At 68.1% G+C, this 47,106-nt stretch carries 42 protein-coding genes (1 of these 42 cut by a window edge); 27 read left to right on the top strand and 15 right to left on the bottom strand.

What is annotated here, in order from left to right; genetic code table 11:
* The 6 genes from C1926_RS06140 to C1926_RS06115 all read left to right on the top strand — a co-directional run.
* Positions 1-1,886 (top strand): DUF2345 domain-containing protein (locus C1926_RS06140; RefSeq protein ID WP_254057377.1); only part of this gene is annotated, 1,886 nt, incomplete at its 5' end.
* On the top strand, positions 1,883-2,401 hold the full coding sequence (locus C1926_RS06135) for a hypothetical protein (protein ID WP_108758587.1): 519 nt from the start codon (positions 1,883-1,885) through the stop codon (positions 2,399-2,401). The genes C1926_RS06140 and C1926_RS06135, both read left to right, overlap by 4 nt.
* A gap of 11 nt (positions 2,402-2,412) precedes the next feature.
* The gene (locus C1926_RS06130) at positions 2,413-4,299 is read left to right on the top strand and encodes a TIGR02594 family protein (RefSeq protein ID WP_108758586.1); all 1,887 of its coding nucleotides are present in this window, start codon (positions 2,413-2,415) and stop codon (positions 4,297-4,299) included.
* Between the two features lie 154 nt (positions 4,300-4,453).
* Positions 4,454-5,017, top strand: a complete 564-nt coding sequence (locus C1926_RS06125) for a hypothetical protein (RefSeq protein ID WP_108758585.1) — start codon at positions 4,454-4,456, stop codon at positions 5,015-5,017.
* The gene (locus C1926_RS06120; protein WP_108758584.1) at positions 5,014-5,583 is read left to right on the top strand and encodes a hypothetical protein; all 570 of its coding nucleotides are present in this window, start codon (positions 5,014-5,016) and stop codon (positions 5,581-5,583) included. Before C1926_RS06125 ends, C1926_RS06120 begins: the two co-directional genes overlap by 4 nt.
* 101 nt (positions 5,584-5,684) lie before the next feature.
* Positions 5,685-5,990, top strand: coding sequence for an I78 family peptidase inhibitor (locus tag C1926_RS06115; RefSeq protein ID WP_108758583.1), 306 nt, complete (start codon positions 5,685-5,687; stop codon positions 5,988-5,990).
* Here the strand turns inward: C1926_RS06115 and C1926_RS06110 are convergent.
* The 7 genes from C1926_RS06110 to C1926_RS06080 form a co-directional block, all read right to left on the bottom strand.
* Complete coding sequence (locus C1926_RS06110; RefSeq protein ID WP_108758582.1) at positions 5,968-6,663, bottom strand: hypothetical protein; 696 nt, start codon at positions 6,661-6,663, stop codon at positions 5,968-5,970. The genes C1926_RS06115 and C1926_RS06110 overlap by 23 nt on opposite strands.
* Before the next feature lie 62 nt (positions 6,664-6,725).
* A complete protein-coding gene (gene dld / locus C1926_RS06105; protein ID WP_108758581.1) occupies positions 6,726-8,432 on the bottom strand; it encodes a D-lactate dehydrogenase in 1,707 nt (568 codons plus the stop codon).
* Positions 8,429-9,568, bottom strand: coding sequence for an FMN-dependent L-lactate dehydrogenase LldD (gene lldD / locus C1926_RS06100; RefSeq protein ID WP_108758580.1), 1,140 nt, complete (start codon positions 9,566-9,568; stop codon positions 8,429-8,431). Before lldD ends, dld begins: the two co-directional genes overlap by 4 nt.
* An 18-nt stretch (positions 9,569-9,586) precedes the next feature.
* A complete protein-coding gene (gene lldR / locus C1926_RS06095) occupies positions 9,587-10,351 on the bottom strand; it encodes a transcriptional regulator LldR (RefSeq protein WP_079225270.1) in 765 nt (254 codons plus the stop codon).
* Positions 10,352-10,404: 53 nt separating this feature from the next.
* Positions 10,405-12,063, bottom strand: a complete 1,659-nt coding sequence (gene lldP, locus C1926_RS06090; RefSeq protein ID WP_108758579.1) for an L-lactate permease — start codon at positions 12,061-12,063, stop codon at positions 10,405-10,407.
* Positions 12,064-12,251: 188 nt separating this feature from the next.
* Entirely contained in the window at positions 12,252-12,701 is a 450-nt protein-coding gene (locus C1926_RS06085) for an MgtC/SapB family protein (RefSeq protein WP_079222238.1), read from the bottom strand.
* A gap of 124 nt (positions 12,702-12,825) precedes the next feature.
* Positions 12,826-13,584, bottom strand: a complete 759-nt coding sequence (locus C1926_RS06080) for an SDR family NAD(P)-dependent oxidoreductase (protein ID WP_108758578.1) — start codon at positions 13,582-13,584, stop codon at positions 12,826-12,828.
* Between the two features lie 188 nt (positions 13,585-13,772).
* On the opposite strand from C1926_RS06080, the gene C1926_RS06075 reads away from it, so the two are divergent.
* Together C1926_RS06075 and C1926_RS06070 are read left to right on the top strand one after the other, a co-directional pair.
* Positions 13,773-14,864, top strand: a complete 1,092-nt coding sequence (locus C1926_RS06075; RefSeq protein WP_108758577.1) for an alkene reductase — start codon at positions 13,773-13,775, stop codon at positions 14,862-14,864.
* Positions 14,865-14,961: 97 nt separating this feature from the next.
* Positions 14,962-15,918 (top strand): AraC family transcriptional regulator, encoded by a 957-nt coding sequence (locus tag C1926_RS06070; protein WP_108758576.1) that lies wholly within the window; start codon positions 14,962-14,964, stop codon positions 15,916-15,918.
* A 141-nt stretch (positions 15,919-16,059) separates the two neighbouring features.
* Here C1926_RS06070 and C1926_RS06065 read toward each other — a convergent pair whose 3' ends face one another.
* The 3 genes from C1926_RS06065 to C1926_RS06055 form a co-directional block, all read right to left on the bottom strand.
* Positions 16,060-17,970, bottom strand: a complete 1,911-nt coding sequence (locus C1926_RS06065) for a CocE/NonD family hydrolase (RefSeq protein ID WP_108758575.1) — start codon at positions 17,968-17,970, stop codon at positions 16,060-16,062.
* Between the two features lie 199 nt (positions 17,971-18,169).
* Complete coding sequence (locus C1926_RS06060; RefSeq protein ID WP_108758574.1) at positions 18,170-18,556, bottom strand: DUF4440 domain-containing protein; 387 nt, start codon at positions 18,554-18,556, stop codon at positions 18,170-18,172.
* Positions 18,556-19,914 carry an MFS transporter gene (locus C1926_RS06055; protein ID WP_108758573.1) on the bottom strand — a complete coding sequence of 453 codons (1,359 nt, stop codon included), beginning with the start codon at positions 19,912-19,914 and terminating at the stop codon, positions 18,556-18,558. Before C1926_RS06055 ends, C1926_RS06060 begins: the two co-directional genes overlap by 1 nt.
* Positions 19,915-20,019: 105 nt before the next feature.
* Between C1926_RS06055 and C1926_RS06050 the strand changes: the two genes are divergently transcribed.
* Positions 20,020-20,913: a LysR family transcriptional regulator gene (locus tag C1926_RS06050; RefSeq protein WP_108758572.1), complete on the top strand. Its 894-nt coding sequence runs from the start codon at positions 20,020-20,022 to the stop codon at positions 20,911-20,913.
* Positions 20,914-20,956: 43 nt separating this feature from the next.
* Here C1926_RS06050 and C1926_RS06045 read toward each other — a convergent pair whose 3' ends face one another.
* Together C1926_RS06045 and C1926_RS06040 are read right to left on the bottom strand one after the other, a co-directional pair.
* Positions 20,957-21,418: a hypothetical protein gene (locus C1926_RS06045; protein WP_108758571.1), complete on the bottom strand. Its 462-nt coding sequence runs from the start codon at positions 21,416-21,418 to the stop codon at positions 20,957-20,959.
* Positions 21,419-21,544: 126 nt separating this feature from the next.
* On the bottom strand, positions 21,545-24,340 hold the full coding sequence (locus C1926_RS06040) for a glycoside hydrolase family 3 C-terminal domain-containing protein (RefSeq protein ID WP_108758570.1): 2,796 nt from the start codon (positions 24,338-24,340) through the stop codon (positions 21,545-21,547).
* A gap of 334 nt (positions 24,341-24,674) precedes the next feature.
* On the opposite strand from C1926_RS06040, the gene C1926_RS06035 reads away from it, so the two are divergent.
* Together C1926_RS06035 and C1926_RS06030 are read left to right on the top strand one after the other, a co-directional pair.
* Positions 24,675-25,109: a glyoxalase gene (locus C1926_RS06035; protein WP_079222247.1), complete on the top strand. Its 435-nt coding sequence runs from the start codon at positions 24,675-24,677 to the stop codon at positions 25,107-25,109.
* Between the two features lie 104 nt (positions 25,110-25,213).
* Positions 25,214-25,918, top strand: a complete 705-nt coding sequence (locus C1926_RS06030) for an AraC family transcriptional regulator (protein WP_108758569.1) — start codon at positions 25,214-25,216, stop codon at positions 25,916-25,918.
* Between the two features lie 9 nt (positions 25,919-25,927).
* On the opposite strand, the gene C1926_RS06025 is transcribed toward C1926_RS06030, so the two are convergent.
* Complete coding sequence (locus tag C1926_RS06025; RefSeq protein WP_108758568.1) at positions 25,928-26,815, bottom strand: sterol desaturase family protein; 888 nt, start codon at positions 26,813-26,815, stop codon at positions 25,928-25,930.
* A gap of 85 nt (positions 26,816-26,900) precedes the next feature.
* Here C1926_RS06025 and C1926_RS06020 point away from each other — a divergent pair, with 85 nt between their 5' ends.
* From C1926_RS06020 to C1926_RS05990, 7 genes are all read left to right on the top strand, one after another.
* On the top strand, positions 26,901-27,851 hold the full coding sequence (locus tag C1926_RS06020; RefSeq protein ID WP_174214117.1) for a LysR family transcriptional regulator: 951 nt from the start codon (positions 26,901-26,903) through the stop codon (positions 27,849-27,851).
* A 92-nt stretch (positions 27,852-27,943) separates the two neighbouring features.
* On the top strand, positions 27,944-28,594 hold the full coding sequence (locus C1926_RS06015) for a DsbA family protein (RefSeq protein ID WP_108758567.1): 651 nt from the start codon (positions 27,944-27,946) through the stop codon (positions 28,592-28,594).
* Between the two features lie 35 nt (positions 28,595-28,629).
* A complete protein-coding gene (locus C1926_RS06010) occupies positions 28,630-29,637 on the top strand; it encodes a cyclase family protein (protein ID WP_108758566.1) in 1,008 nt (335 codons plus the stop codon).
* Positions 29,638-29,981: 344 nt separating this feature from the next.
* Entirely contained in the window at positions 29,982-30,602 is a 621-nt protein-coding gene (gene imuA, locus C1926_RS06005; protein WP_108746884.1) for a translesion DNA synthesis-associated protein ImuA, read from the top strand.
* Between the two features lie 9 nt (positions 30,603-30,611).
* Positions 30,612-32,021 (top strand): DNA polymerase Y family protein, encoded by a 1,410-nt coding sequence (locus tag C1926_RS06000; RefSeq protein ID WP_079222253.1) that lies wholly within the window; start codon positions 30,612-30,614, stop codon positions 32,019-32,021.
* Between the two features lie 6 nt (positions 32,022-32,027).
* On the top strand, positions 32,028-35,138 hold the full coding sequence (locus tag C1926_RS05995) for an error-prone DNA polymerase (RefSeq protein WP_108758565.1): 3,111 nt from the start codon (positions 32,028-32,030) through the stop codon (positions 35,136-35,138).
* A 65-nt stretch (positions 35,139-35,203) separates the two neighbouring features.
* Positions 35,204-35,710 (top strand): hypothetical protein, encoded by a 507-nt coding sequence (locus C1926_RS05990; protein ID WP_079225274.1) that lies wholly within the window; start codon positions 35,204-35,206, stop codon positions 35,708-35,710.
* 139 nt (positions 35,711-35,849) lie between these two features.
* Here the strand turns inward: C1926_RS05990 and ptsJ are convergent, their stop codons facing one another.
* A complete protein-coding gene (gene ptsJ / locus C1926_RS05985) occupies positions 35,850-37,136 on the bottom strand; it encodes a transcriptional regulator PtsJ (protein WP_108758564.1) in 1,287 nt (428 codons plus the stop codon).
* A gap of 74 nt (positions 37,137-37,210) precedes the next feature.
* Between ptsJ and C1926_RS05980 the strand changes: the two genes are divergently transcribed.
* From C1926_RS05980 to C1926_RS05940, 9 genes are all read left to right on the top strand, one after another.
* Positions 37,211-37,984 (top strand): YggS family pyridoxal phosphate-dependent enzyme, encoded by a 774-nt coding sequence (locus C1926_RS05980; RefSeq protein ID WP_108758563.1) that lies wholly within the window; start codon positions 37,211-37,213, stop codon positions 37,982-37,984.
* Positions 37,981-38,694, top strand: coding sequence for a glutamine amidotransferase (locus C1926_RS05975; protein WP_108758562.1), 714 nt, complete (start codon positions 37,981-37,983; stop codon positions 38,692-38,694). Before C1926_RS05980 ends, C1926_RS05975 begins: the two co-directional genes overlap by 4 nt.
* Positions 38,694-38,918, top strand: coding sequence for a hypothetical protein (locus C1926_RS05970; RefSeq protein WP_108758561.1), 225 nt, complete (start codon positions 38,694-38,696; stop codon positions 38,916-38,918). The genes C1926_RS05975 and C1926_RS05970 overlap by 1 nt, the downstream gene beginning before the upstream one ends.
* Positions 38,919-38,970: 52 nt before the next feature.
* A complete protein-coding gene (locus C1926_RS05965; RefSeq protein ID WP_108758560.1) occupies positions 38,971-39,516 on the top strand; it encodes a hypothetical protein in 546 nt (181 codons plus the stop codon).
* Between the two features lie 120 nt (positions 39,517-39,636).
* Positions 39,637-40,146 (top strand): RNA polymerase sigma factor, encoded by a 510-nt coding sequence (locus C1926_RS05960; RefSeq protein WP_108758559.1) that lies wholly within the window; start codon positions 39,637-39,639, stop codon positions 40,144-40,146.
* Complete coding sequence (locus tag C1926_RS05955; protein ID WP_108758558.1) at positions 40,143-41,069, top strand: FecR domain-containing protein; 927 nt, start codon at positions 40,143-40,145, stop codon at positions 41,067-41,069. Before C1926_RS05960 ends, C1926_RS05955 begins: the two co-directional genes overlap by 4 nt.
* A 64-nt stretch (positions 41,070-41,133) precedes the next feature.
* A complete protein-coding gene (locus C1926_RS05950) occupies positions 41,134-43,605 on the top strand; it encodes a TonB-dependent receptor (protein WP_108758557.1) in 2,472 nt (823 codons plus the stop codon).
* Entirely contained in the window at positions 43,592-44,392 is an 801-nt protein-coding gene (locus tag C1926_RS05945) for a ChaN family lipoprotein (RefSeq protein WP_108758556.1), read from the top strand. The genes C1926_RS05950 and C1926_RS05945 overlap by 14 nt, the downstream gene beginning before the upstream one ends.
* Positions 44,385-45,104, top strand: coding sequence for an energy transducer TonB (locus tag C1926_RS05940; protein WP_108758555.1), 720 nt, complete (start codon positions 44,385-44,387; stop codon positions 45,102-45,104). The genes C1926_RS05945 and C1926_RS05940 overlap by 8 nt, the downstream gene beginning before the upstream one ends.
* Positions 45,105-45,172: 68 nt before the next feature.
* Here the strand turns inward: C1926_RS05940 and C1926_RS05935 are convergent, their stop codons facing one another.
* On the bottom strand, positions 45,173-47,106 hold the 3' portion of the coding sequence (locus C1926_RS05935; protein ID WP_108758554.1) for an Orn/Lys/Arg decarboxylase N-terminal domain-containing protein. Its footprint extends 355 nt past the window's final position; 1,934 of the gene's 2,289 nt are visible here — the last part of the coding sequence; its start codon lies beyond the right edge, outside the window — the gene reads right to left on this strand; the stop codon is at positions 45,173-45,175.

Here is a 47,106-nt window from a genome sequence, read left to right as displayed (position 1 = left end):
TGCTGGCCGTGCAGCACGTGGCGGTGAACAACCTGGACCAGGGCATCGCCGAACTGCTGGGCAACACCGCGCTGGAACGCGGTGCCTACCGCAACAGTTTCATCGCCACCGGCGCCGATGTGCCGCTGCGCGCCCTGCCGCTGGACCGCCCCACCCTGCACGGCCCGCAGACCGCGCGCGTGGTGGGCGTGGCCGATGCCGCGCTCAGCCCCAACCGCGAACACCAGGTGCGCATCCAGTTCGGCTGGCAGCGCGGCAGCAAGCCCAACCCGGGCGGCCTGAACGACACCGGCAGCGCGCAGCCCGGCCATGCCCCCGGTGACCACACCAGCGGCAGCTGGGTGTCGGTGGCCGAATGGGTGGCCGGGCCCAACTGGGGCACCGCCTTCCTGCCGCGCGTGGGCGCCGAGGTGCTGGTTGAATTCCTGCACGGGGATATCGACCAGCCGCGCATCACCGGCCAGCTGTACAACGGCGAAGTGGCCCCGCCCTTCGGCGGCGGCATCGACGAAAACGCCCGCCACCCCGGCGTGCTCAGCGGCCTGCACACCCAGGCCCATGACGGCAGCGGCACCCAGCAGTGGGTGATCGACGACACGCCCGGCCAGCTGCGCACGCGCCTGCACAGCTCGCTGGCCGACAGCCGGCTGGAGCTGGGCTACCTCATCGCCCACCAGGACACCGCCCGCGGCGCCCTGCGCGGCGAAGGCTTCGAGCTGGCCACCCAGGGCTGGGGCAACGTGCACGCCGGCGAAGGCCTGCTGCTGTCGGCCAGCCTGCAGCAGCGCGCCGGCTCCACGGTGATGGACAACGCCAGCGTGGTGTCGCAGCTGAAGGGGGCCGAGCGCAGCCTGGAACAGATGCAGCAGACCCTGGGCCAGCAGCAGGTGCCCGGCCTGGCCGAGTTCGAGCGGACCAAGCAGCTGCGCGAGCAGATCGATCCGCAGGCGCAGGGCCGCTATGCCGGCGACGTGAACGGGCAGAACGCGATGAAGCCCGGCAGCGATGGCCGCAGCCCCGGCGAACAGCCGGTGGAACGGCTGGGCAAACCGTTGTTGCTGGCCGAAGCCCCGCACCATGTGGCCTGGACCACCCCGGCCAGCGCAGTGGCCTATGCCGGGCAGAACCTGCAGATGACCGTGCAGCAGGACCTGCACGTCAGCGCTGGCGAGACCATCGCCACCGTGTCCGGCGAGCATGTTTCGCTGTTCGCGCAGAGCGGCCCACTGCGGGTGATTGCCGCGCAGGGGCCGGTCAGCCTGCAGGCCAACGACGGCGAGCTGGAGCTGCTGAGCGACCAGGCATTGACCATCACCGCCACCGACGACCGCATCGACGTGCTGGCGCAGACCAAGGTCGTGCTGCAGGCCGGCAGCAGCGCGATCACGCTGGAAGGCGGGAACATCACGTTCAGCTGCCCGGGCGAGTTCAAGGTCAAGGCGGGTGAGCATCCGTTCTTGGGGGGCGGCAGTGACGCCCCTGCGATACCGGTCCTCCCGAGTGGCCTGTTTTCATTCAAGGACAGCCTGCGCTTCGCCTTGGAAGGTGCGGACTCGCTGGCTACGGAGATGGGATGGAAGGACAAGGCGTACCGTATCTTCAACGACGAAGGCGAACAGGTCGCCAGCGGTACCATCGGTGAAGACGGCAGGTTGCCGCGGGTGATGGCCGACGGCTTGGGCCGCCCGCTGACCCTGGAAGTGGGCGACGACCGTTGGGAGATGTTGACTTCGACGGCAGGCAATGCGCCCGAGAACGACGGTGATACCCCCGATTCCGATGGCGATGATCCCTTCCTGGGCGATCTCGACGGCAGGGAAGCAATCGGAACGCTGACACCGGAACAGATCCTGGAACTTCTCAACGAATCGCCATCCTCGACATGAACATCCGATCATTTCTGCTCCTGCTTCCGCTCGGCATCTGCCTGGCGTCGTTTGCCCAGGCACAGCAGTACTCGCCCGGCAGCACCGACATCAAGGCCGGCCAAGGCACGGTGCGCGTGAACGCTGGCTACGTCAGCCACTTCAACGCGAACAGCTTCCACGTCTACAGCTTTCAGTACCGCCCGACGGGCACTGATTCAGTGTGGAACCAGCTTCCACTGCTGGCACGCAGCGAGGCACCGCCCGCGGAGTTCCTGGTAAAGGCGACCGCGACGGCTGACTTTCCCTTGCGCGATGCCCGTGTAGTAGTCGAGGCGGGCAAGGTGTCCGTGTACATCGCCGAACTGACGTTCAAGGACACCCCATATGACGACGATGCAACCGTCGAGCTCAAACGCTATCTGCTGAAGCAGCAACCCGATGAAGAGCGCTGGGTGCTGGTGCTCGACTCCACCCGACGGCTGGCAAAGGGCATCGATGTGACGCAAGCCCTGGCCAAGCTCCCGTCCCGATAGGAAGACACGGAATGCCTACCTATATCAGCGCTGTTTTCAACAAGGAAACGCGCACTGTGGAGTTCACCGCCGACAACGGCGACAAGCTCATCCGCAGTGGCGGCTCGCTGGCATGGCTGCTCAACAACCCCGGCAATCTGCGCCCGGGCGGCAAGTATCTGAAGATGATCGGGCAGGCCGATACCAAGAGCGGCAAGTTCGCTGTGTTCCCCACAGCGGAGGATGGGCGGGCTGAAAAGCGCGCGTTGCTGCGCCGCAAGTACAACGACATGACGTTGTACAACGCCATGCACACCTACGCGCCCGAATCGGAGAACGATACGGCCGCTTATCTGGCCTATGTGCGCAAGCGATCCGGCGCCACCGACCAGACGGTCATCAAGGACATGACCGACGAGCAGTTCAACGGGATGATCGGGGCGATGGAGCAGTACGAAGGCTTCAACGCCAAGCCCGAGACCCGCAAGGAGCGCATCGTGCATGCGACCCAGGTCACGCTGTCCGATGGTACCCGCCCCCTGCCGTCGACGCCGGTGATCGTGCGCAGCAGCACCGCCGGTGAGAAAAAGGTCAAGACCAACGATCACGGCGCTCTGCCCGCCTTCATCACCCGCCAGCCGGGCGAGATGATCGAGCTGTTCCTGGACGAATCCGGCAAGATCGGGACGCGCATCGGACAGTTCGCGCTGCAGCAGGCCTCCGCATCCCTTGTGTTTGCGCGCAACATGATGACGGTCGGTGGAAACTCCCAGCCGCACAATCCGGTGCAGGCCAGCAAGGACAAGCGAACGTCACTGCGCTACGTCGTGCAACCCGGCGATACGCTGGCAACCATTGCCAGCCGTTTCAAGACCTCGGTGGACGAACTGGTGGCAAACAACCAGATCCGCAACCGTAACCGCATCTATCCGGGGCACGTGGTGTGGATCTACGGCAAGGCACCCGCCGGCGCCGCCAATGACAGCGGGCCGGCACCGCCGGCGGCACGTGCCTCGGCGGCATACAGCGTGCGCTCCGGCGACACGCTGGGCAGCATCGCCGACCGTCATGGCACCAGTGTTGATGCGCTGATGGCCGCAAACCCGTCGATCAGCAATGCAAACCGGATCAGTCCGGGACAGAAAATCACCCTGCCTGCAGGCGCAAAAGCAGCGTCCTCCGCGTCGCAGACCGCGTCAACACGCAATACCGGTGCAGCGGCTGCGAGCAAGAGCGATCGCCCTTCCCTTGTGAAGCAGCCGACGAACACATCGGCGGGGACTTCGACCAGGCAACCTGCGGCAGTGCAGGCGCGTGACACACGCAGCCGCGAGGGCGAAGGCCATCCGATCTCGATCATTCCCTTCTCCCAGAAGCGCGCCCCCTGGGTCGAGCATGCCTATGCACAGGCACGCAAATGGGCAGGAAAGAAGGAAGCCGAGATCAGCCGCACGATCAATTTCCATTCGGAACTTGGCTACGGCAAACAATTCACTACGCTTGCTGGCAGCTCGAACGCGTGGTGCGCCTCGTTCGTGAACTGGTGCCTGCGCAGCGCTGGCTTTGCCACTTCCTCGCCCCACCCCTACCGGGCACGTTCGTTCGCTGCCGACACCACCCGCTTCAGCCAGATCGATGGGCCGGTGTTCGGCGCAGTGGCGCTGGTCGGAACATCGCACGTGGGCTTCGTCTACGCGATGGAGCGCGGCCGCCCGGTACTGCTGGGCGGAAACCAGAGCGATCAGATCAACTTCGTCCGCTTCAATCCAGCCACGCTGCGCTACTACGTGCCAAAAAGCTATCTGCCTTTTGCGCAGAAGGAACTCAAGGAATCCAAACTCGATGAACTGGCAGCCACCGATCTCAACGCGGCACTTGGCATTGTTGTGGCCAAGAAGGCTGGCGACAACACGCGCTGAACCGCTGCGATGGGCCCTGATTGCCACCATCGGGCTGGGGCTTGCGGGATGCGGTGCACCCACCTCGCCCGATGCCGAGCCAGCAGGTACCGCTGCGGCAGATGCAGCTACGCTGTCCGGTGAGGCTGATGCGGCCCCTACAGCCAAGCTGGAGGTGCTGCCGCCGCTGGGCGACGCGCAGTTGACTGATCTCTACTCCGGCACGCTGCTGAAACAGGTGGTTTTCCAGGACGCCGACGGTGCCGGTGTACTGCTGCTGTCGCGCAGCGAAAAGACCCTGCCGGCCGAAGGCGAGGAGGATCCGGTGGAGCAGATCACTCTGCGTGCGGAGCTGTACAGGCGTGCGGACCAGGCGGCGGCCTGGACGTCGCGATGGAGCGTGGACGACCCGATCCAATGCGAAGGCCTGGACCTGGACGCGGGCTATTTCCTCGACCAGGTGACGGCGACCGACCTTGACAACGATGGCCGCGCCGAGCTGACCCTGGCCAGCCACAGCTTCTGTGGCGGTGGGGTGGACCCGCAGCAGCTGCGCATCGGCCTTCGCCAGGGGGAGCAGTACTACGAAGTACGTGGTGAATCGCTGGTGGAGGTGGAAGGCGATGAACCCTTCGGCGGCGACCGGCAGGACGACCCTGCACTGGCTTCGGCTGCGCCAGCGCTGCGCGCACACGTAGACAAGGTGTGGGAGGCGATCAAGCGCGGAAGTTCACTGTGACGTCGTCACGATGCCAGAGCCTGTATCAGGCCCTCCTGCTGCTGGCGCTCTCCGCTGCTGCGGACGTCTCCATCGCGCGCACTCCGCTGCACAGCGCGCTGCAACGCGCGTGTTCGACCGCCATCGATGACAGGATCGAACTGTTACCGGTGGATGGAAAGCGCGTCAGCGCGTGTCCGCCGGGAAGTGACGAGGACTGCCCATACAGCGCCCGGGAAGGAAAGACCTTCTTGAGCGACACGCCCGATCTCAACAACGACGGGCGCGAGGACGCGATCCTCACCTACTTCGGAAGCAGCTACGGCGATCTCGATGTTACCGATAGACTGATCCTTGCCCAGTGTGCGGATGGAACCTATATCCGTCTATTGGAGGGCAGCTTCACGACATTGACGGCTCCTGTCGCGCCGCATGCTGCCTGGCCAGCACTGGACGCGACACGGGACTGCCCAGCCGGTCAGAACGGCACCGTCCGTACCGAGAAGATCCAGCTGCAGTTCGACGAGGTAACGATGCGGTATCGCGGTCCGGCAGGCATTGACCTGATCCAGGTCTGCAGTGAATAGCGACAGATGCGGCGCAGACGAGCCCCTGCTTTGATCCAACGCATGCCGTCGCCACAGGCAGGGTGCTATGGTGGCGCCACCATCTCGCAGGAGCGCCGCTCATGACCCGTTTCGGTTCCGCCCGCCTCGCCCTTGCCGCCCTTGCCACGCCGCTGCTGCTGTCGGCCTGTGTCAGCACGCCCGGCCCGCAGGTGAAGGGCTCGGGCCTCTGCGACGCCAGCCAGCTGGAGTGGGCCGTAGGCCAGCCGGGCAATGAAGAAAACATGCGCCGGCTGTCGCGTGAGAGCGGCGCGGGCCTGGTCAATCCGATCGGCCCGACCACCATCACCACCAAGGACATCCGCCCGGACCGCCTGCGGGTCTACATGGACAAGAACAACATCATCACTGCCGCACGCTGCGAGTAACCGCGCCCTGGCGGGCCCGCGGCAGGCCGGCCACGTTGGCACAGGCCGGCAGCGGCCTGTCGGGCACGTAGCTGCCGCCGATGCTGCGGAACACCCGGTCAGCGGCACACGCGGCACGCTCGCCGCTGCGGTACTTCAACTGCGGCAGGGCATCGGTGGACGGCTGGACCTCAAGGCTGGCCCCCGCCTGCCACGGCACCACCAGCAGATCACTGTCGGTCTGCACATCATCGGCCAGGTGACGAACCTGGCCCACGTGCAGCCAGGCAGGCTTTCCCTCCTGCTGCACGACCGCGGCGACCAGCACATCCTGCACCTCATTGCCTTCCACGCGGTGGGCAGGCAGGCGGATGATGTTCGGCCACACCGCAAGGCGTGCGCCTTCAGGCACGGCCACGGTCACCGCACGGTTCAGCGGTTCGCGTGCGCCGGCCATCGTTTCTTCCACCATCAGCGTGGCAAACGGCGTCTCATCGGCCTGCAGCGCCTGCACGCACCAGGCGCGGTCCTCGGTGCAGTAGCGGGCGCCGTCCGCCGCAGTGTCTGCAGCAGCGGGCACCGGTAACAGTGCTTCCAGGCGGCTGCCGGTTGCGCTGGGCGCGGCCGCCGCAGCAATCAGCGGCATCATCAGCAGCGCGGCAGACAGCGCTCGGGAAACGGGGGCGTAACTCATCAGGCATTCCTCTGCGCAGCAGCGCATCCTTGCGAATGCAGCGATGGTAACGCAGGAGATGTTCAATGCCCGTTGCAGTCGCAGCTCCCCCACCCCTTCGCCTTGGAAGTGTGGCCAATACCCGGATTGAACGTGTTGCTTGGGTCGAGCTGCCGGTAGAAGCCGGCCAGTGCCGGCTTGGCCGGATACAGGTGGCCGACGTTGTGTTCGGCCGGGTACTCGGCACCGCGCTGGTCCAGCAGCGCCCACATCGCGTGCTCGATCGCCATCGGGTCTTCGCCCTTGCGCGCGATGTAATCCTGGTGGAACACATGGCAGAGGAAGTGGCCGTAGTACAGCTTGTGCAGCAGGCGCCCGTCGATGTCGGCCGGCAGGGATTCGAACCAGTCCGCGTCGTCGCGGCGCAGCGCGATGTCCAGCGCCACGATGTCCTGTACCTGCGCACGGTGGACTTCGCGGTAGCGCACCGCCGCACCGGCGACCGCGAAACGATGCAGGAACGCCTTGCGCCCTTCTTCGGCCGTGCAGCGGAAGAAACCACCCTCGTGGTTGGCGAAACACCCGCGCAGCCAGCGCTCGGTCTCTGCGGCATCCTGTGCCGATACCTTCAGCAGCAGGTGATGTTCATAGCGCTGGCGGAACTCGTCCATGCGCGCCGGCAGATGCGAGGGCAGCAGGCCGGTCAGTGCCTGCATCACCCGGTCGGTCACCCCGCGCAGGCCCCATCGCTCGAACCAGCCATCGACGCGGCTCTTGAGCGCGAATGCGGCCGGCACGCGCGCGGTGCCCAGGCGATCGATCAACAGGAACGTGTCCTTTCCATAACGCTCGCCAATGTCATAGGCGTCGCGATGGATGTACTCACCCGCAATCGGCAGGCGCTCGAAACCGGTCAGCAGCTGGCGGCGGATGGCGGTGAGCGTGGCGGTGCGGTTGCTGCCGATGTAGAAGACCTCGGCGGCTTCCTTTTCGAACGTATCCAGGCGCACGGCGAATACGGCCAGCTTTCCCGCCGAACCGGCCGCTTCGTAATGGCGGCTGGGATCGGCGTTGAACCGTGCGGGCGTATCGGCATCGATCCGCCGCACCTCCTCGGCATAGCGTGGATCGGACGCGGCGCGACCGTCGCCGTCACCCACATCGGACGCGCTGTACTGCCCATCCTGCAGGCGCTGCAGGATCTGCTCCGGGGTATCGCCCAGGGCGATGCCCAGGTGGTTGACCAGCTGCAGTGTGCCCTGCGCATCGACCTGCGCGTACAGTGCCAGCTCGGTGTACGCCGGGCCACGGCGCACCAGCGCGCCGCCGGAATTGTTGCAGACGCCACCCAGCACCGAGGCGCCGATGCAGGACGATCCGATCACCGAATGCGGTTCGCGTCCCAGCGGTGCGAGCGTCTGCTCAAGGCGGTCCAGTGTTGCGCCTGGCAGGCACAGCACCTGGCGGCCTTCGTTCAACAGCTGGATGCCGGTCAGGCGCAGCGTGCTGACCAGCACGATCGGCCGGCCGTAGTCGTCGCCGTCCGGGGTCGAACCGCCGGTCAGGCCGGTGTTGGCCGCCTGCAGGATGATCGCTGCCCCACCCTGCACTGCCGCCTGCAGCGCGCGCCACAGTTCCAGCAGCGTGCCCGGGCGCACCACCGCCAGCACCGGGCCATCACCGAAGCGGTAGCCGCGGCGAAAGCGCCGGGTGGCCTTGTCGCTGGTCAGTACATGGCGGCTGCCGACCGCGTCGCGCAACTGCGCCAGCACGGCGTCGTGGCCACTCATGGCAGGCTCACCAGCGAGTCACGGCCGATATCGGCGATGCGACGCGCGCCGGTCAGGGTCATCGCCACGCGCATTTCCTTGGCGATCAGGTCCAGCAGGTTGGCCACGCCGGCCTCACCCTGTGCGGCGAGCGCATAGACAAAGGCACGGCCCAGCAGCACGGTGTCGGCGCCCAGCGCCAGCATGCGCACCACGTCCAGGCCGTTGCGGATGCCCGAATCAGCCAGGATCTTCAGGTCGCCCTGCACGGCATCGGCAATGGCCGGCAGTGCGCGTGCAGTGGACAGCACGCCGTCCAGCTGGCGGCCACCATGGTTGGACACCACGATGCCATCGGCACCGAACTTCACCGCATCGCGGGCGTCGTCCGGATCGAGGATGCCCTTGATCACCATCGGGCCCTTCCAGAACTCGCGGATCCACTCCAGGTCCTTCCAGGAAATGGACGGGTCGAAGTTGCTGCCCAGCCAGCCGATGTAGTCTGCCAGCCCGGTCGGATTGCCGCGGTAGGCGGAGATGTTGCCGAGGTCGTGCGGGCGACCGAACAGGCCAACATCCCAGGCCCACTGCGGATGGGTGATGGCCTGGCCGAAGCGGCGCAGCGAGGCATTGGGACCGCTCATGCCCGAATGCGCGTCACGATAGCGCGCGCCCGGCACCGGCATGTCCACGGTGAACACCAGGGTGGTCACGCCCGCCGCCTGTGCGCGCTCCAGCGCATTGCGCATGAAGCCGCGGTCGCGCAGCACGTACAGCTGGAACCACATCGGCCGCTGGATGGCCGGCGCCACTTCTTCGATCGGGCAGACCGAGACAGTGGACAGGGTGAAGGGAATACCGCGACTGTCGGCCGCACGCGCGGCCTGCACCTCGCCGCGCCGTGCGTACATGCCGGTCAGGCCGACCGGGGCCAGCGCCACCGGCATCGCCAGCGTCTCGCCGAACAATTCGGTTTCCAGGCTCAGGTCGGACATGTTGCGCAGGATGCGCTGGCGCAGCGCGATGTCGGACAGATCGGAAACATTGCGCTTCAGCGTGTGCTCGGCATACGCGCCGCCATCGATGTAGTGGAACAGGAACGGCGGCAGGCGGCGTTGCGCTGCGGCACGGTAATCGGTGGAGGCGGAAATGATCATGGGGTCAACCGGAAGTAATCAGCCATGCGGAGAAGGTAGGCGCGAAGCGCGTGCACGCCGCGCCTCGTTGTCATCGAGGGTGCGCAGCGTGGTGTGCACGAACGCGAGGTGGGCGTGCGCGGCGGCGCGCGCGCGTTCGGGATCGCCGGCCAGCACCGCATCCATCATTTCGCGGTGCTGGTCGGACAGCGGCGAGAACGTGCGGGCCGAGGTGTAGAGCTTTTCGCGGCTCTGCGAGATGTTGGTCTGCAGCAGCTCGAACAGCCCGCGCATCACCTGCAGCAGCACCAGGTTGTGCGAGGCTTCGGCGATGGACAGATGGAACGCCGCATCGGCTTCGGCCTCGCCGGCCGGATCATCCTTGCCGTGCGCATCCATCATGGTCTGGAAGGCCTGCGCGATGCGCGCGCGGTCTTCGTCGGTGGCACGCAGTGCGGCATGCCAGGCAGTGGCACCTTCCAGCGCGTGGCGGATCTCGAGCACGTCGAAGCGGTATTCCGGATCGCCCTGGAACAGCGGTAGATACGGAGCCAGCGGCTCGTCCAGCGCCTGCCGGGCCCGCGCGGCAGGCTCGGCCACGTAGGTGCCGCCGCCCACACGGGCGGTCAGCAGCCCCTGGCTGGCCAGCTGCGCGATCGCCTCGCGCAGCGCGGTACGCGAAACCCCAAGCTGCACCGCCAGCGCGCGCTCGGCCGGCAGCCGGTCACCCGGCTTCAGCTGCTGCTCCTGCACCAGCACGCGCAGCTGCGCGGCCACCTTGTCCGAAACCCGTTGCATGCTCATGGCGCCATTGTCGCCCGAAGCATGCAGCGGTGGGTCAGCCTGCCCGACATGGCTCAGGGAACCATCCAGGTCAGCCAGTAGGCCTGGGCCAGGGTGATCAGGCCGACCATCGTGGTGAAGATCAGGCTGTGCTTGACCGTGAAGCGGAACAGGTCCGACTCCCTGCCTGCCAGGCCCACCGCGGCGCAGGCAATGGCGATCGACTGCGGCGAGATCATCTTGCCGGTTACCCCGCCGGTGGTATTGGCCGCCACCAGCAGCACGTCGGACACGCCGATCTGCTGCGCGGTGGTCGCCTGCAGCGCCGAGAACAGCGCGTTGGAGGAGGTGTCCGAGCCGGTGAGGAACACGCCCAGCCAGCCCAGGAACGGCGAGAAGAACGGGAAGGCCTTGCCGGTGTGGGCCAGTGCCAGCGCCAGCGTGGCCGACAGCCCGGAGTAGTTGGCGATGAAGGCGAAGGCCAGCACCATGCCGATGGAGTAGATCGGCACGCGCAGCTCGCGCACGGTTTCGCCGAAGGTCTGCACGGCGGCCCTGGCCGGCATGCGCAGGGCCAGGATGGCGATGACTGCAGCGAGGAGGATCGAGGTGCCGGTAGCCGAGAACCAGTCGAACGTGTAGACCGCGTCGTAGCTCAGGGGTGCCGGCACGATCGGCGGCATCTTCTGCACCATCTGGTCCAGCCCCGGCACCGGAATTTTCAGCACCCAGCCCTGCAGCGGGCCGCCTGCTGCGAACAACGCCTTGAACGGCTTGATGCTCCACAGGGTGACCATGGCGGTGAGAATCAGGAACGGCGACCACGCCTTGGCGATCTGGCCGACGCTGTAGCGCGGTGCGTCCAGCGCCTGCGCGGCAGCCTCGGCACTGGTGGCGGTGTCGAAACGGAAGATGCGCACCGGCTTCCAGCGGCGCAGGAACAGGGTCAGGCAGACCAGCGAGGCCAGTGACGCGGTGATGTCGGGCAGTTCCGGGCCGATGAAGTTGGACGTCAGGTACTGGGCGATGGCGAACGAACCACCGGCCACCAGGACCGCCGGCCAGGTTTCCCGGATGCCACGCCACCCATCCATGATGGCCATGATCCAGAACAGCACGATGACGGTGAGGAAGGGCAGCTGGCGCCCGGCCATCTGGCCGATCTCGAACGCGTCCAGGCCGGTGACCTGCCCGGCGACGATGATCGGGATGCCCATCGCGCCGAATGCCACCGGCGCGGTGTTGACGATCAGGCACAGGCCCGCGGCATACAGCGGCTTGAAGCCCAGCCCGACCAGCAGCGCGGCGGTGATGGCCACCGGCGCGCCGAAGCCGGCCGCGCCCTCCAGGAAGGCGCCAAAGGCAAAACCGACCATGAGCATCTGCAGGCGCTGGTCCTCGGTGACCGACAGGATCGAGGCGCGGATGATGTCGAACTGGCCGGTTTTCACCGAGACTTTGTAGAGGAACACCGCGCCGATGATGATCCACGCGATCGGCCACAGGCCGTAGACGAAGCCGTAGCCCGCCGCGCCCAGCGCCTGCGCCAGCGGCATCCGGTAGAACAGCAGGGCAACGCCGAGTGCGATGGCCACGGTGAGCGTGCCGGCCAGCCACCCCTTCATGCGCAGCACGGCCAGGGCAACGAAGAAGAACGCGATCGGCAGCAGCGCGATCAGGCTCGACAACCACAGGTTGCCGGCGGGGTCGTACAGGTGTTGCCAGGGCTGCATGGAGGCTCTCGACTGGGGACGGGTTCACCACCGCATCCGGTGGTTCGTCGTGGCCCTCATTCCTATTGGTCGTACCAATAAGAAAAAAGCGAGCCACTGGACGCAGATTGGACCGTCGATCGTGCGTGGAGCCTATTAGACCATAGGGCTGGACGGATTATTGGTCCTACCATTTCCCTGCAGAGCACTCACAACCGTTTCTCCACCCGCCGGATCACCGCCAGCACCAGCACGCAGAGCACGCTGACGCCGATGGCAATCACGTACTTGCCGATGCCCACGGCAATGCCGATGGCCGCAGCCATCACCAGTGAACTGGCGGTGGTCAGCCCGCTGACCTGGTCCTCGCGGTTGCCGCGCAGGATGGTGCCGGCGGCAACGAAGCCGACGCAGGCCACGACCGCCTCGATCAGGCGCACCGGGTCGACCTGCAGCAGGTCGCGGTAGCGCTCCTGCTGGAAGTGCTCGGCCACCGAATCACCGAGGCCGACGATCAACGCCGCCGCCCCGGCGATCAGCATATGGGTACGCAGGCCTGCGGCGTGCTTGCCCATCTCGCGTTCGACGCCCAGCACACCGCCGAACAGCATCGCTGCGGCCACGCGCAGCAGGATCGATACGTCCTGGGTAAGTTCCATTGGCGGCCTCCGGGCGTTTTCCCGGAGCGTGGCGCGAGGGCCGTGGCATCACAGTGAAGGCGCCAGCACAGCCGGTTCACCCGCCCGCGCCGGGGGTTGCCCGGCGCCGTCTGCACTCAGCGCATCACTGCGCCAGGTAACCGCCATCGATCGCGTAGTAGGTGCCGGTCGCGAACGAGGCGTCATCGCTGGCCAACCAGGCCACCAGCGCGGCCACTTCCTCCGGCGTGCCCAGGCGCTTGAGCGCATGGCGGCCTTCCAGCGTAGCCCGCACCTTGGCATCCATCTTGTCCAGCAGCGGCGTGGCGATGAAGCCCGGACCGACCGCGTTGATGCGGATGCCGTCGGGAGCATGTTCCCATGCAGCGGTCTGGGTCAGGCCAACCACGCCGTGCTTGGCGGCCACGTAAGCGGTGGAACCGGCATAGCCCACCTGGCCCAGGATCGAGGCCATGTTGATGATGCTGCCGCCCTTGCCCGCCGCGCGCATCGCCTGGATCTGCGCACGCTGGCACAGGAACACGCTGGTGAGGTTCACGTCGACCACGCGCTTCCAGCCATCGACCGGGTAATCGCCACTGCTCGCGGCCGGGCCGCCGATGCCGGCGTTGTTCACCGCCACGTCGATGCCACCGAGTTCCTTCACCGTGCGCTGCACGGCGGCTTCCACCGCCGCTTCATCGGTGACATCCAGGGCGATGCCGATGGCCTGCACGCCCTTGGCCGTGAGGGTCTGCACGGTGGCGTCCACCGCGTCCTGCTTCAGGTCCCACACCGAAATACCGGCACCCGATGCAGCGAGCAGTTCGGCCACCGCCAGGCCGATACCGGATACACCACCGGTCACGATGGCGGTCTTGCCCTTGAGCTGGTAATCGATCATCTGTGTTCTCCACGTGTTGGTAAGGCGTGCGGAGCGCGTCCGCCTGATGATGACGTTACGCCCGCGCGTGTTACGGACATGCCATCCCAGGGCGCCATCGACACGCACGGCCTGCAACGATCCTTCCCATCGCTGCAACGCGTTCGCGCCTATGCTCAGGCCCACACCTCTCCCCTGTGGAACCTTCGATGAGTCCTGCCGCCGATCTGCTGTTCACGCCTACCCGCCTTGGCGACATCGCCGTGGCCAATCGCATCGCCATGGCACCGCTGACGCGCAACCGGGCCCTGCCCGACCGCGTGCCCTCGCCGCTCGCCATCACCTATTACCAGCAGCGCGCCAGCGCTGGCCTGATCATCGCCGAGGCGACGCAGATCAGCCCACTCGGCCAGGGCTACCTGGATACCCCGGGCATCTACAGCGACGCGCAGGTTGCTGCATGGAAATCAGTGACCGACGCGGTACACGCTGAAGGCGGACGCATCGTGCTGCAGCTCTGGCACGTCGGCCGCATCTCCCACACCAGCCTGTTGCCCGAAGGCGAAGTGCCGGTGGCGCCGAGCGCGATCCGCGCCAATGGCAAGACCTTCACCGCCAATGGCTTCGAAGATGTGTCGGCGCCCAGGGCGCTGGCCATTGAAGAGATCCCGGCACTGATCGAGGACTACCGCATCGCTGCCCGCAATGCGATCGCCGCCGGCTTCGACGGTGTGGAAGTGCACGCGGCCAACGGCTATCTGATCGACCAGTTCCTGCGCGATGGCAGCAACCACCGCAGCGATGCCTACGGCGGCAGCATCGAGAACCGCACGCGCCTGTTGTTTGAAGTGGTGAGCGCCGTGGCCGAAACCATCGGCGCAGCGCGCACCGGTGTTCGCCTGTCGCCGGTCACGCCGGTCAACGATGCGCACGACAGCGACCCGCAGCCGCTGTTCGACCGCGCGGTGGAGCGCCTGGACACGATCGGCGGCCTGGCCTTCATCCATGTGATCGAAGGCGCCACCGGCGGCGACCGTGACAACCTCGCCTTCGACTACGCGGGCCTGCGTGCGCGTTTCCGTGGCCCGTGGATCGCCAACAACGGCTACGACGCTGCGCGTGCCGAGCAGGCCGTGGCGAGCGGCTACGCCGACATGGTCGCCTTCGGGCGTCCGTTCATCGCCAACCCTGATCTGGTTGCCCGCCTGCGCAGCGGTGCTGCGCTGGCCGATCTCGACCCCGCCACGCTGTATGGCGGCGGCGAGCACGGCTACACCGACTACCCTGCACTGGGCGCGTAAGCCAGCGTTGCGGCCCGTCGCTGCGGCGGCGGGCCCGCGCTAGAATATCGTTGCGAGCCGACGCCAGCACTTTCCTCCCCAGCTGAGCGGCTTAGCAATGTCCCGATATTTCACGTTTGCCGATTACCGTCGCTTCGGTGATCGGCACGGCTATGACTATCGCGCCGACCCGCGCGACCTGCGCGATGACCAATGGATCGGTCGTGGCGAAATGCACGAACAGACCCTGCGCGGTGGCCTCAGCCTGGTTGCCACGGATGTGTGCAACCGCGTGGGCTATACGGCCACTGCCGAGCAGCGCCCGGGCCTGTCGATCCGGATGATGCTGGATGGGCAGGTGGATGTGCAGGTGCCGCAGCGTGAGGCATTCAGACTGCGCGCGGGTACCGCGATGACCAGCCATCACCGCGAACCGGTCGAGATGCGCGGCGTGCATCCGGGCAGCGTGCGCCTGCGCGGTGTGAGCCTGTGCCTGCCCGCGGAGTTAGATGTGGAGCTGCTGCAGCAACCCGCGCTGCAGCAGGCGCTGCACGGACCCGGGGTCGGCTGCCGGCACTGGGCCATTCCGCACACGCTGCTGCCCGCGCTGTCACAGTTGTTCGACAGCCCCTGGCAGGGTGGACTGGATGCGCTGTGGCGCGAGGGCCTGGCCCTGCAGATCCTGGCCGTGGGCCTGCAGGCCGACGATCTTCATCCCGCCACACCCCGTGCGCTGCGTGCCGGCCAGCGCGCGCGGCTGGAACGCGTGCGTGCGTTCCTGCGCGAGGACCCCAGCCATGAACACAGCCTGGTCGAGCTGGCGCAGATCGCCTGCATGAGTCCCAGTTCGCTGCGTCGTCATTTCGTGCAGCAGTACGGCTGCTCGGTGTTCGATTACCTGCACGAGCAGCGCATGCACCACGCCGAACAAGGCCTGCGCGAGCGCGGCTGGAGCGTGGAGCAGGCTGCGGCGGCTACGGGCTATCGGCACCCGAGCAACTTCGCAGCCGCTTTCCGCAAGCGCTTCGGGTTGGTGCCCAGCCGCTGGCGCACCGGGCCATCGAAGGTAGGGTGACCTGCTTTGGCATGGCATGCCGGCCAGCGGCCGGCACTACCCCGCCGGGCATGGCCCGCCGCTACCTGGTGGGTGTCGACCGTTGGTCGACACGCTCTTGCATGACATGCCGGCCAGCGGCCGGCACTACCACCGTCCGCTTCAGTACACCGGCAAATCGATGTAACTGGCCTGTGCGGCGCTGTGCCAGACCCGCTGCGTGGCCTTCTGGTAATCGGCCGGCTTGGCCAGGTAGATGTTCGGCACGTAGGTCTGCGGGTTGCGGTCGTACAGCGGGAACAGGCTGGACTGCACCTGCACCATCACCCTGTGCCCCTTCTGGAATACGTGGTTGGCATTGGGCAGGTCGAAGCGGTACGGCAGCACCTGGTTGGCGGCCAGTGCCTTGGGCGCGCTGAAGCTCTCGCGGTAGCGACCACGGAAGATCGCCAGTGACACCGGCAGCTCGTAGCCACCCATCTCCGGCGTCGATGCCTCCTGGTCGGGATAGACGTCGATCAGCTTCACCACCCAGTCGCTGTCGGTGCCGCTGGTGGAGGCCTGCAGGTGCACCACCGGCGCGCCACCAATGCGAAGGGGTTCGTTCAGCGGTTCAGTGATGAAGGACAGCACGTCCGGCCGACCGTCGACGAAGCGCTGGTCCTTCACCAGCCAGGTGGTCCACATGTCACGGTCGCCGAAGCGTACCGGGCGCGGCACGAACGGCACCGGCTTGGCCGGGTCGGACACGTATTCCTCGAAATCACCCTCGCCCGCCGCCGGCGCCTGGAAGGCCAGCTTGCCACCGGCACGCAGGTACAGCGGCTTGCTGGTCGCAGTGCAGTCCTTCTCGCAGCTGCGCGGCCAGCCCTGCAGGCGATCCCAGTGGTTCTCGCCGGTGTTGTAGACCAGCACCGGCGGCGTGTCGGCCTTCGGTGCGCCATCCACCAGATACTGATCGAAGAACGGCTTGAGCACGTCGCGGCGGAACTGCAGCGCGGTATCGCCATCGAACTTCAGCGCCCCCAGCTCGTTGCCGGTGTAGTTCACCTGGCTGTGCCGCCACGGTCCCATCACCAGATAGTTGAGCGTGTTGCCGGTGTCACGGCCTTCCATCGCCCGGTAGGCGTGGTTGGCGCCCCACATGTCTTCCTGGTCCCACAGGCCCTGCAGCCACATGGTCGGCACCTTCAGCGGCGTCTTCGCCATCACTGCATCCAGCGCCTGGCCCTGCCAGAACGCATCGTAGGCCGGGTGCTCGACCAGCTTCTTCCACCAGGTCAGCTTGTCCACGCCGGTAAAGCGGGCGTAGTCACCGGCCGAGCCGATGCGCAGGAACGTGCTGTAGTCGTCGTAGCCGAGGCTGGGCAGCGGCGTGCCCTTGCCGCGCTTCTCGGTCTGCATGGCGAAATAGTTGAAGTTGACCTGGCGGAACGCACCGTAGTTGAGCCAGTCATCGCCCATCCAGCCATCGACCATGGGGCTCTGCGGTGCGGCCACCTTCAGTGCGGGGTGCGGGTCGGTCAACGCCATCACCACGGTGAACCCTTCATACGACGAGCCCAGCATGCCGACCTTGCCGTTGGTTTCCGGCACATGCTTGACCAGCCAGTCGATGGTGTCCCAGGCGTCGGTGGAATGGTCCACCTTGGTGTTGTTCAGCGGCCCGCGCAGCGGCCGGGTCATCACGTAATCGCCTTCGGAACCGTACTTGCCGCGGATGTCCTGGAACACGCGGATGTAGCCGCCATCGACGAACACTTCATCGCCCTGCGGCAGCATGTCACGCATGCGCGGCGAATCGGTGCGGCTGGCGCGGCCGGCGGCATCGTAGGGCGTGCGGGTCAGCAGGATCGGCGCGTTGTGCGCGCCCTTGGGCACCACGATGACGGTGTACAGCTTGGTGCCATCGCGCATCGGCACCATCACCACGCGCTTGTCATAGTCGCGGCCGACATCGGGGGCCACGAAGGGCTTTCCGCTGATGTCCGGGGTCATCGGCGGGGTATCGGCGGCCAGCACGGTGCTGGACAGGCAAAGGGCGATGGCTACAGCAACGGCACGCACACGCATGGAAACCCCTCCCGGCAGGAAAGACCCAAGCGTACTCCTGCCCCGCCCGGTGAAGTGTGTGCGGGCTTTGCGTTCCGCGCTCTTTGGAGGCAGGACTGATGGCACATGCCAAGCGGTGCTGGGCAGCGCCCGCCGGGCATGGCCCGGCGCTACCGATCCGCGCGCCCGAGGTAGCGCCGGGCCATGCCCGGCGGATCCGTCAGCCCGATTGAACCTCATGCAGCGCCAACCATCGCCAATGCCCCTGCTCCTGCCGCAGCACCGCCAGCGACTCCCGCCATGCGGTCGCCGCGTCTCCCACGGCGTGCCCTTCGCGGTAACGCAGCACCGCCAGCGGTGACGGCGCCTCGATCGCCTGCACGGCGTCGATGGCGATGCGCAGGCCAGGCCGTGCCCCATGCCCGCCGACGAACAACGCCTGTACCGCCTGCCGATCCAAGCGCCGCCCGGCGATGCCGACCATGCTGAAATCCGCGCAGAAGTGCGCCATCAGATCGTCGAGTGCTTCGGCGCCCACCTCGGCGCGGAACCAGGCCTGCAGCATGTCGTGCAGTTGGTGGATTTCATGTTCGGCGGTGTGTTGCATCAGGCACGCTCCGGTTGCGCAAGGGTCAGTGGCTGCGAACGGCGCAACAGCGCCATCGGCAGCAGGGTAAGGACAGCGGCCAGGCCCAGCGCCACACCGGTGGCCCGCGCCGGCAGCCATTGCAGGGCCAGGGCCAGCAGCAGCGCGATGGCGGCGGTACCGAGGCAGAAGCTGAGCTGGCGGTTGAGATTCCACAGCGCACTGGCATCACCCAGCGCTTCACCCTCCACACCGTGGAAGGCCAGCGTCTGTGCGGTGCTGCTGCACAAGCTGCCGCCGGCGCCCATCAACGCGTACAACAGCGCTGCCAGCGCAAACGGGGGCTGCGGCAACAGCGCCATCAACATCAGGCCGCTGGCCTGCAGCAGCATGCCAGCGCGCAGCACTGCTGCCGGCCCGAAGCGCGCGAGCAGGCGTCGGCTGCAGGTGATGGCCACCGCCGACGCCAGCGCCCACGGCAGCATCAGAGCACCGATGCGCGCGGCACTGTAGCCCGCCTGATGCAGCTGCAGCGTGCTGGCCAGCTGGCTGCCGATGAAAACGCCCGGCACCCCCAGATAGACCAGCATTGCCAGCCGCAGCCCGCGATGGGACAGCAGCGACCAGCGCAGCAGCGGCTGTGCCTGCTGGCGCGCGTGGCGCAGGTGGGCGGTCGCCAGCAGCAGCGCCACCAGCAACAGCACCGCGCCGGCAATCCGGTGGCCGGGTTCGCCCAGCCAGGTCAGCGCCAGCAGCAGCACGCCCAGCGCGCTCATCGCGGTGGCCAGCGCGTAGGCCTGCAGGCGGGGCGCAGTGCGTTCGCCATCGGCCGGCATCCAGGCCAGTACCAGACCCATCGCCGCCAGTGCCAGCGGCAGGCTGGCCCAGAGCACGCCCCGCCAGGACAGCCACTGCACCAGCAGCCCGCCCAGCGCCGGCGCCAGCGCTGGCACCAGCAGCGCCACCAGCAGGATGCGGCGGGTCAGCGCGCCACGCTGCTCAGGGCTGCATTGCCGGTAGGCCGCGGCCTGCGCGACCGGAATCAGCAGGCCGCCGGCCAGGCCCTGCAGCAGCCGCCAGCCCAGCAGCCAGCCGATACCCGGCGCCGCACCGGCCAAGGCCGCCGCCAACGCGAACAGCAGCAGGGCCGCCAGCAACAGTCGCCGTTCACCACAGCGCGCGGCCAGCCACGGCGCCAGCGGAATCACCACGCTCAAGCCGAGCATGTAGGCCGTGCCGACCCATGCCAGGGTGCTGATGTCCGCCTGCAGTTCGGCTGCCAGCGCCGGGTAGGCCACCGTGGCGATGAACATGTTGACCAGGTCCAGCGCGAACACCAGCAGGAAGATCGCCTCATGGCGCAGGCGGGGAGAGGGCATCGGCGGCGCTCCAGCGGGGAAGCGCGCAGCATGCCCGCTGCAGTCTGTTGGAAAAACACGACACCAGCTGCAACACTGTCAAATCTTTCTTGACAATGAATCGCCATGGTCAGCCTGGATCGCTTTGACATCTTCCGTGCCGTGGTCGACGCCGGCAGCCTTACCGCAGCCGCCGAGCGCCTGGGCCTGAGCCGCGCGGTGGTCAGCTTCAACCTGAAACGGCTGGAGCAGGAGCTGGGCGTGACCCTGCTGCTGCGCAGTACCCGCCACCTGGCGCTGACCGAGGCCGGCGAAGAGTTCCTGCAGCACTGCGTGCAGGCACTGGAGGCCGCGCAGGCGGCCATCGATGCCGCGCGCCGCGACCAGCACCAGCTGCAGGGCACGCTGCGCCTGACCACCACGCCGGAGTACGCGCAGCTGCGGCTGATCCCGGCGCTGGAGGCATTCCGTGCACGACACCCGGCGCTGCAGCTGCATCTGTCGACCTCACCGGCACCGGCCGACCTGATTCCCGAACGCTTCGATCTGGCGATCCGCCTCGGCCGCCTGCCAGATTCGGGCCTGCACGCCAGTGAACTGGAGCGCCACCCACTGTGCGCGGTGGCGGCTCCATCCCTGCTGGCACGCCTACCCTCCACCGAGGCGGCCGATGATCCTGTACAGCTGGGCACCCTGCCCCGCCTGGGCTACCCACGCCTGGCCGATGTGCCGGTGGTGGCGCCGGATGGCAGCGACGCCTTGTTTGCCACCAACCCGGGCAATGCGGTGGTGCGCGTAGATGGTGCCAGCAGCCTGCGCGCTTTCGCTGTGGCCGGCGCCGGGGTCACCGTGCTGCCACGCTGGCTGATCGAGGACGATCTGGCCCAGGGTCGGCTGCGACCGGTACTGCGCCAGCACCGCTTCCCGCAGCAGAGCGTGTACGCGGTCTACCCGCACAGCACGCAGCCCTCGCCAAAGGTACGGCAGCTGATTGAATTCCTGCGCGGGTGGTTTGGCTGAGGACATTTATCGCAACCTCCACGCATGCACACCCTGGGAGACATCACTCGGACTGGAGCCTTCGCTGCGCTGAGACCGCCACCATCTTGTCCGGGTCGGCGGAAAGCAGTTCTAGAATCCGAGGCGTCACTTTGGGATTGCAGACGATACGATGCCGAACGGTCGCATCAACATCGTGCGCCAAACGGGACATAAGCCCCTCACTCAGCCGACGTTTGCACGCGATGCTCCAACGAACGTCGACGTCTTCGCTGGTAGCCAGCTGTTCGATGATGAACTCGGGAATTGTTTTGTTCCCGGCGACACAGCGCGCCAGCTCAGGGTAGGCCGCAAGGATATCGATCCACGTCTGATCCTCGGCCTGCTGCCAGGCAAATGATGCATCTGACTCGTTTTCACACAACTGCTTGAATGCCCATGCGCTCGTGATCATTCGCTGGTTCTTCTGCGGCAGCCGGTCAGTATTAACTGAGTGGAAGAACGGCTCCAGTGGCAGAAGCGACATGACGGTCTGCCGGATGTCCCCTTCTCCAGCGTCCGCCGGGCATGGCCCGGCGAGCGCAGCGAAAGTCCGCAAACAGACACGGCCCCTTTATGGGGCCGTGTCTTCAACCATCAGTCTCGCGCCGCATCAGCGCAGCACCTGCTCCACCAGCTGCACGTCCACCGTCTGCAGCGGCTCGGCGGCGTTGCGCGACAGCTGCACCTGGTAGGTGCCACCGTCGATCTTCCACTGGCGGGCCTGCGCATCGTAGTGGGCCAGGGTCTTCGGCTCGGCTTCGATGCGGATGCGGCGCTGTTCGCCCGGCTGCAGCTGCACCTTGTCATAGCCGATCAGGCGGATCGGCGTGGTGCTGCCGGCCGGCAGCTTCAGATACAGCTGGGGCACGTCGGCACCGGCGCGCTTGCCGGTGTTGCGGATGTCCACGCTGGCGACCAGGCGCGAGCCTTCCACGCTCACCTTCAGGTTTTCATAGGCGAAGGAGGTGTAGGACAGGCCGTGGCCGAAGGCGAAGGTCGGGGTCAGGCCCTTGGCCGCCATCCACTTGTAGCCGACGTTGGCGCCTTCGATATCGAAATCGAACACGTCGCCGAATTCCTTCTTGGGCTTGAAGCCCAGGCCGTCGATGTGCGGGCGCGGCAGCTGCGATTCGTCCACCACCCAGGTCACCGGCAGGCGGCCGGACGGGTTGGCCTGGCCGGTCAGCAGCGCGGCGATGCCTTCGCCACCGCGGATGCCCGGGTACCAGGCCTGCAGCATCGCCGGCACCTGCGCCAGCCACGGGGTACGCACCGGGCCGTTGGTTTCCAGCACCAGCACGGTCTTCGGGTTGGCCTTGGCCACCGCCGAGATCAGCGCATCCTGGTTGTCCGGCAGCTGCATGTCCGGCAGGTCCACCGATTCGGCCGCCCACTGGGTGGCGAACACGATGGCCACGTCGGCCTGCGCGGCCGCCTTGGCCGCTGCGGCGGCGTTGGTGCCGTCCACGTACTCGATGGTCGCGTCCGGGCGCGCAGCGCGCAGCGATTCCAGCGGCGAGGACGGGTGGAAGATCACCGGGCCCGGCCAGGTGGTCGGCATCACGCCGGGCACCGCGTTGGTGCCCTTGGCGGTCACGCCGACCATCGACGAACCACCGCCACCGATCACGCCCTTGTCGGCATGGCCGCCGATGATGACGATGCGCTTCACGCTGTCGGCCAGCGGCAGCAGGTTGCCTTCATTGCGCAGCAGCACGCTGCCCTCTTCCACCGTGCGCTGGGCAACGGCGTAGCCGGCTTCGGCATCCACCTTCTGGTGCTGCGGCGGGTTGTCGAAGTTGCCATGCAGGAACATCGTGCGCAGGATGCGCGCCACCATGTCGTTCAGGCGCGCCTGCGGCACTACGCCGCCGTGCACGGCCAGGCGCAGCGGTTCGTCGAAGAACACTGCCGCGTCGAACACTTCACCGGCCGACTGCTGGTCCAGGCCGGCCAGCGCCGCCTTCGAACCGCTGTGCACGCCACCCCAGTCGGACATCACGAAACCGGGGAACTTCCATTCCTGCTTCAGCACCTGGTTCATCAGGTAGCCGTTCTCGCAGCCGTAAGTGCCGTTGATCTTGTTGTACGAGCACATCGCAACACCCGGGCGGCCGGCGTCCAGCGCGATCTCGAAGGCCAGCAGGTCCGATTCGTGCATGGCCTGTTCGCCGATGCGCACGTCGTGGAAGTTGCGGCGGGTCTCCATGTCGTTCAGCGCGAAGTGCTTCATCGAGGAGATCACGTGCTGGCTCTGCACGCCCTGGATCAGCGCACCGACCATCGAGCCGGCCAGCAGGGGATCTTCACCGGCGTATTCGAAGTTGCGGCCGTTGCGCGGGTCACGCTGCAGGTTGACGCTGCCCGACAGCAGGATGTTGAAGCGCTGCTGCCACGCTTCGCGGCCCATGGTCGCGCCGCCGGCGAAGGCCACTTCGCGGTTCCAGCTGGACGCGGTGGACGGGCCGGACGGCATGGCGGTGGCGAAGTCACCCGGGCGGATGCCGCCTGGATTGGTCACGCCCACGCCGGCATCGGCCGACTGCTGCGCCGGGATGCCCAGGCGCGGCACTGCCGGCACGAAACCGGCCGAACCCACGGCGCCTTCCGGCAGCGGGCCACCGTCCTTGCCCAGCCCGAAGTAGCTGTGCAGCATCTGGAACTTCTCGTCCTCGGTCATCGCCTTCAGCAGCAGCGCGGCGCGCGCGTCGGCGTTGAGGGTGCTGTCCATCCACGGCTGCTCGCCGCCCTTGTCGGCCACGTAGGCCAGGGTCAGCAGGGTCGCGCGCAGGGTGCTGCCATCAATCTTGAATGGCGCGCTGCTGGCCGCCTGGAAGCCATCGCTGAAGTAGCTGGCATCGGCTTCCAGGGCCACGCGGGCCGGGTCGAAGCCGGCCGCCTTGGCCGACTCACCGGCCACCGCACCCAGCAGCACCGCCGGTGCGCCCAGGCGCGAACGGGTGACCAGGGCGGGCAGGCGGGCGGCACCCGCGCCGGCATCGGTGTACAGCGCCACGGTGTGGCGGCCGTCGTCCAGGCGCAGGTAGTTCAGGCCCGGCTGGTCGGGGCCGGATTCGGCGGCGATCGGCAGGCGCGTCAGCACGGCCTGGCCCTGCTGGGTCTGGCCATCATCCTTGCCGGCGGCGATGAAGCGGTATTCGTAGCCCAGGCCATCGGCCAGCAGCTGCAGCGGATCGACCTGGCCGATGCCTCGCTGCACCTGGCGCACGCTGACCGCGTCCACTTTCAGGGATTTCAGCTGGGCAGCCAGGGCGGGGATCGCATCCTGGGTCGGTGCCTGTTCCAGGGTCAGCACGGTGAAGGCGGCCGTGTCGGCCCAGGCCGGGGCGGCCAGCGCGGCAGACAGCGCAAGGGACAGGGCGAGCGGCTTTGTAAACGTTTTCATCGGCGGGCGTAATTCCGTTGCCAAGGCAATCGGTCCAGGGAAAGTGCCGCCGAAGGGTGCAGCGTTCATGCCGCGCGGGCGTTGCCAGGCAACACACCGCGGGCCAGGGGACGGACCGGTCTGCGCGCGGGACCCTCCTCCCGGCGTGACAACCTGCCTGCCCGGGCCGCATAGCGACCCATCTTGTTAAGATTGTGCGAGGGCATTGATGGCTGTCAACAGGACCTAAGTCACAGGCCGCTGCGACGGCATGGTTATCAGGCCATCACCGGCGGTCATCAGCGGGTCGCAGGGGCGTACCGATAATGGGAGTCCCCGGCGATGGACCGAGCCCATGAACGTACACCGCACTTTCGACCACCTCTGGCGCGACCGCTGTGATACTTCCAGCCAGCGCAGCCCGCGCGTGCTCATCCGCGTGTTCGTCACCCCCGGTGAACTGGAGCGCAGCGTCGCGTTCTACGAGCAGCTGCAGGGCGTGGTGGCCGATGCCGGCTTTCCGTTCCCCGATGCGGGCCTGCGCCTGGCCATGGTTGGCGCCTTCCTGCTGATCGAAGGCAGCGATGACGCGCTGGCGCCGTTCACCTCCACCACCGGCACCCTGCTGGTCGACGATGTCCGGCCGTACCACGACCGGCTGGTGGCCGCCGGCGCCGAGATCATCTTCCCGCTGCAGGTCGTGCCCACTGGCGCGGCATTCAATGCAGTGCACCCCGATGGCACCGTGGTCGAATACGTGCACCACCGCCCGGACCCGCACGGGCGGTGATGGGGCGGCTTCGACAGCTGGCTAGTGGCCAGTAGATCCACGCCATGCGTGGATGCTTTTCAAATCAACACGAGCTATTCAATTCCGGTAGAGGTCATCCACGCATGGCGTGGATCTACAATGCCCGCATGTCCCACCCCGCCCTGCCCTGGAATGGCACCCTGCTGCTGGATGCACACGCCGCCCTGCTGCAGGGCCATGCCGGTGGCAGCGGCACGCACGCGCACTACGCCCACCAGCTGCTGGTCAGCGACGGCGCGCCCTGGCAGGTGGAGATCGATGGCGTTCCGCACCTCGGCCAACGCCTGTGGCTGCCATCCTTCGTGCCGCATGCCATCCTCTCCGCGCCGCAGGACGGCTGCACCCTGTTCCTCGAACCGGCCCATGCCGATCTCGAACAGATCCAGCAGCACCTGTACCAGCTGCCCGCCGATATCAGCATCCTGCACGAGCGACTGCCGCAGCTGAGCCGCGCGCAGCCGCTGGACCGCCGCGTGCAGGTGGCACTGGAACGCATCGCCCAGCACCTGCCCGGCCCGGTGCCCGCCGCCGATATCGCCGGGGCCGCGCATCTGTCAACCAGCCAACTGCACCGGCGTTTCCAGTCCGACCTCGCGGTGACCCTGCGTGGCTGGGTGCTGTGGCAGCGCCTGCGCTCCGCACTGGCACACCACCTGCACGGTCACAGCCTGACCGACAGTGCGCACGCTGCGGGCTTCGCCGATCTGGCCCATCTGTCGCGCAGCCTGCGCCGTATGTTCGGCATCGGCGCGGCACAGCTGCAGGGGCTGCAGCTGCGCGCCACCTGAGGCGCAGGCTCAACGACGGCGCAGGCCTTCAGGCACTTCAGGCACCTGCCCATGGGGCAGCTCGCGGAACGGCGCCATCAGTTGCCCGGCATAGCCGCGCGGATAATCCGGCTGGCTGCCGATGCCCAGGTCATGCGTGCCCAAGCGGTAGCCCGGTGCATCGAACGCGGTACCCAGCAGGCGGTCCCAGACGGTCAGGAACAGGCCGAAGTTGACGTCGCCGGCGGTGCCGTAGCGCATGTGGTGGAAGCGGTGCAGCGGCGCCCAGGCCATCACCCGGCCGAGTACGCCCGGGCGCATGTCCACGTTGGAATGCTGCAGCAGCAGCTGGATGGCAATGGCAAAGGCCAGCACCGCCGCCACCGGCATCGGCAGGCCCAGCGCCAGCAGCGGCAGCACCCCGCCCACCGCCTCGGCCGCCTGGTGCAGCGGGTGCTTCATCAGGCCGTTGAACCCGTACATGCGGGTGACGCTGTGGTGCACCGCGTGCAGCCGCCACAACCAGCCGATGCGATGGCTGGCGTAGTGCACCAGGGTGATGCCGAGATCGGCGGCGATGATGGCCACCAGCACCTGCAGCGCGAAGGGCCACTGCTGCGGCCACACCTGCCACGGGATGATCGCCGCCAACAGCGGGACGGCCGCGATCGACAGCAGGTTCAGGCCTTCGTTGACCAGGGCATGCAGGGTGTCGCGCACGCGATCATCGTGGTCGTGGTTGAACGACGGATCGTAGGGCCAAAGGCGTTCGGCCATGAAGGACACGGCAATGGCGAGGGCCAGAAGGGCCAGCAGCCACAGCGGGTCGCCGTGGCGGTGGCCGACCCAGGCGATGGCGGCGGCGAGGAAGCCGAACAGGAACAGCGGGGCGTACAGGCGGAGGATCCAGAGCTTCATGGGCAACCCGAAACGTGAGGGGCCTGCAGGGTGGCGCCGCGCGCGGCGGGCTGGCTTGAACAAACGACGCAACCGCGTGGTGGGCATGGCGCGGATCTACAATGGCGGTTTCTTCGCGCCCGGGACCGGCATGGACTCCTTCAACCTGATGCGCGCTTTCCGTCGCATCGTCGAGCGCGGCGGGCTGGCCCGCGCCGCCGAGGACCTGGGCATGTCATCGGCCGGGTTGAGCAAGCAACTGCGCGCGCTCGAATCGCACCTGGGCGTGGTCCTGCTGCAACGGACCACGCGGCGCATGAGCCTGACCGAGACGGGCCATACCTACTACCGCGAGTGCTGCCGCCTGCTCGACGAACTGGACGCACTGGAACGCGGCATTGCCGAGCAGCGTGGTGAGGTGGCGGGGCGGCTGCGCGTGAATGCGCCGCAGTCCTTTGCCTTGAGCACGCTGTCGCCGTTGCTGCCGCGCTTCCTGCAGCAGCATCCGAAGGTGTCGCTGGACCTGGTGATGGAAGACCGCCTGCTCGATGCCGTCGGCGAAGGCTTCGATGTCTCGCTGCGGCTGCGCGCCGAGCTGGATGACTCGCGGCTGGTGGCGCGCCGCCTGGCCTCGCTGCAGCAGGTGCTGTGCGCGGCGCCATCCTACCTGCAGCAGCACCCTGCACCCGCGGCGGTGGATGACCTGCAGGCGCACAGCGTGCTGGCCTACAGCCTGTCCGACTCACCCGGCAGCTGGCCGCTGCTTGGCCCTGATGGCCAGGTGACGATCACCCTGCCGGCGCGCGTCACCGCCAACAACAGCCTGATGCTGCGCGACCTGCTGGTGGCCGGCATGGGCATCGGCGCCCTGCCCTCGTTCCTGGCGGCGCCGGCACTGGCCCGTGGCGAACTGCAGCAGGTGCTGCCCGACCACCAGTATCCGCCGCGCTTCGTGCATGCGGTCTACCCCACCTCGCGCCACCTGCAGCCCAAGGTACGTGCCTTCATCGATTTCCTGCACGCCGAGCTGCCTGGCTGCCCCGGCCTGGATTCGTAACCACCAGCGAAAACTGAGCTGCCTGCGGCGTGCTGTTTCGGGCATGCCGCGCTGCCTACTCTGCCGCCTCCCCTCTCACCGATGGCAGGCAGATGTCTTCCGCTCCTTCCCCCGCCACCGCAGCGCCGGTGGTCGATTTCTTCCACGACGTGGTCTGCGGCTGGTGCTTCGTGCTGGCCCCGCGCCTGCAGCAGGTCTCCGCCGAACTCGGCATCCAGGTGCGTCATCGCAGCTTCGTGCTGCAGGACTCGCGCGCGCAGATGATCGAGGTGTTCGGCTCGATGCAGCGCGCCAAGGCAACCATCCTGCGCCACTGGACCGACTGCGCCGCGCATGAAGACAGCGCGCGCATCGATATCGAAGGCATGCGCGCACAGGATTTCGAGTATCCCTCCGGCTGGCTCGGCGCACTGGCCTGCCAGGCTGCAGGGCTGCTGGGCGGCAATGAGGCCCATGGCGCGATGTTCGATGCCGTGCAGTGGGCGCACCTGCACCAGCACCGCAACATCGGCGATGCCGAGGTGCTGCTGGACATCGCCGAATCGCTGGGCCACCCGCGCGGCGCCTTCGCTGGCCACATGCGCAGCGACGAAGTCCGCCGGCGCGTGCAGGCCGACCGCAGCGAAGCCGCTGCCCTCGGCATCCGCTCCATTCCCACCGTGATCGGCGGCAACGGCCTGCGCCTGCAGACCCTGCCGTTGCCGCAGCTGCGCCAGGCCCTGGCCCCTCTGGTCGCGGCCTGAGCCGCGCCTTCCCCCACCCTGCAAGGAGATTCCCCATGACCCCACGTCCCCTGGCCACCGCGCTGGCCCTGCTGCTGGCCGGCACCGCCGCCTCCACCACCGTGCATGCGCATGAACGCGTTCCCTCCGGCCAGCAGGTCGGTACCAGCCCCTGGGGGCCGGAGGATGAGATCGGCCGCCTCAACCTGATCACCGAGGCTTCGCGCGCGGCGATCCTGTCGCGGGTCAGCGGCGGCAAGGCCTATGACCTGGCTACCGAGTACTACGTCGGCATGCCCAGCTGGCAGGACGCCGGTGACCCGCACTACCAGTTCTGGATGACCCATACCCCGCGCGGCACGGTGATGGACGACCCGATGGGCGTGGGCGAGACCATGAACCTCACCCGCAGCTACACCGGCACCGCATTCTCGATGTACAGCCACACCGGCACCCACATCGATGCGCTGAACCACTTCGGCATCCATGGGAAGATCTGGAACGGCTTCGAGGCCGACCAGCATCTCGGCGATCGTGGCTGGAACGTCACCGGCATCGAGAAATTCCCGCCGCTGATCGCGCGTGGCGTGCTGATCGACGTGGCCGGGGCCAAGGGCGTGGACATGCTGCCGGACAGCTACCGGGTCACCCGCCAGGACCTGAAAGAAGCGCTGGCTCGCCAGAAGGTGAAGCTGCAGCAGGGTGACATCGTGCTGATCCGCACCGGCCGCATGCGCCTGTTCGAACAGCCCAAGGCGTACATGGCCAACCCGCCGGGCATGGGCCTGGACGCGGCGCGCTTCCTGGTCGAGGACAGCGGCGCGATGATCGTCGGTGCCGACAACCTCAGCTTCGAGACCTTCCCCTCGGAGGTATCCGACGACTACGTGCCGCTGCACACCTACCTGCTGGCCCAGCAGGGCGCACCGATCATCGAACTGGTGGCGCTGGACGAACTGGCCCGCGACGAGGTCTACGAGTTCGCCTTCATTGGCGGCCCGTTGAAGATCCGCGGCGGCGATGCCGCGCCGCTGCGTCCGGTTGCGCTGCCGGTCCACCCGTAACCAGGCAGCACCGATGAGCGGGTAGCCGCCGGCCTGGGTCGGCGGCGCACTTTTGCCCATCCACGCATGGCGTGGATCTACCGATTCGGTCGCCTTTTCTCTATCCACGCATGGCGTGGATCTACTCATCGGCCCGGTAGATCCACGCCATGCGTGGATGCTTTACCGCTTCAGCAACCTGAAACCCGACCCTCCAATTTCATTAGTAATTCTACTCACAAGGCGAGTAGCATGTCTGGTCCCAGCCCCTGATGCCGGTCTGCCGACACTCGCTCCATGCCAGCCGTTTCCGTCCATTTCTGTCGCTTCCAGCCTGATTGGCCCCTCCCCCGGGGGACCGGCTGATGGGTGCCGTCGTCGCGCTCGACCGCCTGCTGGACGGCCGACAGCTGTGGCGTGGCCCGGCGCGCAATGGGCCGGCCAGCGACCATCTGGCCAGCGGCCACCCGGCGCTGGATGCCCGCCTGCCCGGCGGCGGCTGGCCCGCCAGCGGCCTGTGCGAGGTACTGCAGGACGCCCCCGGCGTGGGTGAACTGGCCCTGGTCTGGCCGGCGCTGGCCAGGCTGAGCCAGCGCGACCGGCCCATCGTGCTGGTCGCCCCGCCCTACCGCCCACACGCCCCGGCCTGGGCCGCGGCCGGGCTGGACCTGGCCCAGCTGCAGATCATCCACGCCACGCCGAAGCAGGCGCTGTGGGCGGCCGAACAATGCCTGCGCTCGGCCGCCTGTGCGGCGGTGCTGTGCTGGCCGCAGCCGCAGCAGGCCGATGACCGCTCGCTGCGCCGCCTGCAGGTCGCCGCCGACAGCGGCCAGTGCCTGGGCTTCGTGTTCCGCGACGTGCGCGCTGCGCGCAATCCCTCGCCGGCCAGCCTGCGCCTGCAGCTCGACCACGGCCAGGTGCGGGTGCTGAAGTGCCGCGGCGGCTTGCCACCGGCGCAACCGCTGCCGCTGGCCGTTGCCCACTGAGGCCGCGCCATGCACTGGGCCTGCCTGTTGTTGCCGCAGCTGGCGCTGGACAGCGTGCTGCGCCTGCAGCCGGACCCGCAGCGGCCGCTGGTGCTGCTGCAGGGGCCGGCGCAGCGCCGCGTGCTGCGCGCGGTCAGCCCGGCAGCACGCGCGGCCGGCCTGCGCCCGGGCATGCTGCTGTCGGCCGCACAGGTGCTGGTGCAGGACATGCAGCTGCACGACTACGACCCCAGCGCCGAGCAGCAGACCCGCCAGCTGCTGGCCAGTTGGGCCTACGCCTACAGTTCGCAGGTCAGCCTCGATTTTCCGCATGCGCTGGTGATGGAAATCGGCGCCAGCCGTGCCCTGTTCGGTGACTGGCTGAAGATCGAGAAACGCCTGCGCGATGGCCTGCACGAGCTGGGCTTCCGCCACCGCCTGGTGGCCGCGCCCACCCCGCATGCCGCGCGCGTGCTGGCCAACGTGCACGACGGCCTGGGCATCGATGCGCAGCAGTTGCCGGCCCTGCTGGCGCCGCTGCCCTTGTCACGCTGCGGGCTGCCCGCCGAGGCGGTCACCGTGCTGGGCCGCTCCGGCCTGCGCACGCTGGGCGCGGTGCTCGAACTGCCGCGCGACAGCCTGGCCCGGCGCTTCGCACCCGATGTGCTGCAGCAGCTGGATGCGCTGCGCGGCCTGCCCACCGCGCCACTGCGCTACTACCAGCCTCCCGACCGTTTCGATGCACGCATCGAATTCGAGTACGAGATCGAATCCAGCCAGGCGCTGCTGTTTCCGCTGCGCCGCCTGCTGCTGGATCTGGCTGCGTTCCTGTGTTCGCGCGATGGCGGCGTGCAGCGCTTCGACCTGTATTTCGAACACGACCTGCTGCCGGCCAGCGTGCTGACCATCGGCCTGCTGGCGCCCGAACGCGATGCCGCGCTGCTGTTCGAGATCGCCCGCAACCGCATGGAGGCCTTCGCCCTGCCTGCCGGCAGCCGGGCGCTGCGCCTGCAGGCCGAACACCTGCCGCCGTTCGTGCCGGCCGCACGCGATCTGTTCGACACCCGCCCGGCGCAGGCGATGCCGTGGACCCAGCTGCGCGAGCGCCTGCGGGCGCGCCTTGGCGATGATGCCGTGCAGCCACTGGCGGTGCAGGCCGACCATCGCCCCGAATGTGCCAGCGGCACCCAGCCGGCGGCCAAGCCCCCTGCGTACTGGCCGCTGCGCCCCGGCTGGCTGCTGGAGGCACCGCAGCCACTGCGCGATCCGCGCCTGCGCATCGTCGCCGGGCCGGAGCGGATCGAATCGGGCTGGTGGGACCACGCCGATGCGCGCCGCGACTACTACGTGGTGGAGACCGCGCACGGCCAGCGCGGCTGGGCCTTCCGCCCGCGCAACGACCCACATGCACCGTGGATGCTGCACGGCTGGTTCGGTTGAACCGCCATGACCGCCACCTCCCCTGCCTATGCCGAACTGCACTGCCTGTCGGCCTTCAGTTTCCAGCGCGGCGCGTCCACCGCCGACGAGCTGTTCGCGCGCGCCGCCGGCCAGGGCTACCGCGCCCTGGCGATCACCGATGAGTGTTCGCTGGCCGGCATCGTGCGGGCCTGGCAGGCGGCGAAGACGCACGGCGTGGCGCTGGTCGTCGGCGCCGAATTCCAGGTCGAGGACGGGCCGAAGATCGCCCTGCTGTGCACCGACCAGGATGCCTATGCCGGCCTGTGCCAGCTGATCACCACCTGCCGGCGGCGCGCGGGCAAGGGCGAATACCGCTGCCTGCGCGAAGACCTGCACGGCCTGGCCGGGGGCCTGCTGTGCCTGTGGCTGGACCGGCAGCCCGATGCCAGCCACCTGCTGACGCTGCGCACCGCCTTCCACGACCGCCTGTGGCTGGCGGTGGAACTGCACCACGAACACGACGATGTGCGCCGCCTGCAGCAGCTGCAGGCCTTCGGCGAACGCCACGCGTTGCCGCTGGTGGCCAGCGGCGATGTGCATATGCACGTGCGCCGCCGCCGCGCCCTGCAGGACACGCTGACCGCGATCCGCCACCGCTGCAGCGTGGCCGAAGCCGGCTGGCGGCTGTTTCCCAATGGCGAGCGCCACCTGCGCCCGCGCAGCGCCCTGGCCAGGCTGTATCCGCCCGAACTGCTGGCCGAGACCCTGCGCATCGCCGAGCGCTGCCACTTCACCCTGGACCAGTTGCAGTACACCTACCCGCGCGAACTGGTGCCCGAAGGGGAGACCCCGGACAGCTGGCTGCGTGCGCTGGTGGAAAAGGGGATTCCCGAGCGCTGGCCGTGGGGCATCCAGCCGGCGCAGCGCAAGCAGATCGAGCACGAACTGGCCTTGATCGCCAAGAAGAACTACGCCTCCTACTTCCTCACCGTGCAGGACATCGTCCGCTTCGCCCGCGAGCAGAAGATCCTCTGCCAGGGGCGCGGCTCGGCAGCCAATTCGGCGGTGTGCTTCGTGCTGGGCGTCACCGAGATCGACCCGGCGCGCAGCAACCTGCTGTTCGAGCGTTTCATTTCCGATGAACGAGATGAGCCGCCGGATATCGACATCGATTTCGAACACGAGCGCCGCGAGGAAGTGCTGCAGTACGTGTTCAACCGCTATGGCCGCGAGCGCGCCGCGCTGACCGCCGTGGCGATCAGCTACCGCGGCCGCAGCGCGATCCGCGATGTCGCCCGTGCGCTCGGCCTGCCGATGGACCAGGTGAACGAGCTGGGCGCGGCGATGGATCATTGGGGCGGCAACATCCCGCTGCCGGACACCCTGCGCGAACGCGGCTTCGATCCGGACACGCCGCTGATGCGGCGGCTGCTGTCACTCACCGAAGAGCTGATCGACTTCCCCCGCCACCTGTCGCAGCACCCGGGTGGCTTCGTCATTTCCGAACACCCGCTGTCCACCCTCGTACCGGTGGAAAACGCGGCCATGGCCGGGCGCACCGTCATCCAGTGGGACAAGGATGACCTCGATGCCACCGGCCTGATGAAGGTCGACTGCCTGGCGCTGGGCATGCTCACCGCCATCCGCAAGTGCCTGGCCATGCTGCAGCAGCACGGCCTGCACGCAGGGCGCATGGATGCGATTCCAGACGAGGATGGCCCTACCTACGACATGATCTGCGCCGCGGAAACCATCGGTGTGTTCCAGATCGAGTCGCGCGCGCAGATGGCGATGCTGCCGCGCATGCAGCCACGCACCTTCTACGACCTGGTGATCGAAGTGGCGATCGTGCGCCCGGGGCCGATCCAGGGCGACATGGTGCACCCCTACCTGGAGCGCCGGCGGATCCTCCGCGAACAGGGCCCGGAAGCCTTGAACGACCCGGAAAACCCACTCTATCCGCCACAGCTGGAACGCGTGTTCGCGCGCACCCTGGGCGTGCCGCTGTTCCAGGAACAGGTGATGCAGCTGGCCGTGGATGCCGCCGGCTACAGTGCCGGCGAAGCCGATGCACTGCGTCGCTCGATGGCCGCGTGGAAACGCCATGGCGGGCTGGAGCCGCATCGCGAAAAACTGTTGACCGGCATGCTCGACCGCGGCTACAGCCTGGAGTTCGGCGAGCGCCTGTTCGAGCAGATCAAGGGCTTCGGCAGCTATGGTTTTCCCGAGAGCCATGCGGCCAGCTTCGCCCTGCTCACCTATGCCAGCTGCTGGCTGAAGTGCCACCACCCGGCTGCATTCACCGCCAGCCTGATCAACAGCCAGCCGCTGGGCTTCTACAGCCCCGACCAGCTGCTGCAGGACGCGCGCAGGCATGGCATCACGGTGCTGCCGGTGGACGTGCGCCACAGCGACTGGGACTGCACCCTGGATTTCAGCAAGGGCCCGGCGGCGATCCGGCTTGGCCTGCGCCTGGTCGATGGCTGCAGCGAAACCGCCGTGCAGGCGCTGATGCGCGAGCGCGCGCGGCGCCCGTTCGACGATGTCGGCGACCTGTGCCAGCGCACCGGGCTGGACCGCCGCCAGCAGGGGCTGCTGGCCGACGCCGGCGCGCTGCGTGGGCTCAGCGGGCATCGCCATCGTGCGCGCTGGGATATTTCCGGCGTGGAAAACCGGCTGCCACTGTTCGACCAGGCCCGTGCCACCGCCGAGGCACGCGTGGCGCTGCCGCTGCCCAGTGCGTGGGAAGACATGCAGGCCGATTACCGCAGCACCGGCACCACGCTCGGCCGCCACCCGATCAGCTTCCTGCGCGCGCAACTGCGCAGCCGCGGGTGCCTGGACGCTGCACAGCTGGGCGGCCACGGCCATGGCCGCCGCGTCCGCATCGCCGGACTGGTACGCATGCGGCAGCGCCCGCAGACCGCCAGCGGCGTCACGTTCCTCACGCTGGAAGACGAGACCGGCATGGTCAACGCCGTGGTCTGGCGGCACGTGGCCGACCGCCAGCACCGCGTGCTGGTCGATACCCAGCTGATGCAGATCGACGGCCGCCTGGAACGCGTCGATGGCGTGCAGCACGTGATCGTGCAGCGCATGCTGTGCCTGGACGAACTGCTGCAGGGCCTGCGCAGCCACAGCCGCGATTTCCATTGACCGGCCGGCCCTACCCATCCGCTTTTGCATCCGCTATCGTCGGCACATCCAAGGAAGGACGAACGATGGCCCGCGCACTGATGCTGACCACGCTGGGGGTTTCGACCCTCGCCCTGCTCGTTTCCGGCTGGACCGCCTGGAACCTGCATCACAGCCAATCGCCACAACGGGTGATCGAAGCCCGTGGCCTGGTCATCCACGATGACAAGGGCCAGGCGCGCGTCATCCTCGGCGCTCCCGTGCCCGACCCGCTCAGCAAGGGCAAACCGCAGAGCCCGCGTGCCACCGCACTGTCGGGCATGATCCTGCTCGGGCCGGACGGTTCCGAACGCGGCGCCTATGGCACCAGCGACCGAGGTGGCGAAGCACTGCTGACCCTGGACGATGCCAGTGGCACCACTGAAGTGTTCAAGGTCGTGGCCAATCCCGATCGCGGTGCCAGCCTGATGGTGCGCCACCAGAACAACACCGGCGCCATGCTTACCTCGTGGCAGGGCAAGCCGGAACTGGTGTTCCTGGACGACACCGGCCAGACCTACTACGTGCGGCCGGGCGCCAACGCCGCGCCCTGATCGCCTGGAAATGTTTCTGCAGAGTCGAGTTTGCTCGACTTCCGCTTCTGTAGAGTCGAGCCATGCTCGACTTCTGTTGGCAGAAGCCAGTCGAGCAAGCTCGACTCTACAATCCAAACGAAGTCGAGCAAGCTCGACGCTACAAGCCGCACACCGCCACCAGGTCATCGGCCAGCCTGCGCAGCTCGGTCGTCCCCAGCGCCGCGCAGGTGATGCGCAGCCCATGTGCCGGCGCCGCCACCGCAAACACTTCACCCCCGCGCACATGCCAGCCGCGGGCGGCCAGCGCCAGCACGTGCGCGTGGCTGTCATCCGGCAGTGGCAGCCACAGGTTCAGCCCCTCCATCGACAGCGGCGTCTGCATCCCGCGTTCGCGCAGCTGTGCCTGCAGCGACTGCAACCGCTGCTGGTACCGCTCGCCCGCCGCCGTGATCTTCGCCCGCTGCGGCGCCGATTCCAGCACGGCACTGGCCGCATCCTGCAGCAGATGGCTGACCCAGCCCGTACCGGCAGCCAGGCGCAGGCGCAGACGGCTGGCGGTGGCGGCGTCGCAGCCCAGCCACGCCAGGCGCAGATCCGGTCCCAGCGCCTTGGACAGCGAACGCAGCAGCGCCCAGCGGCGGTCATCGGCCGGCAGCACCGAGTGGTAGGGCTGCTGCGAAAGCAGCGCATAGTGATCGTCGATCAGTACCGCCACCTGCGGGTAGCCCGCCAGCAGCTGGCGCAGCGCCCGCGCCCGTTTCGCATCCAGGCTGGCGCCGGTGGGGTTGTGCGCGCGCGGGGTCAGCAGCACCGCCCGTGCACCAGCCTCCAGCGCAGCGCGCAGCGCCTCCACCTGCATGCCGTGCGCGTCCACCGCCACCGGCAGCACCGCATGCCCGCCCGCCGCCAGCACGTTCAGGCTGCCGAGGAAGCACGGATCCTCCACGGCGATACGGTCGCCCGGCAGCAGCCACGCCGCCAGCAGGCGCTCGATGCCATCCACCGCACCATGGGTGAGTTCCAGCGCATAGCCGGCCGGGCAATGCGGGTCCAGCGAGGCACGGGCCAGGCGCTGCATCCGCGCATCCACCGTGTCTGCCCCGTACAGCCGGGGGGCAGCAGCCTGCAGGCGCAACGCCGGCAGCAGGCGCGGGTCCGGGTTGCCGCCCGCCAGGTCGCGCAGGGCCAGGCCTGGGGCGCTGCCCTCACGGGCCATGGCCTGTGCCGGCCCGCGCACCACCGTGCCGCGGCGGCCGGCAGTGCTGGCCAGGCCGGCACCGTCCAGCCGCTTGTAGGCGGCCGCCACGGTATTGCGGTTCACGCCCAACCGCTCGGCCAGTTCACGCACCGGCGGCAGCACGCTGCCCGCCGCCAGCTGGCCACTGCCGATTCCCTCACGGATGCTGTCGAAGATGGCCTCGGCGCTACGCCCGGTGATTTTCATTTTGTCCTATGCCAAACTAAGCCTTGTCCTGTGCCAGTGTATCCCACCCTGGCCACCCGCACTGGAGGTCCCCCATGCCCCTTGCCGCCGCCGACTGGCCCGTCGCCCAATCCGTCGAACAGATCGCTGCCAACCTGGTCACCGTGCGCCAACGCATCGCCACGGCCTGCAGCCGCGCCGGCCGCGACCCGGCCAGCGTGCGCCTGCTGCCGGTCAGCAAGACCGTCGACGAAGCCCGCATCCGCATGGCCGTGGCCGCCGGTTGCCACGCGCTGGGCGAGAACAAGGTGCAGGAAGCCCAGCGCAAGGCCGAGTCGATGGTCGACCTCGGCGTGCACTGGTCGGTCATCGGCCACCTGCAGACCAACAAAGCCCGCTATGTCGCCCGCTTCGCCAGCGAATTCCAGGCACTGGACAGCCTGCGCGTGGCCGAGGCCCTGCAGCAACGGCTGCAGCTGGAAGACCGCGTCCTGGATGTGTTCGTGCAGGTGAACACCTCGGCCGAACCCAGCAAGTACGGCCTGGAACCGGATGCCGTCGCGGCCTTCGTACAGCAGCTGCCCGCCTTCGACCGCCTGCGCGTGCGCGGGCTGATGACCCTGGCCATCTTCACCCCCGAAATCGAACGCGTACGCGCCTGCTTCGTGCGCCTGCGCGAACTGCGCGACCAGCTGCAGCAGACCGCACCGGCGGGCATCGATCTGTCGCAACTGTCGATGGGCATGTCCGGTGATTTCGAGGTCGCCATCGAAGAAGGTGCCACCGTGGTCCGCGTCGGCCAGGCGATCTTCGGCGCGCGCGCGACACCGGACAGCTTCTACTGGCCCAGCGCCGGGGAACCCGCATGACGACCGCTGCCGGCAGGCACGCTGTCGTGCTGCAGCACGTTGCCTTCGAAGACCTGGGCACGCTGCAGCCCCTGCTGCACGCGCAGGGCTGGGCCGTGCAGGTACTGCAGGCCGGCGTCGATCCGCTGGAGCCCGCCGAACACGCGGACCTGCTGGTCGTGCTCGGCGGCCCGATCAGCGCCAATGACACGGCCCTCTACCCGTTCGTGGCCGACAGCATCGCCCTGCTGCAACGCCGCCTGCAGCAGCAGCGGCCGACGCTGGGCATCTGCCTGGGCGCGCAGTTGATGGCGCGCGCCTTGGGCGCCACGGTCGCGGCCAGTGGCGGCAAGGAAATCGGTTTTGCCCCGCTGCTGCTGACCGAAGACGGCCAACGCTCGCCGTTGCAGGCCCTGCAGGGCATCCCGGTGCTGCACTGGCATGGCGAAGCCTTCGAGCTGCCCGAGGGCGCGCAGCGCCTGGCCAGCACGCCGGCCTGCCGCCACCAGGCCTTCGCCGTCGGCCCCCATGCCCTTGCCCTGCAATGCCATCCGGAACTGGATGCGCGCCAGTTCGAGCGCTGGCTGATCGGCCACACCCTCGAACTGGCCCAGGCCGGCATCGACCCCAACGACCTGCGCGCGCAGGCCCGTCGCTATGGCGCGCCACTGGCCGCTGCAGCCAACGCCATGTTCGCGCAGTGGTTGCAGCACCTGCCGGAGACCCCGTGATGCACTACCGCCTGACCATCCACCGCCACGGCCAGTACTGGGGCCAGTTCGACTGCGAGGGCCCAGGCGCCCTGCAGCATCTGGACGCCCTCGCCGCGCGCCTGCCCGCCGAAGAAGGTTTCCAGCTGCAGCGCCTGAAGGGCGTGGGCGAGGAGCGCATCCTGTCCAGTGGCGCCGATGGCCTGCGCGTGCTGGCGGCACAGATCCAGTACCGGCCACTCTGAACGGCCTGGCCTGGCCATTGGCCCGGCCGCCGGGGGCGGCGATACTCGACCGATGCTCGACGTACCCGCCCATCTGCGCGACATCGCCACGGATCTGCAGCACCGCCTGCGCCGCATCGAGGCAACGCCCCACCCGAACCTTGCCCAGCACCAGATCCAGCTCGACGGAGAAGCGCTGCGCTTCCCCTGCCGCCTCTATGCCGATGGCACGCGCCTGATGCGCCTCGCCTCCTCGCTGCAGGGCGACGCGCGCCTGCTGTGCCTCTGCCTGGCGACGCGCCACCCGGACGGCCATCTGCGCCAGCACGCGCTTGAAACGCTGGGCGCGGCATCGGCACCGTGGGTCCTGGCCTTCCACCTTGCGCTGCTCGGCGAGTACGTCGAGGAGATCGCCGTAGCCGTCGAACAGCAGGCGCAGCAGATTGGCCTGGCTGCCTACCTGCCCCTGGTCCGAGCGAACCCTGCCTTCGTGGATCGCTGCATCCAGCGCGCAGCGAGCTACTGGAACGCGTACTACCGATCCCGGCACCCGACGCTGCGCACGTTCCCGGCGCACCGCCTGCTGCTGCAGCTGCGAAGCGCCAGCCGCGGCCCCTGACCGGGCGCCCGGCCGCACCTCGCCGGACCGCGATGATGCAAATGATTCTCCTTTACTGTAAGGTGCAGCCGCTGCCCTTGCCGCCGCGGGCTGTTCCTCCACACTGCCCCCGCCCGCCTTGTGTCCACGCCTGTCGAACCGACGGATGTCGCGCATCTGTGCGCAGCCCATTACCGGCCGCTGCATGCCCACGTCCGCCGCAAACTCCCGCAACGCAGCGACGCCGATGACGTCGTCCAGGAAACCTGGCTGCGCGTCATCAAGGTCGCGGCCAGCGGACTGCTGGGCAACGGCCGCGCCTACCTGTACCGCGTCGCCCACAACCTGATCGCCGACCACTACCGGCAGCGCACGCGCCGTCGCGAAGAAACGTTGGACGACGCCCAGCTGCTGGCCATCGCCGACCCCGCGCCGCTGCCCGAACAGCGCCTGCTCGATGCCGAGCAGCTGCGCCATCTCGACGCGATCATCGCCGCCCTGCCGGCGCGGTCGCGCCAGGTCTTCCTGCTGGCACGGGTGGAGCAGATGGGGCTGGCCGAGATTGGTCGCCTGCTCGGCATCACCCGGCAGACCGCGCACGGCCACCTGCTGCGTGCACTGGTCGCCGTGCAGCAGGTACCGCAGGCGTGAGCCACGACGCCATCGCTCAGGAAGCCGCCCGCTGGTGGCTGGATGGCCACGACGGCCACCGCGACGAGAACGCCTTCGACCGCTGGTATGCGGCCGACCCGCGCCACGCCGCGCAGTACCAGCACCTGCAGGCGCTCTGGCAGGCTGGCACGGGCCTGCCCAGCATGCAGCGGCAGCAGCAGCGGCGGCAGCGTCGCCGCCTGCGCGACGCCGGCATCGCGGTCCTGCTGCTGTGTGCGCTGGGCCTGTACAGCCGCCATGTGACCCCACCCGCCGCGCAGGTGGTGCGCACGGCCGCCGGACAGATCCGTGACGAACTCCTGCCTGATGGCTCGCACCTGCAGCTTGCGCCCGGCAGCGAGGTACACGTGCGCATCGATGGCACGCGTCGCCAGCTGCAGCTACAGCACGGCCAGGCCTGGTTCAAGGTCGCCACCGACACCGGCAGGCCATTCCAGGTGCACACACCCCACGGCACCGTGACCGCGCTGGGCACCGCCTTCGATGTCGCCGTGGACGAGCACGCCAGCAGGGTCGCCGTCACCGAGCACACGGTACGGGTGGACAGCGGCCCGGGCCACGCCGAGGCGGAGGAAGGCCAGCAGATGCGCTTCGATGGCAATGGCACGAGCGCAGCCACTGAGATGGAAAGCGGCGCACTGGCGTGGCGCGAGCGACGCCTGCACTGGGTCTCGGCACCGCTGGCCAAGGTCGCACAGGGGCTGGATGCCTGGCACGGCGGCCACACCTGGATCATCGGCGCCGCACTCCGCCAGCAACCGGTGACCCTGCTCGGCAATGCCGATGGCGCTGCCGAAAGCCGTGACCAGCTGGCCACGCAGCTGCACGTGCGCGTGCTGCGCCTGCCCGGTGACGTGCAGGTCTGGGTGGCGCCGCACGACGAACCGCGCGATGCACCCTGACATCGGCCCTGCCGCCGCGTCTACCCAGGTGAACGACGCCCTGCGTCATCCCCTGGAGCCTTCGATGCTGTGCCACCGCCCCCTCGTTCTTGCCCTCTCGCTGGCGTGTGCCGGCGCCCTGCCACTGCTGCCTGCACCCGCCCGCGCACAGGCAGCGACACGCCATTACGATCTGCCCGCGCAGCCGCTGGCCCAGGCACTGGATGCCTACAGCCGCCTCACGGGCGTGGATCTGGTGATGGCCACCGCACTCCCCGCCGGCCATGTGGCCCCCGCCCTGCAGGGTGACTTCGATGACGCCCAGGCGCTGACCCGCCTGCTGGCCGGCAGCCCCCTGCGGCCGCGTTTCATCGACGCCCGCCATGCCACCCTGGAACCCGCGCCGCCCCAGCGCGACGACGGCAGCCGCCGTACAGGTCCGCTGCGCGTGCAGAGCGACACCTCGCGCGGGCCGGCTGCCGGTGCCGGCACCAGCCAGTACGTCGCCCCCCTCGCCGACGGCTTCACCCCCAAGGTCGGCAGCGAGCGCGTTGCCATGGCCGAGCGCCAGGACGGCAACAGCCTGCTGCGCTCGATGCCCGGCAGCCACAGCTTCCACTCGCGCAGCCAGCCGGGGCTGCAGGTCAACATCCGCGGCATGACCGGCGCCGGCCGGGTCAACACCATGATCGACGGCGTGACCCAGACCTTCCGCAACAACGCCGGGCATGGTTCCGGCGGTCCGTTCGCCTATGTCGATCCGTTCCTGCTGGCCGGCGTTGACGTGCAGCGCGGCGCGGTGGCCGGTGCTGACGGCGCCGGCACGCTGGCCGGCAGTGCCAACTTCCGCACGCTGGACATCGACGACCTGCTGGCCGAAGGCCGCGACTGGGGCCTGCGCGCCGGTTACCGCCACGGCAACAACGGCTACGGCGATGGCCGCACGTTCGCCGGCGCCTGGCGCCACAGCGAGGACGGTGGCGACCGCCAGTTCGGACTGCTGGCAGCGGCCAGCAGCAGCCGCAGCGGCGAATACGCAACCGCCAATGGACAGAAGAACAGCGCCGACCCGGCCAGCCAGCAACCCAGCAGCTGGCTGCTGAAGGCGCGCCTGCAGCCCAGCGACCAGCACCGGCTGGACCTGAGCCACATGCACTATGAAAACGACTTCTACCACAACTACCCGTGGCAGATTTCCGCGCGCAACCAGCGCGCCAGCTACCACTACACGCCCTACACGCCGTGGCTGGACGTGCGCGTCACCTTCGCCGGCAACAAGACGCATCTGTACTACCCGCCGGTGGAGGATTCCAGCTACATCGGCCGACGCACGCACAGCAGCCTGAGCAGCTGGACCGCAGACAACACCAGCCGCTTCGAGATCGGCCCGTTGCAGGCGCGCTGGAACACCGGCATCAAGCACCAGTCGGACATCTTCGTGGCCGACACGCCCACCCTGCGCGGCGCCAACCCGCAGGGCCGCAGCCAGCTGGACAGCGTGTTCAGCACGCTTGAACTGCAGCATGACCGCTACGCATTGACCGCTGGCCTGCGCCAGGAACGGTATGGCATCAGCGGCCACATCCCGGTCTGTTCGGATGTGCCAGGCCAGTGTGCGGACATCGGCGGCGGCGACATCGACGTGCGCCGCACCCAGCATGCGCTCAGCCCCAGCCTCGCCTTCTCGGTGCAGGCCAACGACTGGCTGCAGCTGTTCGTTGAAGCCTCGCGGACCTCGCGCGCGCCGCGCGTGCAGGAGATGTTCTTCGAGAAGATCCCGCTGGAAGGCATGAGCGACGCCGATGGCGTGGGCGCCAACCCGTTCCTGCGCCGCGAGCGTTCGCGCAACCTGCAGTTCGGCGCCAACCTCAGTACCGACTCGCTGCTGGTCGACGGCGACCTGGCCCAGCTGCGGGTCACCCGCTTCGACAACCGCATCCGCGATTACATCAAGCCGCAGTACCTGCTGGTGGTGCATCCGCCGGAAGTGGCGCCGCGGGTGGTGGCCATCGACAGCGACGAGCAGTTGAGCGCCTGGACCGACGTGCTCGATGCCGATGACTTCACCACCACCACCCGCTGGATGAACCAGCCCGGCATCGTGCGCATGCGGGGCATCGAACTGGAAGCCCACTACGCCAGCGAGCACTACCACGCCACGTTGAGCTGGACACGGTCGCACACCAGCGCGCCCACCATCGAATACGTCAACCTGGAAGACATCACCGCCCTGCCCGACCGCTACTGGACGCTGGACGTGGGTGGCAGCTGGTGGCAGCAGCGCGTGCAGGCCGGCGTGCGTGCCGAGTACTCCGGCCCCACCGAGGAAGGCTACGACTTCTTCCAGACCCGCAAGACCGGCGGCACCGGCGTGCTGCTGGATTTCTACGCCAGCTTCAAGCCCCAGGCCAATACCACGCTGTGGCTGAACATCGAAAACCTGCAGAACAAAGCCTATGACAACAATGCCTCGATCGACAGCATCTTCAGCCCGATCCTGGATCGCGGCAACGGCCGTGGACGGACGGTCTCGATGGGCATCAATGTGGCGTTCTGAGCGCCGCTGGCTGCTGCTGTGCCTGCTCGCGCTGGCGGGCATGGCCGGGGCGCAGCCGATGCCGGGACGCGTCATCGACCTGGCCACTGGGCAGGCGCTGGATGAGGCAGGCTTCACGCAGCGCGTGGCCGGGGCGCAGCGCGTGCTGCTGGGCGAGCGCCACGATGTCGAGGCCGACCACGCCGCGCAGCGCTGGCTGCTCGCGGCCCTGCAGCGGCAGCGGCCACAGGGCGCGCTGGTGCTGGAGATGATCGCGCAGGAACGCCAGGCGCGCCTGCAGCGCGTGCAACGCTGGCTGGCCAAGGGCAACCGGGCCGACGGCAGCCGCCTGCAGGAACTGCTGGGCTGGGACAGCCGCTGGCCCTGGCAGGCGTATGGCAGCCTTGTGCAGGACGCCTGCGCTGCAGGCATTGCCCTGCACGGCGGCAACCTGTCGCGTGCCGAAGTCGATGCGCTGCTGGCATCGACTGAGCCGGTCCGGTTCCCGGCAGCCGACGCGCGGCAGCGGTTGTCAGCAGTCGTGCTGGCCCAGCATGCCGGGGCCGCGCCGATGCTGGAGGGCATGCTTGCCGTGCAGCAGGCACGCGACACGCGCATGGCCCAGGTACTGGCAACGTCGCCCGCACCCGCCCTGCTGGTCGCCGGCCGCTGGCACGTGCTGCGTGGCACCGGCGTGCCCGGCTACCTGCCGCCGGCCACGCCGGCACTGGTGATCGCCTTGGCCGCGCCGGGCGAAACCCTCGACGTTGGCGACGCCGATCTGCTGTGGGTGACCGCCGATGAGTGAGCGCAGCGGCCACTGGCAGGCCGTCGCCATCAGCGTCGGCCTGCACCTGTTGCCGCTGTTGCTGCTCGTGCACTGGGTGGTGACCCCGGCGGCACTGCCGCCACCGGAGCAGGACATGCGCATCAGCCTGCGCCTGCTGGCACCGGCCGCGCCGCCGCAGCCGGTGGAGGAGCGCCACGCCGATACGCCCCGCCCGGCGCAGCAGGCCAGTGCGCCGCAGCCCAGCAAAGCGCCGCCGCCGCCGTTGCCCACGGCCGCGCGCGAAGGCGAACGCGCAGCCAGCGAAACCGGTGGCAGCGGTCGCCTACCGCTGCTGGTTGCGCCGCCTGCCGCAAGCACCAACGCCGCACCGGCCACGGCCTCGGTCGCCGCAGCACCGCCCACACCGGACGCCCCCCCTGCGGACCTGCAGGCCGGCGCCGCCAGCGACCAGTGGGAGGCCCGGCTGATGGCGCGACTGCAACGCTATCGCTTCTACCCCGCCACCGCGCGCGCACGGCGCCAGCAGGGCACGGCCTGGGTACGGGTCAGCCTGGACCGCACAGGCAGCCTGCTTGCCCTGCGCCTGGAGCAGTCCAGCGGCCAGCCACTGCTGGATGAAGCCGCGCTGCAGACCTTCCGCCGCGCACAACCGCTGCCGCCCATTCCTGATGAGATGAACGCGCCGCAGGAACTGGTGGTGCCCGTGGAGTACTACCTGCACCAGGGATAGCCGATGCAGGTTCTGGCTTTCTCGACTGCCGTGCACAGCGGTCGAGCGGGCTCGACTCTACCTCCGCGTCAGGCCTTCAGCACCTCCACCCGATACGACACGCCACCACTGTCGTGCTCGGTGATCAACCCGTGCACATCCGACTCGAAGCCAGGGAAACGCGCATTCTGCTCGCGGGCAATCCGCAGCGACTGGATGATCGGCTCATCGCTGGCACCGAAACGCTCACCCGGCATGATCGTCGGAATGCCCGGCGGGTACGGCACCAGCATCGTCGCGGCAATACGGCCACTGATCTGCTCGATGTCGACCCGCTCGATCTCGCCCTTCACCAGATGGTTGTAGGCATCGGCTGGTGTCATCACCGGGGTGGGCAGATCCACATACATCTCGCGCATCACCTTGGCCACGGCAAATTCCTGATTGAACGCGTGCAGCGCGTCGCACAGGTCACGCAGGCCCCAGCCGGCATAGGCAACCGGATAGTCGGCAGCCAGCGCCGGCAGCGCCTGGCCAAGCGGCGCGTTGCGGTCATACAGCTCCTTGAACGCCATCAGCTCGGTCACCAGGGTGCTCCACTTGCCCTTGGTGATGCCCATCGAGAACAGGAACAGCACCGAATAGAGGTTGGTCTTCTCCACGGTAATGCCACGGCTCCACAGGAACTTGCTCAGCACCGCCGCCGGAATGCCCAGCCTGCCCATGCTGCCGTCCATCGAGAGGCCCGGGGTCAACAGGGTCACCTTGATCGGGTCGATCAGCACGTAGTCGTCGACGAGGTTCTCGAAGCCATGCCAATGGCCATCGGGCTGCAGGTACCATTCTTCACGCTTGGCCACCAGCGGCGCCGGCGTATCGCCCTTGTCCAGGCTGCGCTCGACCTGGGTGGGTTGCCACACGCTGAACCACCAGTCCTCGCGCCCGAGGTCGTCGCGCACATGCAGCATCGCACGACGGAAGGCGATCGCCTCGTCATGCATCTCCTGCACCAGCGAACGGCCGGCATCGCCCTCCATCATCTTCGAAGCCACGTCGCAGGCTGCGATCACCCCGTAATGCGGGCTGGTCGAGGTGTGCATCATGAACGACTCGTTGAAGCGCTCGGCGTCCAGGTTGCGCTGTGCGGAGTTGCGCACATGGATCATCGATGCCTGCGAGAAAGCCGCCAGCAACTTGTGTGTCGAATGGGTGGTGAAAATGATCGCATCCTGCTCACGCGGCTTGCCCTTGGCCATGCCGTAGTGGTTCTCGTAGAACGGATGGAACGCGGCGTAGGCGTACCACGCTTCATCGAAGTGCAGGTAGTCGACGGCGCTGCCAATCTCATCGGCGATCTTCTCGGCGTTGTAGCACAGCCCGTCGTAGGTCGAATTGGTAACCACCGCGATGCGCGGCTTGGAGCCGGCGATGTAGGCCTGGCTGGCCAGCGGGTTGGCGGCGATGCGCTGCTGCAGTGATTCGGGGGTGAACTGGTCCAGGCTGATCGGGCCGATGATGCCGTGGGCGTTGCGGCTGGGAGTGAAGTACACCGGCACGGCACCGGTCATGATCAGCGCATGCAGCAATGATTTGTGGCAGTTGCGGTCAACGAAGACCACGTCGCCGCGGGCCACCGTGCCGTGCCAGACAATCTTGTTGGCGGTGGAGGTACCGTTGGTGACGAAGAACGTATGGTCGGCACCGAAGTTTCGCGCAGCCTCTTCCTCGGCATCCTTGATCGGACCGGTATGGTCGAGCAGCGAGCCCAGTTCAGGCACCGAGATCGACAGGTCACTGCGCAGGGTGTTCTCACCATAGAACTGGTGGAACGCGCGCCCCACCGGCGATTTGGTGAAGGCCACGCCACCGGCATGGCCCGGCGTATGCCACGAATAGTTCGATTCGGCGGCGTGGTGGATCAACGCCTTGAAGAACGGCGGCAGCAGGTTCTTCATGTAGTCTTCGGCCGCGCGCATCACCTGCCGGGCGATGAAGCTCTTGGTGTCCTCGAACAGGAAGATGA

It is taken from the genome of Stenotrophomonas sp. ZAC14A_NAIMI4_1 (genome assembly GCF_003086915.1).
Classification (GTDB): Bacteria; Pseudomonadota; Gammaproteobacteria; order Xanthomonadales; family Xanthomonadaceae; genus Stenotrophomonas.
Note: the sequence above shows the minus strand (reverse complement) of the source record. Positions and strands in the feature narration are given on the sequence as shown.

Excerpts from the sequence above, each read along its gene's own strand:
- C1926_RS06135 (WP_108758587.1), top strand. The coding sequence starts at position 1,883 with ATGAACATCCGATCATTTCTGCTCCTGCTTCCGCTCGGCATCTGCCTG.
- C1926_RS06130 (WP_108758586.1), top strand. The coding sequence starts at position 2,413 with ATGCCTACCTATATCAGCGCTGTTTTCAACAAGGAAACGCGCACTGTG.
- C1926_RS06115 (WP_108758583.1), top strand. The coding sequence starts at position 5,685 with ATGACCCGTTTCGGTTCCGCCCGCCTCGCCCTTGCCGCCCTTGCCACG.
- C1926_RS06110 (WP_108758582.1), bottom strand. The coding sequence starts at position 6,663 with ATGAGTTACGCCCCCGTTTCCCGAGCGCTGTCTGCCGCGCTGCTGATG.
- dld (WP_108758581.1), bottom strand. The coding sequence starts at position 8,432 with ATGAGTGGCCACGACGCCGTGCTGGCGCAGTTGCGCGACGCGGTCGGC.
- lldD (WP_108758580.1), bottom strand. The coding sequence starts at position 9,568 with ATGATCATTTCCGCCTCCACCGATTACCGTGCCGCAGCGCAACGCCGC.
- lldR (WP_079225270.1), bottom strand. The coding sequence starts at position 10,351 with ATGAGCATGCAACGGGTTTCGGACAAGGTGGCCGCGCAGCTGCGCGTG.
- lldP (WP_108758579.1), bottom strand. The coding sequence starts at position 12,063 with ATGCAGCCCTGGCAACACCTGTACGACCCCGCCGGCAACCTGTGGTTG.
- C1926_RS06085 (WP_079222238.1), bottom strand. The coding sequence starts at position 12,701 with ATGGAACTTACCCAGGACGTATCGATCCTGCTGCGCGTGGCCGCAGCG.
- C1926_RS06080 (WP_108758578.1), bottom strand. The coding sequence starts at position 13,584 with ATGATCGATTACCAGCTCAAGGGCAAGACCGCCATCGTGACCGGTGGT.
- C1926_RS06075 (WP_108758577.1), top strand. The coding sequence starts at position 13,773 with ATGAGTCCTGCCGCCGATCTGCTGTTCACGCCTACCCGCCTTGGCGAC.
- C1926_RS06070 (WP_108758576.1), top strand. The coding sequence starts at position 14,962 with ATGTCCCGATATTTCACGTTTGCCGATTACCGTCGCTTCGGTGATCGG.
- C1926_RS06065 (WP_108758575.1), bottom strand. The coding sequence starts at position 17,970 with ATGCGTGTGCGTGCCGTTGCTGTAGCCATCGCCCTTTGCCTGTCCAGC.
- C1926_RS06060 (WP_108758574.1), bottom strand. The coding sequence starts at position 18,556 with ATGCAACACACCGCCGAACATGAAATCCACCAACTGCACGACATGCTG.
- C1926_RS06055 (WP_108758573.1), bottom strand. The coding sequence starts at position 19,914 with ATGCCCTCTCCCCGCCTGCGCCATGAGGCGATCTTCCTGCTGGTGTTC.
- C1926_RS06050 (WP_108758572.1), top strand. The coding sequence starts at position 20,020 with ATGGTCAGCCTGGATCGCTTTGACATCTTCCGTGCCGTGGTCGACGCC.
- C1926_RS06045 (WP_108758571.1), bottom strand. The coding sequence starts at position 21,418 with ATGTCGCTTCTGCCACTGGAGCCGTTCTTCCACTCAGTTAATACTGAC.
- C1926_RS06040 (WP_108758570.1), bottom strand. The coding sequence starts at position 24,340 with ATGAAAACGTTTACAAAGCCGCTCGCCCTGTCCCTTGCGCTGTCTGCC.
- C1926_RS06035 (WP_079222247.1), top strand. The coding sequence starts at position 24,675 with ATGAACGTACACCGCACTTTCGACCACCTCTGGCGCGACCGCTGTGAT.
- C1926_RS06030 (WP_108758569.1), top strand. The coding sequence starts at position 25,214 with ATGGCGTGGATCTACAATGCCCGCATGTCCCACCCCGCCCTGCCCTGG.
- C1926_RS06025 (WP_108758568.1), bottom strand. The coding sequence starts at position 26,815 with ATGAAGCTCTGGATCCTCCGCCTGTACGCCCCGCTGTTCCTGTTCGGC.
- C1926_RS06020 (WP_174214117.1), top strand. The coding sequence starts at position 26,901 with ATGGCGCGGATCTACAATGGCGGTTTCTTCGCGCCCGGGACCGGCATG.
- C1926_RS06015 (WP_108758567.1), top strand. The coding sequence starts at position 27,944 with ATGTCTTCCGCTCCTTCCCCCGCCACCGCAGCGCCGGTGGTCGATTTC.
- C1926_RS06010 (WP_108758566.1), top strand. The coding sequence starts at position 28,630 with ATGACCCCACGTCCCCTGGCCACCGCGCTGGCCCTGCTGCTGGCCGGC.
- imuA (WP_108746884.1), top strand. The coding sequence starts at position 29,982 with ATGGGTGCCGTCGTCGCGCTCGACCGCCTGCTGGACGGCCGACAGCTG.
- C1926_RS06000 (WP_079222253.1), top strand. The coding sequence starts at position 30,612 with ATGCACTGGGCCTGCCTGTTGTTGCCGCAGCTGGCGCTGGACAGCGTG.
- C1926_RS05995 (WP_108758565.1), top strand. The coding sequence starts at position 32,028 with ATGACCGCCACCTCCCCTGCCTATGCCGAACTGCACTGCCTGTCGGCC.
- C1926_RS05990 (WP_079225274.1), top strand. The coding sequence starts at position 35,204 with ATGGCCCGCGCACTGATGCTGACCACGCTGGGGGTTTCGACCCTCGCC.
- ptsJ (WP_108758564.1), bottom strand. The coding sequence starts at position 37,136 with ATGAAAATCACCGGGCGTAGCGCCGAGGCCATCTTCGACAGCATCCGT.
- C1926_RS05980 (WP_108758563.1), top strand. The coding sequence starts at position 37,211 with ATGCCCCTTGCCGCCGCCGACTGGCCCGTCGCCCAATCCGTCGAACAG.
- C1926_RS05975 (WP_108758562.1), top strand. The coding sequence starts at position 37,981 with ATGACGACCGCTGCCGGCAGGCACGCTGTCGTGCTGCAGCACGTTGCC.
- C1926_RS05970 (WP_108758561.1), top strand. The coding sequence starts at position 38,694 with ATGCACTACCGCCTGACCATCCACCGCCACGGCCAGTACTGGGGCCAG.
- C1926_RS05965 (WP_108758560.1), top strand. The coding sequence starts at position 38,971 with ATGCTCGACGTACCCGCCCATCTGCGCGACATCGCCACGGATCTGCAG.
- C1926_RS05950 (WP_108758557.1), top strand. The coding sequence starts at position 41,134 with ATGCTGTGCCACCGCCCCCTCGTTCTTGCCCTCTCGCTGGCGTGTGCC.
- C1926_RS05945 (WP_108758556.1), top strand. The coding sequence starts at position 43,592 with ATGTGGCGTTCTGAGCGCCGCTGGCTGCTGCTGTGCCTGCTCGCGCTG.
- C1926_RS05940 (WP_108758555.1), top strand. The coding sequence starts at position 44,385 with ATGAGTGAGCGCAGCGGCCACTGGCAGGCCGTCGCCATCAGCGTCGGC.